This window comes from Pseudomonas sp. WC1 (assembly GCF_050586565.1).
In the GTDB taxonomy this organism is placed as follows: Bacteria; Pseudomonadota; Gammaproteobacteria; order Pseudomonadales; family Pseudomonadaceae; genus Aquipseudomonas.
In genome coordinates this window covers 57672-107445 of record NZ_JBOBDQ010000014.1, presented here as the reverse complement: position 1 = coordinate 107445, position 49774 = coordinate 57672, and the positions used below count along the sequence as shown (strand labels likewise).

Annotated in this window: 46 protein-coding genes (1 of these 46 running past the window's edge); 18 read left to right on the top strand and 28 right to left on the bottom strand. The window is 62.7% G+C overall.

Annotation, left to right across the window (positions count from 1 at the left end):
• Positions 1–4: 4 nt before the first annotated feature.
• The 5 genes from ACQ4OD_RS09295 to ACQ4OD_RS09275 all read right to left on the bottom strand — a co-directional run bounded on the left by ACQ4OD_RS09295 (position 5) and on the right by ACQ4OD_RS09275 (position 3617).
• Positions 5–538: a DUF3299 domain-containing protein gene (locus tag ACQ4OD_RS09295; RefSeq protein WP_173862461.1), complete on the bottom strand. Its 534-nt coding sequence runs from the start codon at positions 536–538 to the stop codon at positions 5–7.
• A gap of 49 nt (positions 539–587) precedes the next feature.
• Positions 588–833, bottom strand: coding sequence for a GlsB/YeaQ/YmgE family stress response membrane protein (locus ACQ4OD_RS09290; RefSeq protein ID WP_023629866.1), 246 nt, complete (start codon positions 831–833; stop codon positions 588–590).
• Positions 834–929: 96 nt separating this feature from the next.
• Entirely contained in the window at positions 930–2012 is a 1083-nt protein-coding gene (locus ACQ4OD_RS09285) for a 5-(carboxyamino)imidazole ribonucleotide synthase (RefSeq protein ID WP_046857612.1), read from the bottom strand.
• A gap of 11 nt (positions 2013–2023) precedes the next feature.
• Positions 2024–2515, bottom strand: a complete 492-nt coding sequence (gene purE / locus ACQ4OD_RS09280; RefSeq protein WP_031314848.1) for a 5-(carboxyamino)imidazole ribonucleotide mutase — start codon at positions 2513–2515, stop codon at positions 2024–2026.
• Positions 2516–2687: 172 nt separating this feature from the next.
• Positions 2688–3617 (bottom strand): LysR substrate-binding domain-containing protein, encoded by a 930-nt coding sequence (locus ACQ4OD_RS09275; RefSeq protein WP_023629864.1) that lies wholly within the window; start codon positions 3615–3617, stop codon positions 2688–2690.
• Between the two features lie 181 nt (positions 3618–3798).
• Here ACQ4OD_RS09275 and aspA point away from each other — a divergent pair, with 181 nt between their 5' ends.
• The 4 genes from aspA (at position 3799) to ACQ4OD_RS09255 (ending at position 8643) form a co-directional block, all read left to right on the top strand.
• The gene (gene aspA, locus ACQ4OD_RS09270; RefSeq protein WP_031314847.1) at positions 3799–5223 is read left to right on the top strand and encodes an aspartate ammonia-lyase; all 1425 of its coding nucleotides are present in this window, start codon (positions 3799–3801) and stop codon (positions 5221–5223) included.
• 167 nt (positions 5224–5390) lie between these two features.
• Complete coding sequence (locus ACQ4OD_RS09265) at positions 5391–6383, top strand: AraC family transcriptional regulator (protein WP_430944194.1); 993 nt, start codon at positions 5391–5393, stop codon at positions 6381–6383.
• Positions 6384–6496: 113 nt separating this feature from the next.
• Positions 6497–7537, top strand: a complete 1041-nt coding sequence (locus ACQ4OD_RS09260) for a histone deacetylase family protein (RefSeq protein ID WP_139674814.1) — start codon at positions 6497–6499, stop codon at positions 7535–7537.
• Positions 7538–7539: 2 nt separating this feature from the next.
• Positions 7540–8643 (top strand): extracellular solute-binding protein, encoded by a 1104-nt coding sequence (locus ACQ4OD_RS09255; RefSeq protein ID WP_139674811.1) that lies wholly within the window; start codon positions 7540–7542, stop codon positions 8641–8643.
• Between the two features lie 110 nt (positions 8644–8753).
• Here ACQ4OD_RS09255 and ACQ4OD_RS09250 read toward each other — a convergent pair whose 3' ends face one another.
• Complete coding sequence (locus ACQ4OD_RS09250; RefSeq protein ID WP_139674808.1) at positions 8754–10283, bottom strand: PLP-dependent aminotransferase family protein; 1530 nt, start codon at positions 10281–10283, stop codon at positions 8754–8756.
• 90 nt (positions 10284–10373) lie between these two features.
• Between ACQ4OD_RS09250 and ACQ4OD_RS09245 the strand changes: the two genes are divergently transcribed.
• From ACQ4OD_RS09245 to ACQ4OD_RS09235, 3 genes are read left to right on the top strand one after another with little or no spacing between them, the layout of a single operon-like run.
• A complete protein-coding gene (locus ACQ4OD_RS09245; RefSeq protein WP_139674805.1) occupies positions 10374–11003 on the top strand; it encodes an FMN-binding negative transcriptional regulator in 630 nt (209 codons plus the stop codon).
• Positions 11004–11015: 12 nt separating this feature from the next.
• Positions 11016–11462 carry a GNAT family N-acetyltransferase gene (locus ACQ4OD_RS09240; protein WP_139674802.1) on the top strand — a complete coding sequence of 149 codons (447 nt, stop codon included), beginning with the start codon at positions 11016–11018 and terminating at the stop codon, positions 11460–11462.
• A gap of 7 nt (positions 11463–11469) precedes the next feature.
• Positions 11470–12141, top strand: a complete 672-nt coding sequence (locus ACQ4OD_RS09235) for a GNAT family N-acetyltransferase (protein WP_139674799.1) — start codon at positions 11470–11472, stop codon at positions 12139–12141.
• A 60-nt stretch (positions 12142–12201) separates the two neighbouring features.
• Here the strand turns inward: ACQ4OD_RS09235 and ACQ4OD_RS09230 are convergent, their stop codons facing one another.
• The 4 genes from ACQ4OD_RS09230 to ACQ4OD_RS09215 all read right to left on the bottom strand — a co-directional run bounded on the left by ACQ4OD_RS09230 (position 12202) and on the right by ACQ4OD_RS09215 (position 17253).
• A complete protein-coding gene (locus tag ACQ4OD_RS09230) occupies positions 12202–12480 on the bottom strand; it encodes a helix-turn-helix domain-containing protein (protein WP_102685425.1) in 279 nt (92 codons plus the stop codon).
• Positions 12477–13802, bottom strand: coding sequence for a type II toxin-antitoxin system HipA family toxin (locus tag ACQ4OD_RS09225; RefSeq protein WP_430944193.1), 1326 nt, complete (start codon positions 13800–13802; stop codon positions 12477–12479). Before ACQ4OD_RS09225 ends, ACQ4OD_RS09230 begins: the two co-directional genes overlap by 4 nt.
• Before the next feature lie 215 nt (positions 13803–14017).
• Positions 14018–15826, bottom strand: a complete 1809-nt coding sequence (gene oadA / locus ACQ4OD_RS09220; RefSeq protein WP_102685427.1) for a sodium-extruding oxaloacetate decarboxylase subunit alpha — start codon at positions 15824–15826, stop codon at positions 14018–14020.
• 11 nt (positions 15827–15837) lie between these two features.
• Positions 15838–17253: an acetyl-CoA carboxylase biotin carboxylase subunit gene (locus tag ACQ4OD_RS09215; protein ID WP_023630199.1), complete on the bottom strand. Its 1416-nt coding sequence runs from the start codon at positions 17251–17253 to the stop codon at positions 15838–15840.
• Positions 17254–17442: 189 nt separating this feature from the next.
• On the opposite strand from ACQ4OD_RS09215, the gene ACQ4OD_RS09210 reads away from it, so the two are divergent.
• Positions 17443–18405, top strand: coding sequence for a LysR family transcriptional regulator (locus ACQ4OD_RS09210; protein ID WP_046857620.1), 963 nt, complete (start codon positions 17443–17445; stop codon positions 18403–18405).
• Here ACQ4OD_RS09210 and ACQ4OD_RS09205 read toward each other — a convergent pair.
• Both ACQ4OD_RS09205 and hexR read right to left on the bottom strand, forming a co-directional pair.
• Entirely contained in the window at positions 18347–18565 is a 219-nt protein-coding gene (locus ACQ4OD_RS09205; protein ID WP_081941302.1) for a PA3496 family putative envelope integrity protein, read from the bottom strand. The genes ACQ4OD_RS09210 and ACQ4OD_RS09205 overlap by 59 nt on opposite strands.
• 140 nt (positions 18566–18705) lie before the next feature.
• Complete coding sequence (gene hexR, locus ACQ4OD_RS09200) at positions 18706–19572, bottom strand: transcriptional regulator HexR (protein ID WP_023630201.1); 867 nt, start codon at positions 19570–19572, stop codon at positions 18706–18708.
• Positions 19573–19675: 103 nt separating this feature from the next.
• Here hexR and zwf point away from each other — a divergent pair, with 103 nt between their 5' ends.
• Entirely contained in the window at positions 19676–21118 is a 1443-nt protein-coding gene (zwf, locus tag ACQ4OD_RS09195; RefSeq protein ID WP_102683416.1) for a glucose-6-phosphate dehydrogenase, read from the top strand.
• Here the strand turns inward: zwf and ACQ4OD_RS09190 are convergent.
• Complete coding sequence (locus tag ACQ4OD_RS09190) at positions 21115–23973, bottom strand: EAL domain-containing protein (RefSeq protein ID WP_139674793.1); 2859 nt, start codon at positions 23971–23973, stop codon at positions 21115–21117. The genes zwf and ACQ4OD_RS09190 overlap by 4 nt on opposite strands.
• A gap of 253 nt (positions 23974–24226) precedes the next feature.
• Between ACQ4OD_RS09190 and uvrD the strand changes: the two genes are divergently transcribed.
• The 3 genes from uvrD (at position 24227) to ACQ4OD_RS09175 (ending at position 27941) form a co-directional block, all read left to right on the top strand.
• A complete protein-coding gene (uvrD, locus tag ACQ4OD_RS09185; RefSeq protein WP_139674790.1) occupies positions 24227–26410 on the top strand; it encodes a DNA helicase II in 2184 nt (727 codons plus the stop codon).
• A gap of 161 nt (positions 26411–26571) precedes the next feature.
• A complete protein-coding gene (locus ACQ4OD_RS09180) occupies positions 26572–27420 on the top strand; it encodes a Tim44 domain-containing protein (protein ID WP_102683414.1) in 849 nt (282 codons plus the stop codon).
• A 113-nt stretch (positions 27421–27533) separates the two neighbouring features.
• A complete protein-coding gene (locus tag ACQ4OD_RS09175) occupies positions 27534–27941 on the top strand; it encodes an SMI1/KNR4 family protein (protein ID WP_023629684.1) in 408 nt (135 codons plus the stop codon).
• Between the two features lie 143 nt (positions 27942–28084).
• Here ACQ4OD_RS09175 and ACQ4OD_RS09170 read toward each other — a convergent pair whose 3' ends face one another.
• Complete coding sequence (locus ACQ4OD_RS09170; protein WP_139674785.1) at positions 28085–29845, bottom strand: cation:proton antiporter; 1761 nt, start codon at positions 29843–29845, stop codon at positions 28085–28087.
• 325 nt (positions 29846–30170) lie between these two features.
• Here ACQ4OD_RS09170 and ACQ4OD_RS09165 point away from each other — a divergent pair, with 325 nt between their 5' ends.
• Positions 30171–30656 carry an acyl-CoA thioesterase gene (locus ACQ4OD_RS09165; RefSeq protein WP_102683412.1) on the top strand — a complete coding sequence of 162 codons (486 nt, stop codon included), beginning with the start codon at positions 30171–30173 and terminating at the stop codon, positions 30654–30656.
• Here ACQ4OD_RS09165 and pdxY read toward each other — a convergent pair.
• Positions 30653–31525 carry a pyridoxal kinase PdxY gene (pdxY, locus tag ACQ4OD_RS09160; RefSeq protein WP_102683411.1) on the bottom strand — a complete coding sequence of 291 codons (873 nt, stop codon included), beginning with the start codon at positions 31523–31525 and terminating at the stop codon, positions 30653–30655. The genes ACQ4OD_RS09165 and pdxY overlap by 4 nt on opposite strands.
• Before the next feature lie 120 nt (positions 31526–31645).
• Here pdxY and ACQ4OD_RS09155 point away from each other — a divergent pair, with 120 nt between their 5' ends.
• Positions 31646–32038, top strand: a complete 393-nt coding sequence (locus ACQ4OD_RS09155; protein WP_023629680.1) for a DUF3301 domain-containing protein — start codon at positions 31646–31648, stop codon at positions 32036–32038.
• On the opposite strand, the gene ACQ4OD_RS09150 is transcribed toward ACQ4OD_RS09155, so the two are convergent.
• From ACQ4OD_RS09150 to zigA, 3 genes are read right to left on the bottom strand one after another with little or no spacing between them, the layout of a single operon-like run.
• Positions 32039–33013 carry a CobW family GTP-binding protein gene (locus tag ACQ4OD_RS09150; protein ID WP_139674782.1) on the bottom strand — a complete coding sequence of 325 codons (975 nt, stop codon included), beginning with the start codon at positions 33011–33013 and terminating at the stop codon, positions 32039–32041.
• A gap of 52 nt (positions 33014–33065) precedes the next feature.
• Positions 33066–33683, bottom strand: a complete 618-nt coding sequence (locus ACQ4OD_RS09145) for a DUF1826 domain-containing protein (RefSeq protein WP_139674779.1) — start codon at positions 33681–33683, stop codon at positions 33066–33068.
• Positions 33680–34888: a zinc metallochaperone GTPase ZigA gene (gene zigA, locus ACQ4OD_RS09140; protein ID WP_139674776.1), complete on the bottom strand. Its 1209-nt coding sequence runs from the start codon at positions 34886–34888 to the stop codon at positions 33680–33682. Before zigA ends, ACQ4OD_RS09145 begins: the two co-directional genes overlap by 4 nt.
• 109 nt (positions 34889–34997) lie before the next feature.
• Here zigA and ACQ4OD_RS09135 point away from each other — a divergent pair, with 109 nt between their 5' ends.
• Entirely contained in the window at positions 34998–35375 is a 378-nt protein-coding gene (locus ACQ4OD_RS09135) for a glutamine synthetase (protein ID WP_110696835.1), read from the top strand.
• A gap of 25 nt (positions 35376–35400) precedes the next feature.
• Positions 35401–36282, top strand: coding sequence for a GTP cyclohydrolase FolE2 (gene folE2, locus ACQ4OD_RS09130; protein ID WP_139674773.1), 882 nt, complete (start codon positions 35401–35403; stop codon positions 36280–36282).
• An 8-nt stretch (positions 36283–36290) separates the two neighbouring features.
• On the opposite strand, the gene ACQ4OD_RS09125 is transcribed toward folE2, so the two are convergent.
• Positions 36291–36818 carry a DUF3617 domain-containing protein gene (locus ACQ4OD_RS09125; protein WP_102683405.1) on the bottom strand — a complete coding sequence of 176 codons (528 nt, stop codon included), beginning with the start codon at positions 36816–36818 and terminating at the stop codon, positions 36291–36293.
• A 129-nt stretch (positions 36819–36947) separates the two neighbouring features.
• Here ACQ4OD_RS09125 and cls point away from each other — a divergent pair, with 129 nt between their 5' ends.
• Positions 36948–38387: a cardiolipin synthase gene (cls, locus tag ACQ4OD_RS09120; RefSeq protein ID WP_430944192.1), complete on the top strand. Its 1440-nt coding sequence runs from the start codon at positions 36948–36950 to the stop codon at positions 38385–38387.
• A gap of 39 nt (positions 38388–38426) precedes the next feature.
• Here the strand turns inward: cls and cfaB are convergent, their stop codons facing one another.
• Positions 38427–39611, bottom strand: coding sequence for a C17 cyclopropane fatty acid synthase CfaB (gene cfaB, locus ACQ4OD_RS09115; protein ID WP_198754110.1), 1185 nt, complete (start codon positions 39609–39611; stop codon positions 38427–38429).
• Between the two features lie 215 nt (positions 39612–39826).
• Here cfaB and lpdA point away from each other — a divergent pair, with 215 nt between their 5' ends.
• Positions 39827–41227, top strand: a complete 1401-nt coding sequence (lpdA, locus tag ACQ4OD_RS09110) for a dihydrolipoyl dehydrogenase (protein ID WP_139674764.1) — start codon at positions 39827–39829, stop codon at positions 41225–41227.
• A 33-nt stretch (positions 41228–41260) separates the two neighbouring features.
• On the opposite strand, the gene hcnC is transcribed toward lpdA, so the two are convergent.
• The 8 genes from hcnC to ACQ4OD_RS09070 all read right to left on the bottom strand — a co-directional run.
• Positions 41261–42511 (bottom strand): cyanide-forming glycine dehydrogenase subunit HcnC, encoded by a 1251-nt coding sequence (gene hcnC / locus ACQ4OD_RS09105; protein WP_139674761.1) that lies wholly within the window; start codon positions 42509–42511, stop codon positions 41261–41263.
• 2 nt (positions 42512–42513) lie between these two features.
• A complete protein-coding gene (hcnB, locus tag ACQ4OD_RS09100) occupies positions 42514–43908 on the bottom strand; it encodes a cyanide-forming glycine dehydrogenase subunit HcnB (RefSeq protein WP_102683400.1) in 1395 nt (464 codons plus the stop codon).
• The gene (gene hcnA / locus ACQ4OD_RS09095) at positions 43905–44213 is read right to left on the bottom strand and encodes a cyanide-forming glycine dehydrogenase subunit HcnA (RefSeq protein ID WP_102683399.1); all 309 of its coding nucleotides are present in this window, start codon (positions 44211–44213) and stop codon (positions 43905–43907) included. The genes hcnB and hcnA overlap by 4 nt, the downstream gene beginning before the upstream one ends.
• 172 nt (positions 44214–44385) lie before the next feature.
• Positions 44386–45372 carry a guanitoxin biosynthesis L-arginine gamma (S) hydroxylase gene (gene gntB / locus ACQ4OD_RS09090; protein ID WP_139674754.1) on the bottom strand — a complete coding sequence of 329 codons (987 nt, stop codon included), beginning with the start codon at positions 45370–45372 and terminating at the stop codon, positions 44386–44388.
• A 130-nt stretch (positions 45373–45502) separates the two neighbouring features.
• Positions 45503–46624 carry an aminotransferase class V-fold PLP-dependent enzyme gene (locus tag ACQ4OD_RS09085; protein WP_430944191.1) on the bottom strand — a complete coding sequence of 374 codons (1122 nt, stop codon included), beginning with the start codon at positions 46622–46624 and terminating at the stop codon, positions 45503–45505.
• Positions 46611–47834 (bottom strand): MFS transporter, encoded by a 1224-nt coding sequence (locus tag ACQ4OD_RS09080; protein WP_430944190.1) that lies wholly within the window; start codon positions 47832–47834, stop codon positions 46611–46613. The genes ACQ4OD_RS09085 and ACQ4OD_RS09080 overlap by 14 nt, the downstream gene beginning before the upstream one ends.
• Positions 47831–49135 carry an ATP-grasp domain-containing protein gene (locus ACQ4OD_RS09075; RefSeq protein WP_102683396.1) on the bottom strand — a complete coding sequence of 435 codons (1305 nt, stop codon included), beginning with the start codon at positions 49133–49135 and terminating at the stop codon, positions 47831–47833. The genes ACQ4OD_RS09080 and ACQ4OD_RS09075 overlap by 4 nt, the downstream gene beginning before the upstream one ends.
• Positions 49132–49774, bottom strand: partial view of a threonine aldolase family protein gene (locus ACQ4OD_RS09070; RefSeq protein ID WP_102683395.1) — the 3' portion only. Its footprint extends 419 nt past the window's final position; the window shows 643 of its 1062 coding nt (coding positions 420–1062); the start codon falls outside the window, past its right edge; the stop codon is at positions 49132–49134. Before ACQ4OD_RS09070 ends, ACQ4OD_RS09075 begins: the two co-directional genes overlap by 4 nt.

Below are 49774 nucleotides of genomic sequence, written 5' to 3'. Positions count from 1 at the left end.
TACCTTACAGATCCGCGTCTTCCACCACCCTCACCTTCCCCGCCTCCAACGCATACGCCGCATCCGCCAGGTCATTGCTGACTTTCTCCACCTTCAAGGTGCCGGTCACCCACAGCGGCGTGTAAATGTCGTCGATCTTCAACCCTTTCGGATACCGCACCAGCACCAGCTGGTTCGGTGGCGGCGGCGGTACATGGATGCACGCCCCTGGGTACGGCACCAGGAAAAACAGCGTGCTGTTGCCTTTGGCATCGCTCTCCAGCGGCACCGGATACCCCCCCAGGCGGATCTGCCTGCCGTTCATGGCGGCCACGGTCTTGGTCGAGTACATCACCGCCGGCAGGCCTTTGCTCTGCTTCAGCCCACCCTTGGCGGTGAAGGTGCCCAGGGCTTCCGGGGAGTTGTGGTCGATCTCGGGCATCTGCTCGAGCGCCTTCTGGTCCGACTTGGGCATCAGCTCCAGCCAGTCGGTCTCGGGCAGTTCGGCATGGGCCAGGGCGCTGGCCAGCAACAGGGGAATGAGGAATAACGCACGCATGAAAATGCTCGGCAACTCAGGATGAATTGCCGGGCATTCTAGCGGGAATTCAGCGTTTCTTGATGAAGCCGTAGATCACCAGCAGGATGATCGCGCCGACCAGGGCCCCGAAGAAGCCCGCGGCCTGCCCGGCCTGGTAGATGCCCAGGGCTTGTCCGCCGTAGGTGGCGGCCAGGGAACCGGCGATGCCGAGGAGAATGGTCATGATCCAGCCCATGCTGTCGTCACCCGGTTTCAGGAAACGCGCCAGCAGGCCGACGATCAGGCCGATGAAGATGGTTCCAATGATGCCCATGGCAATCCCTCTGTGATGAACATGAAACATGCCAAAGCCTAGTCAGCGCTTTGGCATGCTGCCATCTCAGAGCGGCATTGCCCGGCAGAAGTTCGATCAGCCGGCGATCAACGCCTCTACTTCGGCAATCTTGGCCTTGAGGGTGGCCATGTCCTGGCAGCGCAGGGTGGCGTGGCCGACCTTGCGCCCGACCTTGAATGCCTTGCCGTAGTGGTGCAGGTGGCAGTCATCAATGGCGACCACCTTGTCCACCGCCGGCACTTCGCCGATGAAGTTGAGCATGGCGCTTTCGCCGACCTTCGCGGTCGAGCCCAGCGGCAGGCCGGCCACGGCGCGCAGGTGGTTCTCAAACTGGCTGCACTCGCTGCCTTCGATGGTCCAGTGCCCGGAGTTGTGCACACGCGGGGCGATTTCGTTGGCCTTCAGGCCACCGTCGACTTCGAAGAACTCGAAGGCCATGACGCCGACGTAGTCGAGTTTCTGCAGCACGCGGCCGACGTAGTCTTCGGCCAGGGCCTGCAACGGGTGCGCCTCGCTGGCCACCGACAGGCGCAGGATGCCGCTGTCGTGGGTGTTGTGCACCAGCGGGTAGAAGCGGGTTTCGCCGTCGCGGGCGCGCACGGCCACCAGCGACACTTCGCCGGTAAACGGCACGAAGCCTTCCAGCAGGCACGGCACGCTGCCCAGTTCGGCGAAAGTGTCGACCACGTCTTCGGGCTTGCGCAGGACCTTCTGGCCCTTGCCGTCGTAACCCAGGGTGCGGGTCTTGAGCACGGCCGGCAGGCCGATGCTGGCCACGGCGGCATCAAGGTCCGCTTGCGAGAGGATGTCGGCGAAGGCCGGGGTGGGAATACCCAGGTCGCGGAACATGCTCTTCTCGAACAGGCGGTCACGGGCGATGCGCAGGGCCTCGGCGCTCGGATAGACCGGGACGAACTGCGAGAGGAAGGCGACGGTCTCGGCCGGCACGCTTTCGAACTCAAAGGTCACCAGGTCGACTTCGTCGGCCAGCTGGCGCAGATGGTCCTGGTCACCGTAGTCGGCACGCAGGTGCTCGCCCAGCGGCGCGGCGCAGGCGTCCGGTGCCGGGTCGAGGAAAGCGAAGTTCATGCCCAGCGGAGTCCCCGCCAGGGCCAGCATGCGGCCCAGCTGGCCACCACCGATTACACCGATCTTCATGGGTTTCAGCCTCAAGCCTGACGCGGATCTGGATTGTCCAGCACGGTGTCGGTCTGCTCGGTGCGGAACTGCTTGAGCGCCGCGTGGAACTGCGGGTGCTTGGCCCCGAGGATGCTCGCCGACAGCAAGGCTGCATTGATCGCGCCGGCCTTGCCGATGGCCAGGGTGGCGACCGGGACACCAGCAGGCATCTGCACGATCGACAGCAGCGAATCGACACCCGAGAGCATCGACGACTGCACCGGCACACCGAGCACCGGCAGGTGGGTCTTGGCGGCGCACATGCCCGGCAGGTGGGCGGCGCCACCGGCACCGGCGATGATCACTTCGATGCCGCGGCCTTCGGCCTCATCGGCGTACTGGAACAGCAGGTCCGGGGTGCGGTGGGCGGAAACCACCTTCACTTCGTAGGGAATGCCGAGTTTTTCCAGCATATCGGCGGTGTGGCTAAGGGTGGACCAATCGGACTTGGAGCCCATGATCACGCCAACCAGTGCACTCATCGTCGAGCCTCTTCGCTTGTGCGCCCGCAGGCGCGTCAAAAAACAACAAGCCACGCGGGACGACCGGCGTGGCTTGTTTGCTGATCATGACCGGAATCTATCCGGTCGAGGGGCCGCGCAGTATAGCGTAACGCGAGGCAATCACGGCACCCCCGGCGACCAACTGTCGGCCTTATTTTTCGGGGGTTTGGCTGACTTTCGGGTCAACTGAACCACCCTCCAGCTTGCGCCACAGCAAGCGCACGTTGGCCTTGCGCACCAAGGCACAGCGATACAGGCGGATTTCCAGCGGCACATGCCACTGGCTGCCACCGCAGATCGCCAGCTCGCCACGCTCCAGTTCACCGCGCATCGACAGTTTCGGGACCCAGGCGATGCCCATGCCTTCGAGCGCCATGCTCTTGAGACTGTCGGCCATGGCCGTTTCATAGACAGTGGTATAGCGCAGGTTGCGCTGGCGCAGCAGCAAGTTGACCGACCGGCCGAGGAAAGCGCCGGCGCTGTAGGCCAGCAACGGCACGCTGGCCTCCCCCTCCAGGTCGAACAGCGGCTTGCCGTCGGGGCCCACGGCACACACCGGGAGCATTTCGGTATTGCCCATATGCAGCGACGGGAAGATCTCGGCGTCCATCTGCAACGCCGCGTCCGGGTCGTAGAACGCCAGCATCAGGTCGCAGCCGCCTTCGCGTAATGCATGCACCGCATCACCGACGTTGGTGGCGACCAGGCGCGTGGCGATGTTCAGGCCATCGTTGCGCAATTGCGCCACCCAGCGCGGGAAAAAGCCCGATGCCAAGGAGTGCGCGGCCGAGACCTGGATCACCTCGCCCTGGCCGCCTTCCAGGTGATGTAAATGGCGAAGAACTTCGCTCAACTGGTCGACAACGGTGCGCGCGGTGACGAGAAACAGCTGCCCGGCCTCGGTCAGCTCGATGGGCGTGCGGGAACGATTCACCAAGGTCAACCCAAGCGCCGCTTCCAGGCTGCGTATGCGTCGGCTGAACGCCGGCTGGGTAACGAACCGGCGCTCGGCCGCTTGCGAGAAACTGCGGGTCGAGGCCAGGGCACTGAAGTCCTCCAGCCATTTGCTTTCGAGGTTCATCGACTACTCCGCACTGCGTGCACCAAAATGGAACACGCTCGATTGTCAATCGGCGTCACATCAAACCGTATGCCGTTTGCGCATAGGTTAGCGTGCAACAGCATTGGCCGCAAAATCTGGGCAGCCCTAGCATTGGCGCCATTCCGGCAGGTGCCGGGTCAAAATCGAGATGATATCCATCATGTCCTCCGCTGCATCGTTCCGCGTCGAAAAAGATCTGCTTGGTACCCTTGAAGTCCCTGCCGATGCCTACTACGGCATCCAGACTCTGCGCGCTGCCAACAACTTCCACCTCTCCGGTGTTCCGCTGTCGCACTACCCGAAACTGGTAGTCGGCCTGGCGATGGTCAAGCAGGCAGCTGCTGACGCCAACCGTGAGCTGGGGCACCTGAGCGATGCCAAGCACGCCGCGATCAGCGCAGCCTGCGCACGACTGATCAAAGGCGACTACCACGAGCAGTTCGTGGTGGACATGATTCAAGGCGGTGCTGGTACTTCCACCAACATGAACGCCAACGAAGTCATCGCCAACATCGCGCTGGAGGCCATGGGTCACCAGAAGGGTGAGTACCAGTACCTGCACCCGAACAACGATGTGAACATGGCGCAGTCGACCAACGACGCCTACCCGACCGCGATCCGTCTGGGTCTGCTGCTGGGCCACGACGCCCTGCTGGCCAGCCTCGACAGCCTGATCCAGGCCTTCGCTGCCAAAGGTAAAGAGTTCGACCACGTACTGAAGATGGGCCGTACCCAGCTGCAGGACGCCGTGCCGATGACCCTGGGCCAGGAATTCCGCGCCTTCGCCACTACCATGACCGAAGACCTGCAGCGCCTGCGCTCGCTGGCTCCGGAACTGCTGACCGAAATCAACCTGGGCGGCACCGCCATCGGTACCGGCATCAACGCCGACCCGGGCTACCAGATGCTGGCCGTACAGCGCCTGGCTATCATCAGCGGCCAGCCGCTGGTGCCGGCTGCCGACTTGATCGAAGCCACCTCCGACATGGGCGCCTTCGTGCTGTTCTCCGGCATGCTCAAGCGCACCGCGGTCAAGCTGTCGAAGATCTGCAACGACCTGCGCCTGCTGTCCAGCGGCCCACGCACCGGCATCAACGAGATCAACCTGCCGGCGCGCCAGCCAGGCAGCTCGATCATGCCAGGCAAGGTCAACCCGGTTATCCCTGAGGCCGTCAACCAAGTCGCCTTCGCCATCATGGGCAACGACCTGGCCCTGACCGTCGCCGCCGAAGGTGGCCAACTGCAGCTGAACGTGATGGAGCCGCTGATCGCCTACAAGATCTTCGACTCGATCCGCCTGCTGCAACGCGCCATGGACATGCTGCGCGAGCACTGCATCGTCGGCATCACCGCCAACGAACAGCGCTGCCGTGAACTGGTCGAGCACTCGATCGGCCTGGTCACCGCCCTGAACCCGTACATCGGCTACGAAAACGCCACCCGTATCGCCCGCGTTGCCTTGGAAACCGGCCGCGGCGTGCTGGAACTGGTGCGCGAAGAGAAGCTGCTGGACGAAGAGATGCTCAACGACATCCTGCGTCCGGAAAACATGATCGCTCCCCGTCTGGTTCCGCTGAAGGCGTAACCCAGACCGCTGCAAACAGTCTCACCAGGTCGAGGGACTAGACACCTCTCAACCTTTCAAGGGCCCGAGCGCATGCTACGGGCCCTTTTTTTATGCACGGAACAGGCACCTGCTAAACGGCACACAACTTGCTCGGTAATGCTCCCCAGCTCAACGGGATGCCGAGCATGCTGCACAGCCACCTCACCACCCTCAACGCCGTTTCGCTGATCCTCCAGGTGTTCCAGGAAGACGGCGTGGACGCGCAGCATATGCTCGCCGGCAGCGGCATAGGCCCCGCAGACCTGGGCCACGCCGATGCGCGCATCACCACCCAGCAGGAACTGCAGGTCTGCGCCAACGCCGTGTCCAGGCGCCAGGACATCGGCCTGGAACTAGGCCGGCGCATGCATGTGTCGTGCTACGGCATGCTCGGTTACGCCCTGCTCTCCAGTGCCACTTTGGGTGACGCCCTGCGCCTGGCGCTAACCTTTCCGGCACTGCTGGGAACAGTTTTCCAGCTACGCCTGGTGGACGATGGCCAGCGCGTGTGGCTCAGCGCCAGCGACCATTACGACGCGCCTGGGCTGGCCGCCTTCAATGCCGAATTCTGCCTGCTGTCGCTGAAAGTGATCTGCGACGACCTGCTCGGCCGCCAGCTACCGTTGCTGGCGGCCCGCTTCGAACACCCGCGCCCGAGCTATCACGCGCTCTATGAACCTGCATTCCAGTGCCCGCTCGGCTTCGACGCCAGCGACAATGCCTTCGCCTTCGAACGACGCTGGCTGGACATGCCCTTGCCCCTGGCCGACCCGATCACCCACAAGGCCATGGGCGAACGCTGCCGACGCCTCAACCTGGAGTTCACCGGCCGCCAAGCGTGGCTGGGGCGGATCCGCCAGCTGCTGCTGCGGCAACTGGATGCCGCGCCTGGGCTGGAAGGTTTGGCACGGCAGATGAACTGCTCGTCGCGCACACTGCGCCGGCATTTGCAGGCGCTGGGCAGCAGTTATCAACAGCTCCTCGACGAACTGCGCTTCGAGCGGGCCAAGCAGTTGCTGGCCGAGGACCAGATGCCGATCTACCGCATTGCCGAAACATTGGGGTTCAGCGAGACCACGAGCTTCCGGCATGCCTTCCAGCGCTGGAGCGGCGTGGCGCCCAGCCATTTTCGCGGTTGACCGGTTGCGGACGGCTTGGCCACATCGATCCCCTTTTGGCCGTTTGCGACGTTCTCCAGTACCGGGCAGTCCGTAAAAATGGCTCCACGCCAGTGAATACGGAGAACAACAACGTGCTGACGATCTATTCCGATGACCACCGCCTGCACCATGGCCGCTGCGAGCTCATCGACGGCAAGCTGATGCCCTGTTTCGAAATGCCGTCGCGCGCCGACCACGTCCTGGAGCGCGTCAAGCAGCGCAACCTCGGGCCCGTGCAGGGCCCCGTCGACTTTGGCCGCGCACCGCTGCAGCGCATCCACAGTGCCGACTACCTGGATTTCTTCGAAAGTGCCTGGGACCGTTGGGCCGCGCTTGGCCAGGAAGGTGACCTGCTGCCGTTCACCTGGCCAGCGCGCACCCTGCGCCAGGTCAAACCCAGCGGCCTGCACGGCGAGCTCGGTTACTACAGCTTCGACGCCGGCGCACCGATCACCGCCGGCACCTGGCAGGCCGCCTACAGCGCCGCCCAGGTCGCCCTGACCGCCCAGGCTGCGATCCAGCAAGGCGCCCATGCCGCCTTCGCCCTGTGCCGGCCGCCAGGGCACCACGCCGCAGGCGAAGTGATGGGGGGTTACTGCTACCTCAACAACGCAGCCATTGCCGCCCAGGCCTTCATCGACCAAGGCCGGCGCAAGGTAGCCATCCTCGACGTCGACTATCACCACGGCAACGGTACGCAGGACATTTTCTACACCCGCAACGACGTGTTCTTCGCCTCGATCCACGGCGACCCGCAGGACGAGTTCCCGTTCTTCCTCGGCTACGCCGACGAGACCGGCGAAGGTGCCGGCGAGGGCTGCAACATCAACTACCCGCTGCCTGCCGGCAGCGACTGGGCAGCCTGGAGCGCAGCCTTGGAAGACGCCTGCCAGCGTATCGCCGCCTTCAGTGCCGATGTGCTGGTGATCTCCCTTGGCGTGGATACCTTCAAGGACGACCCCATCTCCCAGTTCAAGCTCGACAGTCCCGACTACCTGGCGATGGGCAAGCGCATCGCCCAGCTGGGCAAGCCGACCTTGTTCGTGATGGAAGGCGGCTACGCTGTGGAGGAAATCGGCATCAACGCGGTCAATGTGCTGGAAGGCTTCCAGCAGGCCCAGCCAGGAGCGTGAACATGACCCGACTCAAATGTCTGCTCGCCCCGCTCATCGCCACCGGCCTGTTCGCCGGCGCACTCCAGGCACACGCCGAACAGAGCACCCTGCGGGTGTACAACTGGTTCGACTACATCACCCCGCAAACCCTGGTCGACTTCCAGAAGGACAGCGGGGTCAAGCTGATCTACGACATCTTCGACACCAACGAAGCACTGGAAGCCAAGCTGCTTACCGGCAACTCCGGCTATGACGTGGTGGTGCCGTCCAACGTGTTCCTCGCCAAGCAGATCGAGGCTGGGGTTTTCCAGCCCCTTGACCGCGGCAAGCTGCCCAACTGGCAGCATCTGGACCCGGCACTGATGAAACTGATCGAAGCCAACGACCCCGGCAACAAGTTTGCCGTGCCTTACATGTACGGCACGGTGCTGATCGGCTTCAACCCAGACAAAGTCAAGGCCGTGCTCGGCGACGACGCACCGGTGGACAGCTGGGACCTGATCTTCAAGGAAGAGAACATCGCCAAGCTCAAGCAGTGCGGCGTGGCACTACTTGATTCGCCGTCGGAGATCCTGCCGCTGGCGCTGTCGTACCTGGGGCTGGACCCTAACAGCGGCAAGCCGGCCGACTATCAAAAAGCCCAGGATCTGCTGCTGAAGATCCGCCCGTATGTAACCTACTTCCACTCGTCCAAGTACATGGCCGACATCGCCAATGGTGATATCTGTGTGGCGGTGGGCTACTCGGGCAGCTTCTCCCAGGCCGCGAATCGGGCTCGCGAAGCGAAGAACGGCGTGGTGGTGGACATGCGCCTGCCCAAGGAAGGCGCACCGATCTGGTTCGACATGCTGGCGATCCCCAAGAACGCGGCCAACCCTGAAGATGCCCACACATTCATCAACTACCTGTTGCGACCAGAAGTGATCGCGCCGATCAGCGACTTCGTCGGCTACCCGAACCCGAACAAGGATGCGACCGACAAGGTCAGCCCGGCGATCCGCAACAATCCAAACCTGTACCCGACGGCGGAGGCAATGGCCAAGTTGTACACGCTCAAGCCGTTGCCACGGGATGCCGAGCGGGCACGGACGCGTGCCTGGACCAAGATCAAGTCCGGCACCTGATGTTTTTGGGGCTGCTCTGCAGCCCATCGCCGGCAAGCCGGCTCCCACAAAGAAATGTGCAATTCCTGTGGGAGCCGGCTTGCCGGCGATGGGTCGCAGAGCGCCCCCATTCAATCTCGCCAGGCCTTGCGCAGGCGCATCAAAGCCTGCGCAATCTCCCCTTCTGGCACTGCCGCGAATCCCAGTACCAGCCCTGCCCTCGCATCCGCAGGCTCCGCGCTGTCCTCCAGCCAGTAGCTGCTCAGCGGAGTGACCTCCACCCCCACCGCCTCCGCCCGCGCAACCAGCTCCTGCTCCCGCGCCAAGTTATCCACAGCTACCTTCACATGCAGCCCTGCTGCGACGTCCGGCATTGCCCCCAGCCCCGGTACCTCCACCGGCCAACCGGCCTTCAGCACATTCCTGCGGGCCAACGCCGCCCGGCGCATACGGCGGATATGTCGCTGGAAATGCCCTTGGGCCATGAACTGCGCCATGACACATTGCGTGCCGACTTCCGAGTGACGCACCGACAGCGCCTTGGCCTGGCTGAATGCCCGCACCAGGCGCCTGGGCAGCACCAGGTAACCCAGCCGCAAAGCCGGAAAGGCGATCTTGCCGAACGTTCCCACGTACAGCACCCGGCCCTGCCGATCCAGTGCCGCCAGCGGCGCCAAAGGCGCACCGCTGTAGCGGTACTCGCCATCGTAATCGTCCTCGACGACCCAGCCGTCCTGGCGCTCGGCCCAGGCCAGCAACGCCAGGCGCCGGGCCAGGCTCATGGTCACACCGGTAGGGTACTGGTGAGCCGGGGTCACGTAAGCCAGCCTGCAATCCGGCAGCTCGGCCAGGCGCGCACAGTCCATGCCCTCTTCATCTACCGGCACGCCCCTGACCCTTGCCCCCGCCAGGGCGAAGGCGTGCCCGGCAGCGCGGTAGCCCGGGTTTTCCACAGCCACCCCGTCACCAGGCTGCAACAGCAACTGTGCACAAAGGCTGATCGCCTGCTGCGCACCACTGGTGATCACAATTTGTTCAGCACTGCAGGAAAGCCCTCGCGACCGACGCAGATAGGTGGCGATCAATTCACGCAACGGCAGCTCCCCTGCCGGGTCGCCATAACCGAGCTGCGCCGGATCGGGATTTCGCCAGAAACCCGCTTGCAGCTTGGCCCAGACCTCGAAAGGAAACAGGTCGAACGCTGGCAGACCAACCCTGAAAGCCCTCGGCGCGTCGCCTTTGGGCGGCGGCAAATGGTGCTTTTCCAGACGCAGCAATGGCTCACTACGCCCTGCGAAACTGGATAAATCCTCAGTATCAGGCGCTTCAAATGTGGATAAGTCTGTTGATAACCACCGGGATAACCCTGTGGACAGTTGTGTGGATAGTTTTCCCAGGCGGCTTACATAGGTGCCATCGCCTACCCGGCTTTCGATGAAGCCCTCGGCATACAACTGGTCATAGGCACGCACCACGCTATTGCGCGACAACGCCAGCACCGCCGCGAGGTCACGGGTGGCAGGCAGCCGTGCTCCGCCTTCCAGGCGCCCATCCAGCACGCGCGCGCGCAAGGCCTGGTAGAGCTGCTGGCTGAGCCCGCGACGGCGATCCAGGACGATCCCGGCCGGATCGAAAGGCAACGCGTAGGTACGTTCGCTCATGGCATTGGACCTATGAAAACAGTCATGAATGGCTCTTACACCGAACCATTAGCCTGCCTAGGATGAAGCCACAGCACAAGGAACACCGGCATGTACAACAGCAAACCGCATCAGGAACATGACCTTGGCCGCCTGCACCAGCACATGCAGCACACCCGCCTGGCAACGCTGATCAGCCACGGTGAGCACGGGCTGCTGGCCACCCATCTGCCCGTGCTGGTCGCCACCGGCGAGGGCGAATTCGGCACGGTCTACGGCCACCTCGCCCGGGCCAACCAGCAATGGCAGGACCTGGCACAAGGCGCTGAAGCCTTGCTGGTATTCCCCGGCGCCGACGCCTATGTCAGCCCCGGCTACTACCCGAGCAAGGCCGACAACCCCAAGGTGGTGCCCACCTGGAACTATATGGCGGTGCATGCCTGGGGCCCGGTGGAGGTGATCCACGAGCCGACACAATTGCTGGACATCGTCAGCCGCCTGACCGACCGCCATGAGCAAGGCCGCGCAGCACCGTGGAACGTCGCCGATGCTCCGGCTGACTACCTTGACGGCATGCTCCGCGCCATCGTCGGTATCCGCCTGCCGATCGCCCGCCTGCAGGGCGCACGCAAGCTCAGTCAGAACCGTTCGGCGCAAGATATCGCCGGGGTCCGCGAAGGCCTGGCCGCCAGCGCCGACCCTGTGGATAACCAACTCGCCGCGCACATGCGCGACCTCTGAAGGAAAAACCCCATGACAGCCATCACTCTGCGCCCGGTTCGCGCCGAAGACCATGCCGCCTGGCTGCCCTTGTGGCAGGCCTATCTGCGCTTCTACCAGACCGAACTACCCGACGCAGTCAACACCAGCACCTGGCAACGCCTGCTCAATGCGAACGAGCCGACTCACTCGGCGTTGGCCTGGGTCGATGGCAAGGCGGTGGGGATGGTCAACTTCATCTACCATCGTTCCAACTGGAGCATCGAGAACTCCTGCTACTTGCAGGACCTCTACGTGGACAGTGAAGTACGTGGCCTGGGCATCGGCCGGCAGCTCATCGAGCATGTCTACGCCACGGCCAAGGCCGCCGGCTGCATCAAGGTGCACTGGCTGACCCACGAGACCAACGCCACCGCCATCAGCTTGTACGAGCAGGTCGCCGAGCGCCCGGGCTTCATCCAATTCCGCAAAGCACTGTAGGCCGCACATGAACGACGCATTGAACTGGAAACCCGCCGGTACGCCCAAGGCCGAGCCCATCGAAGGCCGTTTCATCCGTTTGGAGAAGCTTGACCCGGCGCGCCATGGCAACGACCTTTGGGAAGTACTGCAAGGTCCGGGCTCGGACCCAGCGCTATGGGACTACCTGCCCTACGGCCCGTTTGCTGAGCGCGCCAGCTTCGACCGCTGGCTGGAAGGCAACGCCGCCAGCCGCGACCCGCTGTTCTACAGTGTGATCGACCGCGCCAACGGCCAGGTTCAGGGCATCCTCAGCTACATGTCGATCGTCCCCGAACAGGGCCGCTTCGAGATTGGCCACATCGCCTTCGGCGCCGCCATGCAACGCACACCCAAGGGCACCGAGGCGGTTTACCTTTTGAGCAAGCTGGGCTTCGAGCTGGGCAATCGCCGGCTGGAATGGAAGTGCAACGACGCCAATGCCCGCTCCAAGCGCGCGGCCGAGCGCTTCGGTTTTGTGTTCGAGGGCGTGTTCCGCAACCACATGGTGGTCAAGGACCGCAACCGGGATACGACCTGGTATTCGATTACCGACGCCGAATGGCCGGCGGTGGCGGCGGGGTTCGAGCGCTGGTTGAGCGTGGATAACCAACAACCTGAAGGTCAGGTGAGGACGCTGGAGGCCTGTCGCCTGGGCTGATCTCATCGCGGGGCAGGCTCCCACGGTAATGCGTGGGAGCAGACTTGTCCCACAAGGCCATCATCTGATCTGACGTCGACGCGTGACCACGCCCATCTGCAGACCGAACGGCTTGAATACCGCATTCAGCGATTTGAGCGTAGGGTTGCCCTCCCCCTGTTCGATCTGGATCAATGTGCGGACCGAAATCTTGCACATCCGCGCAAACTGGGTCTGCTGCATCTTCGCCACTTCCGTACGCAGCCGCCTGACCGCTGCACCAAGCTCCAGGCTGCCGTCGGCGATGCCTTCACGCACACCGTCGATCAACAACCCGCGAGCATCAATGGATACCGTCATGCCAACCCCCACTCGGCTATCCGCCGCTCAAGCTTGCCCAGCGCAATAGCCGGGTGACTCATGACCCGGCTTGCCAATCCCAGTTCGCTCAGGATATCGGGCAATGCCAGCAACTGGCGGGCATCCTCGCGCAAACGCTGGTACGCCTGCTCCGGGTCAATGAACGTAGCAAGGGCGTTGCACACCGACAACCAGTCGATTTCACCAGCCCGCTCGATCGTCGCTGGCCATTTGGTTGTCCGTGTTACCCCCTCCTGATCCATCACCATCGGCGCAAGGTCATAGATTGGCGCCATACGCACCGCATCGCGGGTGCGGATGATGGCAGTATTGCGTCCATGGTTGTCGGCGTTGCCCAGGATCTTGTTGATCAGGTCTCGGCGCAGATAATCCGTAATCAGCCCAGGCACCTGATCCGACTGCCCGGCCTCACGCCATAGCGCAACAAGGGTATCGATCACCTCCAGGTGGCCCATGCGGCTGCCGGGCTCGGTTATACCGCACAGCGAGTAGACCGACTCCACAGCTAGGCGCTGCACTCCCTCTGCGGACACCTGACGATCGAAGCGCTCCATCCAGAGGCTGGGCTTGTGGCCCTCCTCCAACGCCATGTGTTCACTGGCTACCGTATCAATACCTAAACGCTGCAAGGCTTTGTAGTAGAGGTGCTCGGCTCGCAGAATCTCCTGGTCATCAACCAGTGCCTGGTTTCTGGCGAACTTGATGAACCAGTGACGGCGGGCGTGCTCGTCGGCAAGCACGGCATCCGGGTACAACTGCCCGCTTTCGTCCTCTGTCATCAACAGCTTCGGCGCTTCACCGCCAGCACCGGTCGCACCGCCAATGGCCGCTCCCTGCTCATAGGCGTACTCGAGAAAGCGCTGATCCCGGGAAACGACATCCTCGCGGGTAAAACCGATGGGGTTTGCCAGATCCAGTTGCTCGAAGGACTCCTTGATACGCAGGTTACCAATCGGCGCAGGGGTGGAGCGCGCAAGCAGAAACAGGTCTTCTCCCATGCCAGCCGGCCTCTCGCGGCCAATATGCTTGAGCAGGAAGCGTTTGGCGGCACCGGCAGGGGCGATGTCGTAAAGGAATGCAGGGGCGTGGGGCAGGCGATGGCTGCCAAAATCCACCGGCAGCCTTGCACTCGCCGCTTGGCAGAATAGGCTGTCATAGCCATCTGGATTCGCCCTGACGTAGTCGGACAGGTAGCCAAACTCGCAAGGGCTGGCGAGGCTGTGCTCCGGCTGTGCGAAGGTCATTGCCAGGGCGTCCTGCCACTTGCCGTAGACATGGAGCTGGAGCGTAAGTCTGTGCATGGGCCGCCTGTGATTGACTGCATGTGAACGGGTCAACCATTCATTCGATATGCAGCTTAGTGCAGATTTTTACAGAAACTCAATAAATAATCTGCATTAAAATGCATAAACTATAAAACCACACATCTAATTCTGCAAAATAGTGCAGATTGAATGACAAAAAAAGGGGAGCATCCGCTCCCCAGAGGTTAACCGCTTGTAGATGAAGGCTTCTGTCAGCCTTCAATCTCGATCAGGATTTCGCCCGGGGTCACCCGGTCGCCCTTGGCCACGTGGATGGCCACGACCTTGCCGGCGATCGCCGCCTGCACTTCGGTCTCCATCTTCATCGCCTCGGTGATCAGCACCGCCTGGCCGGCCTTGACCACGTCGCCTTCCTTGACCAGCACATCGACGATGTTGCCCGGCATGCTGGTGCTGACGTGGCCCGGCGCGCTGGCCTGCTTGCGCTTGCTGCCGCCACCGCCGACGAATTCGTTGAGCGGCTCGAACACCACTTCTTCCGGCATGCCGTCGATGGACAGGTAGAAGTGGCGCTTGCCTTCGGCCTTCACGCCGACACCGGTGATGTCGACGCGGTAGGTTTCACCGTGGACATCGATGACGAACTCGGTCGGCACGCCTTCACCGCCCACCGCCCCCACCGCGCCGGCTTCCGGAATCGGCAGCAAGGCTTCTGGCTTGAGGGTGCCGGCTTCACGCTCCTCGAGGAACTTGCGGCCGATGTCGGGGAACATGGCGAAGGTCAGCACGTCCTCCTCGGAGTGCGCGAGGCTGCCGATGTCGGCGCGCAGCTTGGCCATCTCCGGCTTGAGCAGGTCGGCCGGGCGCACGTCGATCACGTCCTCGCTGCCGATCGCCTGACGGCGCAATTGCTCGTTGACCACACCGGGGGCTTTGCCGTAGCCGCCTTGCAGGTACAGCTTCACTTCATTGGTGATGGTCTTGTAGCGCTCGCCGGCCAGCACGTTGAAGAACGCCTGGGTGCCAACGATCTGCGAGGTCGGGGTCACCAGCGGCGGGAAGCCAAGGTCTTCACGCACCCGCGGGATCTCCGCCAGCACCTCGTTCATGCGGTTGAGCGCGCCCTGCTCCTTGAGCTGGTTGGCCAGGTTGGAAATCATCCCGCCCGGTACCTGATTGACCTGCACGCGGGTGTCCACGGCGGTGAACTCGCTTTCGAACTGGTGGTACTTCTTGCGCACGGCGTAGAAGTACAGGCCGATCTCCTGCAGCAGCTCGAGGTCCAGGCCGGTGTCGAACTCGCTGCCCTTGAGCGCGGCGACCATCGACTCGGTGCCCGGGTGGCTGGTGCCCCAGGCGAAGCTGGAGATCGCGGTGTCGATATGGTCGACGCCGTTCTCGACGGCCTTGAGCTGGCACATCGCGGCCAGACCAGCGGTGTCGTGGGAGTGGATGAACACCGGCAATGACTGCTCGGCTTTAAGTGCCTTGACCAACTCGCCGGTGGCGAACGGGGTCAACAGGCCAGCCATGTCCTTGATCGCCACCGAGTCGCAACCCATGGCTTCCATCTGCTTGGCCTGCTGCACGAAGGCATCGACGGTATGCACCGGGCTGGTGGTGTAGGCGATGGTGCCCTGGGCGTGCTTGCCAGCGGCTTTCACCGCCTCGATGGCCACGCGCAAGTTACGCACGTCATTCATGGCGTCGAAGATGCGGAACACGTCGATGCCATTGACCGCAGCCTTGGCCACGAAGGCCTTGACCACGTCGTCACTGTAATGGCGGTAGCCCAGCAGGTTCTGCCCACGCAGGAGCATCTGCAGACGGGTGTTGGGCAGCGCGGCACGCAGCTTGCGCAGGCGCTCCCACGGGTCTTCCTTGAGGAAGCGCACGCAGGCGTCGAAGGTGGCGCCGCCCCAGACCTCCAGCGACCAGTAGCCGACCTTGTCGAGCTTGTCGCAGATCGGCAGCATGTCTTCGGTGCGCATGCGGGTGGCCAGCAGGGACTGGTGGGCGTCACGCAGGATCGTGTCGGTAACAAAGATTTTCTTGGACATTATTCGGTTCCTCACAGGCCTGCGTGGGCGGCGATGGCGGCGGCGATGGCCAGGGCCAGCTCTTCGGGTTTGCGCTTGATCGAGTAGTTGGTCAGTTCAGGGTGGCTTTCGACGAAGCTGGTGTTGAACTGGCCGCTACGGAATTCCGGGTTGCGCAGGATTTCCTGGTAGTACGCGGCAGTGGTCTTGACCCCCTGCAGGCGCATGTCGTCCAGGGCCCGCAGGCCGCGGTCCATGGCTTCTTCCCAGGTCAACGCCCAGACCACCAGTTTCAGGCACATGGAGTCGTAGAACGGGGGAATGGTGTAGCCGGTGTAGATCGCCGTGTCGGTACGCACACCCGGGCCGCCCGGGGCGTAGTAGCGGGTGATCTTGCCGAAGCTGGGCAGGAAGTTGTTCTTCGGGTCCTCGGCGTTGATGCGAAACTGCAAGGCAAAGCCGCGGTGCTGGATATCTTCCTGCTTGATCGACAGCGGCAGACCGGAGGCGATGCGGATCTGCTCGCGAACGATGTCGATGCCGGTGATTTCCTCGGTGATGGTGTGTTCCACCTGCACCCGGGTGTTCATCTCCATGAAGTACACCTCGCCATCAGCGAGCAGGAACTCCACGGTACCGGCGTTCTCGTAGTCCACCGCCTTGGCCGCGCGCACGGCCAGGTCGCCGATGTAGGCACGCTGCTCAGGGGTCAGTTGCGGGCTCGGGGCGATCTCGATGAGTTTCTGGTTGCGGCGCTGGATTGAGCAGTCGCGCTCGAACAGGTGCACCACGTTGCCGAAGCTGTCACCGAGAATCTGCGCCTCGATGTGCTTGGGGTTGACGATGCACTTTTCCAGGAACACTTCCGCCGAGCCGAAGGCCTTGGTGGCCTCGGAAATCACCCGGGGGAAGTTCTGTTCCAGTTCCTCGCGGCTGTTGCAGCGGCGAATCCCGCGCCCGCCGCCACCGGAGGTGGCCTTGAGCATCACCGGGTAACCGATGCGATCGCCTTCCTGCAAGGCTTCATGAATATCGGCGACGTTGCCTTCGGTGCCGGGGGTGACCGGCACGCCGGCCGCGATCATGGTGCGGCGCGCTTCGGTCTTGTCACCCATGCGGCGAATGACATCGGCGGCCGGGCCGATGAACTTGATCCCGCGTTCAGCGCAGATCTCCGCCAGTTCGGCGTTTTCCGACAGGAAACCGTAGCCGGGATGCAAGGCATCGCAGCCGGTCTCGACAGCAAGGTTCACCAGCTTGCGCGGGTTCAGGTAGCCGGCCAGGGGCTCGGCACCGATGCTGTAGGCCTCGTCGGCGCGCTTGACGTGCAAGGCGTGGCGGTCGGCGTCGGAGTAGATCGCCACGGAGCGAATGCCCATCTCGGCGCAGGCACGCACGATCCGTACTGCAATCTCACCCCGGTTGGCGATCAGGATTTTTGTTATCACTGGAGTCTTCCCAAAGCCGTAGGAACAGACGATCCGGTTCTACCGGTCGGCGCGTGACCAGACGTCGCTGGCCAGTCGCATATTCACCCTAGCGCTGACGGTCGATAAACAAAAATCAATATTTGTTAGAGGCAGCATAAGCAAAAGCTTATAGTTGGGTAACAAGGTTTTGCCGGAGCACCGCAAAAAATGCGCAAGTCATTGATGCGTATGACTTTACGTCAGTTGCAGATCTTCAACGAAGTGTGTGATTTGCGCTCCTACAGCCGGGCGGCCGAGGAGATGGCGCTGACGCAACCCGCCGTTAGTCTACAGATCCGCCAGCTCGAGGAGCTGGTTGGCCAGCCGCTGTTCGAGTATGTCGGCAAGAAGCTCTACCTAACCGAGGCCGCCGAAGCGCTGCAACGCGCCAGCCGGGATATCTTCGGGCGCCTGGAGAACCTCGACATGCAGCTGTCGGACATGCAGGGCTCACTGCAGGGCCAGCTGAAACTGGCGATCGAGTCCAGCGCCAAGTACTTCGTGCCACACCTGTTCGCCGCCTTCAAGCAGCGCCACCCGGAGGTCAACCTCACCCTGACGGTGGTCAACCGTGCCCAGGCGATCAGGCGCCTGTCGGACAACCGTGACGACCTGGTCATCATGTCCATGGTGCCCCAGGACATGGGCCTCGAGTTCCTGCCGTTCCTGAACAACCCGATCGTCGCCGTGGCACCGCCGCAACACCCGTTGTGCAAGCCGGACAGCCTGCGCCTGCAGGATCTCGAGCCGCACACCTTGCTGGTCCGTGAACAGGGTTCGGGCACCCGCAAGGCCTGCGAGGAGTTTTTCAAGGACAAGCGCGTGCATTTCACCCAGACCCTCGAGGTGGCCTCCACCGATGCCCAGCGCGAATGCGTGGTGGCCGGGCTGGGCATTGCCCTGCTGACCCGTCATGCGGTCAACATGGAGCTGGCCACCGGCATGCTCAGGGAGTTGCCGGTGGAAGAACTGCCGTTGTACCGCAGCTGGTGCCTGGTGCAGTCCCGGAGCAAGCGGCAATCGCCGGTGGCCCTGGCGTTTCAAGCGTTCATCCGCAGCGAACGTGCAATGATCAGCGGGCTTGTTGAGCGTTTCTCGGGGAAGTTGCCGCCGATACCTGCCACACCGTGAGGTCCTGCAGGTCAGGGTAGTCGGCCAGTTCGCGCAGCAACTGGCGTTGGTCGCAGTAGCATTCGATCGCGCGGCGGTACTCCATGCGGCGCTGATCCTTTTCCTGCTGCTTGCGAGCCTTGGCGTTGGGTTGGTACACACCGTCGTGATCACGTGCCATTGCCTGTCTCCCAGAAAGGATGCGGGGAGTTTCAGGGTGGGCCTTGGGGTTTACGGTTTAACGGTGAAACGATGACAAAACCGTGAAGCTTGAGGAGAAGCCCGCTCCCACGCCAGTCGCATATACGAACAGCGTGCAGGTCAGTCGTCAGTCGCCTTGATCGACTTGGGCGACAGGCGCAGGCTGCGCAAGCTGCGTTTCACGCTCTTCAGGTGGTTGACCAGGCTCGGCCCGCGGGCCATGGCCACGCCCATGGCCAGCACGTCGATCACCACCAGGTGGGCGATGCGCGAGGTCAGCGGCGTGTAGATCTCGGTGTCCTCGTGCACGTCGATGGCCAGGTTGACCGTCGACAGCTCGGCCAGCGGTGTCTGGCTCGGGCACAGGGTGATCAGGTTGGCACCGCTCTCGCGCACCAGGTTGGCGGTGATCAGCAGGTCCTTCGAGCGCCCCGACTGGGAAATGCACACCGCCACATCGCCCGGCTTGAGCGTGACAGCCGACATTGCCTGCATGTGCGGATCGGAATAGGCCGCCGCGCTGAGCAGCAGGCGGAAGAACTTGTGCTGCGCATCCGCCGCGACCGCGCCCGAAGCACCAAAACCATAGAACTCCACGCGCTGGGCCTGGGCCATGGCCGTCACCGCCTGCTGCAAGGCTTGCGGGTCGAGGTGCTCGCGCACTTCCATCAAGGTATGCAGGGTGGTGTCGAAGATTTTCAGGCTGTAGTCGGCGACCGAGTCGTCTTCATGGATGGCGAACTGACCGAAGCTGGCGCCGGCAGCCAGGCTTTGCGCCAGCTTGAGCTTGAGATCCTGGAAGCCCGAGCAACCGATCGCCCGGCAGAAGCGCACGATGGTCGGTTCGCTGATCCCCACGCTGTGCGCCAGGTCGGCCATCGAGCTGTGCATGACGGCAGCCGGATCGAGCAGCACATGGTCGGCCACTTTGAGTTCCGATTTGCGCAGCAGGTGCCGCGATTGGTCGATATGTTGCAACAGATTCACGGGCTGGACTCGGTTATGATCGGCGTGCCGGGATGTAGCTTTCTTGTAGTTATACTACATGCTTGCCAACCCGCCCAGCTAATCGAACGTGGAGAGTGGTGGTTTGACGATTCCTTGCGACATCCTGGTCTTCGGCGGCACGGGCGACCTGGCCCTGCACAAACTGCTCCCGGCGCTCTACCACCTGTATCGCGAAGCCCGCCTGCACACGGCCGTGCGGATTATCGCCCTGGCCCGACGCAACCTGCCGCGCACCGACTACGTCAAGCTCGCCGAGCGCCATTGCCGGGCGCAGGTCGCCCGCCAGGACTTCGACGAAGACGTCTGGCAGCGCTTTTCGGCGCGGCTCGACTACTTCCCCATGGACGCGGCGCAGAGCGCCGACTTCGGCCGCCTGGCCCGCTACCTGGGTGAGCCCGGCGGCCTGACGCGGATCTTCTACCTGGCCACCGCGCCCAAGCTGTTCGTGCCGATTGCCACTCACCTGCGCATCGCCGGCCTGGCCGACAGCGAAGCGCGCATCGTGCTGGAAAAGCCCATCGGCCACTCGCTGGAGTCGGCCACCGCGATCAACGAAGCGATCGGCGCGGTGTTCGACGAATCCCAGGTCTTTCGCATCGACCACTACCTGGGCAAGGAAACCGTGCAGAACCTCATGGCCCTGCGCTTTGCCAACGCCTTGCTCGAGCCGGTATGGCGCAACGGCCAGGTCGACCATGTGCAGATCAGCGTCTGTGAAACCCTCGGTGTGGAAAACCGTGGCGCCTACTACGACCGTGCCGGCGCCACCCGCGACATGCTGCAGAACCACCTGCTGCAACTGCTCTGCCTGGTGGCCATGGAGCCCCCCTCGGAGTTCGAGGCCGAGGCGGTACGCGACGAGAAGGTGAAGATCCTCCGCGCCCTCAAGCCCATCACCGGCCAGGACGTACAGGACAAGACCGTGCGGGGTCAGTACGGCGCCGGCAAGATCGGCGGCCAGGAAGTGCCGGCCTACTATTTCGAGAAGGACGTGGACAACGACAGCGACACCGAAACCTTCGTCGCGGTCCAGGCGCACATCGACAACTGGCGCTGGGCCGGCGTGCCGTTCTACCTGCGTACCGGCAAGCGCATGGCGCGGCGCTCCTCGCAGATCGTCATCCAGTTCAAACCCGTGCCGCACGAGCTGTTCAGCGGCGGCCAGGTCAACCAGCTGCTGATCCAGCTACAACCGGACGAGCACATCAGCCTGCGCATGATGACCAAGAGCCCAGGCAAGGGCATGCGCCTGGCGCCGGTCGAGCTGGACCTCAACCTGGCCCAGGCCTTCGCCCAGACCCGCCGTTGGGAGGCCTACGAACGGCTGTTGCTGGATGTACTCGAAGGCGATTCGACGTTGTTCATGCGCCGCGACGAGGTCGAAGCCGCCTGGGCCTGGATCGACCCGATCCTGCAGGGCTGGGAGGAGCATTTCCAGGCGCCGCGCCCTTACCCCGCCGGCAGCAATGGCCCGGAACAGGCCAACAGCCTGCTGGCGCGCCTGGGCCAGGCCTGGCACGCCTAGCCCAGGTCGGCGGTCGAACGCCCCAGCAGCGCCTTGAACGACGCGGCATCGACCGGCCGGCTGATCAGGTAGCCCTGCACCTCGTCACAGCCGTGCTCGCGCAGGAACTGCAGCTGCTCACGAGTTTCCACCCCTTCGGCCACCACCTTCAATTGCAGGCTCTGCGCCATGGCAATGATCGCCCGGGTGATGGCCGCGTCCTGCGTGCCTTCGAGCAGGCCGCGGATAAACGCCTGGTCGATCTTCACGTAATCGACCGGGAAACGCTTGAGGTAGCTCAGTGACGAATAACCGGTACCAAAATCGTCGATGGCCAGCTTCACCCCCAGCGCGTGTAGCTGCTCGAAGGTGGCGATGATGTGCTCGACACTGTCCAGCAACTGGCTTTCGGTCAGTTCCAGCTCCAGCAGGTGCGGCGCCAGGCCGGACTCCTGCAGTACCTGACGCACCAGGCTGACCAGCTTGCCCTGGCGCAACTGGTACACCGACAGGTTGACCGAAACACGCACTTCCAGGCCCTGGCGCAGCCACTCGCAGGCTTGCCAGCAGGCCTGGCGCAGCACGAACTCGCCCATGGGCGCGATCAACCCGGTTTCCTCCGCCAGACCGATGAACTCGCTGGGTGGCACCATGCCCCATTGCGGGTGCTGCCAGCGTACCAGGGCCTCGGCGGCGTGCAGCTGGCCGGTGCGCAGGCACAGCTTGGGCTGGTAGTAGACCAGCAGTTGGCCTTCGTCGATGGCCTTGCGCAACTGGTTCTCCAGTTGCAGGCGCTCCAAGGTGCTGGCACGCAGGCTCTCGGTATAGAACTGGAAGCTGTCGCCGCCCAGATGCTTGGCATGCTGCTTGGCCATGTCGGCCTGGCTGACCAGGGCATTGAGATCCAGGCTGGCGTCGGACAGCAAGCTGATGCCCACCGAGGCGCTGATCACCACCTCGTGCCCGCCCACACGCAGGGGCACGCGCAGTTTGTCCAGCAGCCGGGTGGTGACACGCACCAGGCTGGATAAGTTGGTATAGCCGTCGAACAGCACCGCGAACTCGTCGCCAGACAGGCGCGCCACGGTGTCGGCCTCAGGCACCGCGTTGGCCAGGCGCTGGGCCATCTTCTTGAGCAACTGGTCGGCCAGTTCATGGCCCAGGCTCTCGTTGAGCAGCTTGAAGCGGTCCAGGTCGACGTGCAGCAGCGCCAGGCTGCGGCCATTCAGGCGCATGCGCTGCGCCGCCTCGTGCAGGCGCAGGCGGAACAACGCACGGTTGGCCAGGCCGGTGAGGTCGTCGTAATGTGCCAGGTAGCGCAGGCGCTCCTCCGATTCTCGGCGCGCCGACAGGTCGGTGAAGAAGCCGACGATATTGACGATGCGCCCCCGCACATCGCTCACGCTGTTGAGCTGCAACCATTGGGGGTAGAGTTCGCCGCTCTTGCGCGCCTCGACCAACTCACCCTGCCAGCGGCCCTGCTGGTCCAGCGCCTGATCAATGGCCTGGCTGTGGCGCCGGGCGTCACGGCTGCAGGGCAGCTCCAGGGCGTTGCGGCCTATCAGCTCGGCGCGGCCATAGCCAGTGACATCGCAGAAGGCCTGGTTGACCGCCAGCAGCTGGAAGTCGGCATCGAGAATGGCGATCCCCTCGCTGGCTGCCTCGAACACCGTCGCGGCCAGACGTTGCTGCTCCTCCTGCTCCTTCTGTACGGTGATATCACGACGGGTGCCCAGCATGCGCAGGACCTTGCCCTGGGCATCGGATTCCACCGCCCGCCCACGGTCCTCGATCCAGCACCAGTGGCCCTGGGCATGGCGCACCCGGTACTCGACCCGGTAGTCCTCGGTGCGCCCCTTGAGGTGTTCGACCAGCGTGCGCCGCAGCAGCGGCAGGTCATCGGGGTGCAGCCGCGGCTTGAGGTCGGCGCGCACCGAACGGACCTGCTCGGCGTCGAGGCCGAACAGGGCATGCAGTTGCGTGTGATGGACCTCGTCAGTCTCCAGGTTCCAATCCCACAGCCCCAGCTCGCTGGCCTGCAGGGCCAGGGCCAAGCGCTGCTCGCTCTTGCTCAGGGCCTGGTTGGCCAGGTCCAGTTCATGGCTGCGCTCGGCCACGCGCTGTTCAAGGCCGGCATGGGCCTGGCGCAGGTCGTCCTCGGCCTGGCGGCGCTGGGCGATTTCGGCGCTGAGCTTGCGGTTCAGCCCCTCGCTGTGGCGCTGGGCGCACTGCAGATGTTCGATCAGGGCCTGGTTCTGGAAGCGACGCAGCAAGCCACGCTCAATCAGGCGATTGACCTGCCAGGCCACCACCATCAGTGCCACCAGCAGGATCAGCCCCAGCCACCCCCAGCCACGCTGGTGCCCGGCGTCATAGACGAAGAGAAACGCGATGGGCGGCAGCAGGCACGGCACCGCGAAGCTGAGGAACGCCGGCAGGCTGACCGCGTAGGCGACACTGGCCGACAACGCCGCCGCCCCGAGCAAGCCGAACACCCAGGCCTGCTGCACGAAGTTGTCCGCTGGCGCCAGGGCTATCACCGCACTGGCCAAGGTCAGGCCGCTGAACGCAGAACCGAGCAGGAACATCCGCCGCCAGACTGGTTTGGCCTGACGAACCGGTGTCGCCGATTCGAAGGCCGCCACCTGGATCACCCTCAGCACCACCAGTGCCAGCAGCCAGGCCATCCACACGCCAACCAGCAGATAGCGCCCAGGGCCCCACAGCAGCCAGGCGCTGAGCAGGCCGTTGAGCAGCATGAACAACGTGGGCAGCAGAGAGCCCTGGTAAAGCAGGCGAGTACGCTCGATCGACAGTTGGGTGGCGAATTGCCTGCGAACGCTCCGTGTCGTCTCCGGCGATGCTCCGATCGCCATGCAATCCTGGGTCATATGGCTGGATTCTTTTGAGTTCTTGTTATGGCTGACCACAAATGTGCAGGGAGAATACACAAGCGTCGCGTCAGACCAAACTGCTCTACGTCATGATTTGGAAAATGTCTTGTCCGTCCAGGTCTGACCGCTCAACCACGGGGCGCTGCCAGCAGCGCCGATGAACGGTAGATGGCCTGTGCGGTGATTTGCAGCGCGGGCGTTTGCCCCTGCCTGCGCGCGGCCATAGAATGCCCGCATGCATAATGACGACCTCTCCCTCCTGCTGAACTCCCTCAACGACGCCCAGCGCCAGGCCGTGGCGGCCTCCGTCGGGCGCCAACTGGTGCTGGCCGGCGCCGGCTCGGGCAAGACCCGCGTGCTGGTGCACCGTATCGCCTGGCTGATCCAGGTCGAACAGGCTTCGCCGCACTCGATCCTGTCGGTGACGTTCACCAACAAGGCCGCGGCGGAAATGCGCCAGCGTATCGAGCAACTGCTGGGCATCAATCCGGCCGGGATGTGGGTCGGCACGTTCCACGGCCTGGCCCACCGGCTGTTGCGGGCGCACTGGCAGGAGGCAGGGCTGGCGCAGAACTTCCAGATCCTCGACAGCGACGACCAGCAGCGCCTGGTCAAGCGGGTGATCCGCGAAATGGGCCTGGACGAGCAGAAATGGCCCGCGCGCCAGGTGCAGTGGTTCATCAATGGCCAGAAGGACGAGGGCCTGCGCCCGCGACATATCCAGGCCAGCGGCGACCTGTTCCTGGCCACCATGCGCGACATCTATGTCGCCTATGAACAGGCTTGCGACCGCGCCGGGGTCATCGATTTCTCCGAACTGCTGCTGCGCGCCCTCGACCTGTGGCGCGACCAACCGGACCTGCTCAGGCATTACCAGCGCCGCTTCCGCCACCTGCTGGTGGACGAGTTCCAGGACACCAACGCCGTGCAGTACGCCTGGCTGCGCCTGCTGGCCTCCGGTGGCGACAGTCTGATGGCGGTGGGTGACGACGATCAGTCGATCTACGGCTGGCGTGGCGCCAAGATCGAGAACATCCACCAATACACCGCCGACTTCCCCGACGCCGAGTTGATCCGACTGGAGCAGAACTACCGTTCCACCGGCGGCATCCTCAAGGCGGCCAACGCCCTGATCGCCAACAATAGCGGCCGTCTGGGCAAGGAACTGTGGACCGACATGGGCGAGGGCGAACCCCTAACGCTCTACGCTGCGTACAACGAGCACGACGAAGCGCGCTACGTGGTAGAGACCATCGAAAGTCTCATCAAGCAGGGCAACGCTCGCGACGAGATCGCCATCCTCTACCGTTCCAACGCCCAGTCGCGGGTGCTGGAAGAGGCCCTGCTGCGCGAACGCATTCCCTACCGCATCTATGGCGGCCAGCGCTTCTTCGAACGCGCCGAGATCAAGAACGCCATGGCCTACCTGCGTCTGCTCGAGGGCCGCGGCAACGACGCGGCGCTGGAGCGGGTGATCAACGTGCCGCCACGCGGCATCGGCGAGAAGACCGTCGAGGCCATCCGCGAACACGCCCGCCACAGCCAGCTGTCGATGTGGGACGCCATGTGCCAGCTGCTGGCTGCCAAGGCCCTCAAGGGCCGCGCCGCCAGTGCGCTGGGTGCCTTCATCGAGCTGCTCGAGAACCTCGCCGCCAAGGTGCTGGACATGCCACTGCACCTGATGACCCAGACCGTCATCGAACAGTCCGGCCTGATCATCTACCACCAGGAAGAAAAGGGCGAGAAAGGCCAGGCCCGGGTGGAAAACCTTGAGGAACTGGTCAGCGCGGCGCGCAACTTCGAGACCAGCGACGACGACGCCGACCTGTCGCCACTGTCGGCGTTCCTCGGCCATGCCTCGCTGGAGGCCGGGGACACCCAGGCCGACGAGCACGAGGACAGCATCCAGCTGATGACCCTGCACAGCGCCAAGGGCCTGGAGTTCCCCTACGTGTTCCTGGTGGGCATGGAGGAAGGCCTGTTCCCGCACAAGATGAGCCTCGAAGAACCCGGCCGCCTCGAAGAAGAACGGCGCCTGGCCTACGTGGGCATCACCCGGGCCATGCGCCAGCTGTTCATGACCTACGCCGAAACCCGTCGCCTGTACGGCAGCGAAACCTACAACAAGGTGTCGCGTTTCGTCCGGGAGATTCCGGCCGGGCTGGTGCAGGAAGTGCGCCTGTCGAATACCGTCAGCCGCCCGTTCGGCGGCGCCAAGACGCCCGCGAGCAGCCTGTTCGCCAACGCCAGCATCCCGCAGACCGCCTTCAGCCTTGGCCAGCGGGTGCAGCATGCGGTGTTCGGCGAAGGCGTGATCCTCAACTTCGAGGGCTCCGGTGCCCAGGCGCGGGTGCAGGTGAACTTCTCCGAAGGCAGCAAATGGCTGATGCTTGGATACGCCAAGCTGGAAGCCATCTGAGCCCAATCGCGGGGCTTGCCCCGCGATGACCTTTCATACAACGCCCGTCCGCATTCCCGACTATCAGGCAAAAGCTCGAAACATGTTGTCGCTGGCTATGTCTGCCGGTTCATGTGCACCATGACGCGCGTGCAATCCACACAAACGGGAATCCCCAACTTATGCAACGTTTTCTTAGCATCGCTCTGGCGCTCTGCGTCGGCCTGACGCTGAGCCTCGACGCCAACGCCAAGCGCTTCGGTGGCGGCAAGAGCTCGGGCTCCGCGCCTATCCACCAGACCCGCCAGGCAACCCCGACCACCCCTGCCGCCGCCCCGACCGCGCCAGGCCGCGCACCCGCTGCCGCCAGCGGCGCCTCGCGCTGGCTGGGCCCACTGGCCGGCCTCGCCGCCGGTGGCCTGCTGGCCTCCATGTTCATGGGCGACGGCTTCGATGGCATGCAGATCCTCGACTTCCTGATCATGGGCCTGATCGCCTTCCTGGTCTTCCGCTTCATCGCCGCGCGACGCCGCCAGCAGCAGCCGCAACACGCTGCCGCCGGCCATGCCCCGTACCAGCGTGAAGCCCAGCCGCAGGCCGCCCCGCAGTCGATCTTCGGCGGTGCCGCCGCACCGGTTGCCGCGCCTGCAATCAACGCCCCGGCCTGGTTCAACGAAGCCAGCTTCCTGGCCGCCGCCCGTTCGCACTTCCAGTCGCTGCAGCAGCACTGGGACGCCAACGAGATGGACAAGATCGCCGAGTTCGTCACCCCGCAGATGCTCGAGTTCCTCAAGCGTGAGCGCGCGGAACAAGGTGAAGGCTTCCAGTCCACCTACATCGACGACCTCGATGTGCAACTGGACGGCGTAGACGACCGCGCCGACCAGACCGACGCCACCCTTACCTTCCGTGGCGTGTCGAAGACTTCGCGCTTCGACCAGGGCGAAGCGTTCAGCGAAAGCTGGCACATGGTTCGCGCCCAGGGCGAAAACCAGCCTTGGCTGCTGGCCGGTATCCGCCAAAACGGTTAACCGTCGCACGTTGCAGAAAAAACCCCGGGCCTGTCCCGGGGTTTTTGCTTTTGCCAGAGCGGCCTACTAGGGTATAACGCGCAGCGTTGTCATAAGGTCAGAGGATGTGAACCGTGGAAGAAGTGATCGAACAACTCCGTGAAGCCAACGAGCCGGTACCGGTGCCGCTGGAACTGCCGGACGAGGATCAGCTGGTCGAAATCGAGGAAGAGCTGTTCATCAATATCCCCTTCGTGTTCAAGGAATACCTGCTGACCGTCAGTGACGTGGTGTACGGCAGCCTCGAGCCGGTGACCGTGACCGACCCGCAATCCCACACCTACCTGCCGGAGGTGGCGGCCAATGCCTGGGACGCCGGCGTGCCCCGCGACCTCATCCCGATCTGCCAGGACGGAGACGATTTCTACTGCGTTGAAGAGGACGGCACCGTGGTGCTGTGGTCCGGTGAAGAGGAAATCGTCACCGAGGAAAGCTGGGAATCGGTCTGGCACTGGGCGCGGGATGTCTGGCTGGAAAGCTGAATGAGAAATACCCGCACAAAGTGATGGCTTATAGCTACCAATCACTCGTAGAATCGCCAGGCTCTCTGCGCCTGGCGACACTGCTACCGCTCCATCCCCTCGGACGACGGTGAAATCTTGCGCAGAAAGCGTTAACCGCTCCCTCAGTGCGAATGATCGCGGCTGTTCTCCAACGTCTCCAGCAACGCCACCTGCATTCGCGTATGCACACGGATCAGCCAGCGCCACAGCAGCGCCACCACCACCGCCGCCACTACCCCGATGATCAGCAGCAGTTCGCTGGTCGGCAGAATGCTCGCCGACAAGGCTGACAGCAGCAGGAAGATCACCAGCAGTGACAACAACGGTATCACCTCGGCAATTACCCGCCGTACACGCTGGGTATGCCGCCCCGCCATCTCGGGTTTGACCCCCATCTCCGCCAGCAGCATCGACAGCGCCTTGAGCTTGCGATAGGCGGCGATCAGGAACGGCAGCGACAGCAGCAGCGCCGCGCCCCAGATCAGGGCCTTCTGCTGACCGGCATCCGTCACCCATTCGCTCAACCAGGCGCCGATACGCCCGGCAAAGTAGCCGCCACTGAAGAAGATCGCGATCACCAGCGCCAGGTTAACCCCCACCTGCAACAAGATGCGCCGGATCATCGCCGCCAGCATGGCCCCCTCGCCTTGGGGCTGAATACTGCGCAACCACTCGCCGTACAGTGAAAGCACCCGTGCCAGACGGCTTGGTACTACCTTGCCCAGCTTGATCGACAACGGGTCGGCGGCGCGAATCAGGTAGGGTGTGAGCAAGGTGGTGATGGCCGAGACAGCCACCGCGACCGGGTAGAGGAAGTCGCTGGTGACCTGCAGGGTCATGCCCAGGGCGGCGATGATGAAGGAGAATTCACCGATCTGCGAAAGCCCCATCCCCACACGCAGTGAAGTGCGCCCATCATTGCCGGCAATGAAGGCCCCCATGCCGCAGGAGAGCATCTTGCCCAGCACCACCGCCAGGGTGATGACCACGATCGGCCAGGCGTACTCGAGCAGGATCGACGGGTCGATCATCAGGCCGATGGCCACGAAGAAGATGGCACTGAACAAGTCGCGCACCGGCTCGATCAGGCGCTCGATCTTCAGCAGCTCACGGGACTCGGCCATGATCGCGCCGATCAGGAAGGCACCCAGCACCATGCTGTACTCAAGCTTGACCACCAGCAGGCAGAAGCCGAAACACAGGCCGAGCACGGTAATCAGCAGCATCTCGTTGCTTTCGAACTTCGCCACGTAGGCCAACAACCGCGGCACCAGCAGGATGCCGATGACCAGCGCGACGATCATGAACAGCGACAACTTGCCCACGGTCGAGAACACCTCGCCAGAGCTTACCGTGCCACTGACGGCTATGCCCGACAGCAGCGCGATGATACCGATGCCGAGAATGTCCTCGACGATCAGCACGCCGAAGATCAGTTGGGCAAAGCGCTCGTTCTTCATTTTCAGGTCGTTGAGCGCCTTGACGATGATGGTGGTCGAGGAAATCGCCAGGATCGCCCCGAGGAACAGCGAATCCATGGTGTTCCAGCCAAACCAGCGACCTATCTCGAAACCGATCCAGATCATCAGGACGATTTCCAGGAAGGCGGCGATGAATGCCGTGGCGCCGACCTTGAACAGCTTGCGCAGGCTGAACTCCAGGCCCAGGCAGAACATCAGGAAGATCACCCCCAGTTCGGCCAGGGTCTTGATCGTGTCTTCGTCGTGGATCAGCCCGAACGGCGGCGTGTGCGGCCCGATGATGAAGCCGGCGACGATGTAGCCCAGCACCACTGGCTGCTTGAAGCGATGAAAGAGAATGGTGACCACCCCGGCAACCAGCATGATCACCGCCAGATCCTGGATGAAGCTGATGGCATGCATGGCGTGTTACTCCTTGTTTTCGATGCTGGGGCTAACCGCTCCTCTACCGGTAAGACCCTGGGCGCGGAGCGGGCACATACTGTTGTGATTGACGCAAAAGCCCACGTTGCATGGGCGTCGTCAGGTTAACATCGCGCCTTGCCGCAAATTGCCAATGCAATATGCAGAAACAGATCGGCAGATTCGACACCGCCGATGGCAATATTGGCGTGACGATGGAGCGTCAGCCGACGTCCCGTACCAGGATGGGAAACCTCAAAGAGGGGAAACAGAAGTGTCTGCAGATACCCGCCCCGATACCGTGCAAATTCACCGTGAGCTCTCTATGGAACCTGGAAACGCCCAGCTGACCATGACCGTCCTGATGACACCGGACATGGCCAATTTCTCTGGCAACGTACACGGCGGCACCCTGCTCAAGTACCTCGACGAAGTCGCCTATGCCTGCGCCAGCCGCTATGCCGGCACCTATGTGGTGACCCTGTCGGTGGACCAGGTGATCTTCCGCGAACCTGTGCATGTCGGCGAACTGGTGACCTTCCTGGCCTCGGTCAACTACACCGGCAATACCTCGATGGAGGTGGGCATCAAGGTTGTCACCGAGAATATCCGCGAGCGCTCGGTGCGCCACTCCAACAGTTGCTTCTTCACCATGGTCGCGGTGGACGACGACCGTCGTCCGGTGAAGGTGCCACCGCGCCAGCCGCAGAGCAGCGAGGAGAAGCGCCGCTTCCTGCAAGGCCAGCAGCGCCGCCAGATCCGCCAGGAGCTGGAGCAGCGCTACCAGAACCTCAAGACCGACGCGATCTAGTACATCAAGCGCTGCGCCTCGAAGCGCACCCGTGGATGGGCGATTCGATCCTGGGCCCGCACCAGTTGCAGTTCGTAGCTGGCGCAGGCCTGGGTTTCCAGCAGCACCTCATGCACGGCGGCGGCGGTGAACTCGAACGCGTGCAGCCAGTTGTCGCCAAGCAACACCCGAGCCAGGAACAAACCTGACGTCAGGTCGCCCACCCCTACCGGCTGACGCGGGAACGCCAGCAACGGCCGACGCAGGTGCCAGCTGGCTTCACGGGTCACCAGGAGCATCTCGAAGGCATCGTCCGCGCGCTGTGGATAATTCAGGTGCTTGACCAGCACAACCTGCGGCCCACGCTCCAGCAACCCGCGCGCCATGCCCACGCAATCCTCCAGCGACTGCGCGCGACGGCCACAGAAACTGTCCAGCTCGAGCTGGTTGGGGCACAGGATATCGGCCTTGGCCACGGCCTGCTCGAGCAGGAACTCACTGACCTCGGCCGGCACGATGCAACCTTTCTCGGCATGGCCCATGACCGGGTCGCACAGGTACAAGGCCCTGGGATTGACCGCCTTGATCCGCTCGACGCCAGCCAGGATCGCCCGCCCCTGCTCGGCACTGCCCAGGTAACCCGACAGCACCGCATCGCAGTGGCCCAATTCGCCGATATTGGAAATGCCTTCCACCAACGCGGGAATTTGCGCTGGCGCAAGCACTTCCCCCGCCCACTGGCCATACTGAGTGTGGTTGGAGAACTGCACCGTGTTGAGTGGCCAGACGTTGACCCCGACCCGCTGCATGGGAAACACCGCGGCGCTGTTGCCGGCGTGTCCAAAGACCACGTGGGACTGAATGGCGAGCAGGTGCGGTGTACGTTTCATGCAGGGCGCTTCCGAAACTGTGTGAAGAAATGTGCGGCCCGCAGTATGAACCTGATTGCCATCTGTACGACAGGCCAGAGACGCAGTTAAGCTGGATCGACCTGTCTGGAGCTTACGCAAATGCTGACCCTGGAAAACCTTTTCGTCCTGATGCTGGTGGCGACCGCAGGCGCCTGGCTGTGGCACAACCACGGGCTTCGCGAGAAGGCCCTGGCTCGGGTCAAGCAGCATTGCGCCAAGCTCGACCTGGAACTGCTCGACGACGCCGTGGCGCTCAAACGCATCGCCTTCGTGCGCGACGCCAATGGCCGAAAGCGCCTGGCGCGCATCTACAACTTCGAGTTCACCGTCACCGGCGAACAACGTCACCCAGGCACCGTCACCCAGTTCGGCGCCCATACCATGCAGATCGAACTTGCACCTTACCCGTTCGAGATCAAGACCCCGCCACGCACCGACAACGTCATCGAAATGCAGCAATGGCGCCAGGAACATAACCGCTGGCGCAATTGATCACTCCGCCAGGTAACACTTGCCGATGGCCGCCTGGAGCATCTGCAAGGGTTGTGGCTGATCGAATATCAGCTCGATGCGCGAGTCCCTGCGCCATTCGCTGGGGCGCCATTCCAGCGCCCCACGTTCCAGGCCATTGAACGACTGCCACCCCGCCGCGCTGTGGATAACCCCCTTTGCCCGGCGCCACGACCATTGTTCAAGAACGCCACGTAGCGCCATTTCATCGAAGACCTGGCCCGGATGCCAGCGCCAACCTACGCTCCAGCCCTCCTCCGCCAACCGGGACTGACAGATCGGTTGCCGCGGATCCACCCACAAGGAGGGCTGTGGGACGGGGCTGTTATCCACAGGCAGGCTGGAAAGGTCGAGTGAACCCGCTGGCGCTGCGGACGATACAGGCAAACCGGCGAACGCTAGCGCGCCATGATCCGTCCACAACGCCGGGACTTCAGGCAATGATGCAGTTATCAACAGGCGGGCGGCAGCATCCACGGCACTCGCCTTGTTGAACAGCAGCAACCCCGCCTTCGCCAATGCCATGCTCTGTGCCTCGGGCAAGTCAGCGCCCCGGGAAAGGGCGGCGGCATCCAGCACCATCAACAGTGGCTGGACCGACAGTACACCGGTCCAAGGCGCCCGCCCCAGCTGCTCCAGCAATTCGAGGGGGTGACCGAGGCCGGACGGCTCGATGAACAGGCGATCCGGGCGCGCCTTGCGCAGCAGGCGGCCGAGCCCCACCTGGAACGGTGCGCCATTGACGCAGCACAGGCAGCCTCCCGCCACCTCTCCGATGGCGATCCCCGCCTCGTCACGGCTGAGCAAGGCGGCATCCAGGCCGATCTGGCCAAATTCGTTGACCAGCACGGCCCAACGCTCACCAATCGGTCGTTGGTCCAGCAAGTGACGGATCAGGCTGGTCTTGCCGGCACCTAGCGGGCCGGCGATCACATGGGTGGGGATGTTCTGCAACATGGCTCGGTATCGCAAGGGCTTGATGGCAGTCTATACCGGGGCGTCCGGCAATTCATTCCAACCAGTCCAGGCTCAACAGCAAGCGACGTTCCCCGGCGGGGGTCTGCGGGGACCGGTGGACCAAGCCCGCACCCTCGTTGCCCAGCCACTTCTCGCCCTTGAGCAGGGCTACCTCTCCCGCCACCAATCGCCGGACGTTATCCACAGGCGGCGGCGCCAGCTGCAACCGGGCACGATCGATGGCACCCTCTGGCAGCCATTCGCTACCTGCGCCAGCGTAGGTACTGAGCAGGCGCAATGGAACATGGTCCACATGCATGCGCGGGCACATCGCCCCCTCAAGCACCCGCAGCCGCACCCCCAGGCGCCGAGCACCCAGCAAGCAGGTATAGGCCGCCACCAGCCAGGCCACATCGGCGACGAAACCATCGTAGCCATGTAGATCGGCGGTTTCTCTGAGCAGCCCGGGCAACGCTGGCGGCTGGCGTTCATCCACCTCGATCACGCGCTCATCGGCCAATGGCTGGCCCAGGCTCAGCACCAGGTTGGCGAAGTCTTCGACCTGGGCCGGCAGGCGGCGCTGCCAGACCGCGAGGTTGACCCCATCCTGGAGAATCTCCGTCATCACCTGGGGTGACTCACCGAAGACCTGGCGGATATCCACAGTCATGCCGCAGCGTCCTCATGCCACTCACCAAACGGGTCCGGCAGGCGCAGCCAGCCCATCGGCCCCAACTCCATTTCCTGGTCATCGAGCAGGCAGGCTTCCAGCTCTGTGGATAACCGAACAAAGTCGATGTTCTGCCCGATGAACACCAGTTCCTGCCGGCAGTCGCCCGCTTGCGCGGACCACTGCTTGAGGATCGCCGCAGTGTTCTCTTCATCCTGCGGCCATTGCTCGCGCGGCACGAAACGCCACCAACGACCAGCCAGGCCATGGCGCATCATGCCCCCGGCCTGCGACCAGCTACCGGCCTCCTGGAACTTGCTGGCCAACCAGAAGAACCCTTTGGAGCGCAGCAAGCGGCCGTTGCTCCAGGGCTTGTGGATAAAGTCGAAGAAACGCTGCGGATGGAATGGCCGGCGCGCCTGCCAGGTGGTGGCGGCAATACCATACTCCTCGGTTTCCGGCACATGCTCGCCACGCAGCTCCTGTAGCCAGCCCGGCGCCTGCGCGGCTTGGTCGAAATCGAACAGGCCGGTATCGAGGATGCGCGCCAGCGGCACCTGGCCCATCACCATTGGCACGATCTGCGCCCGTGCATTGAGGCTGCGCAGGATGGCGCTCAGCTCTTCGCGCTCATGCTGGCTGATCAGGTCGATCTTGCTCAGCAGCAACACGTCAGCGAATTCGACCTGCTCGATCAGCAAGTCACTGATCGAGCGTTCGTCACCTTCGCCCAAGGTCTCGCCCCGACTGGCCAAGCTGTCGGCTGCCTGATAATCGCGAAGGAAGTTCAGCCCATCGACAACAGTGACCATGGTGTCGAGGCGCGCCATGTCGGAGAGACTGCGGCCCTGCTCATCGCGAAAGGTGAACGTCTCGGCGACCGGCAGCGGCTCGGAAATACCCGTGGACTCGATCAGCAGGTAATCGAAGCGACCCTCGCCCGCCAACCGGGCCACCTCCTCCAGCAGGTCTTCACGCAGTGTGCAGCAGATGCAGCCGTTGCTCATCTCAACCAGCTTTTCCTCAGCGCGGTTGAGGCTGACATTGCGTTGCACCTCACTGGCATCGATGTTGATTTCACTCATGTCGTTGACGATCACGGCCACGCGCAAGTTGTCGCGGTTACGCAGGACATGGTTGAGCAACGTGCTCTTGCCGGCACCCAGGAAGCCGGACAGCACGGTGACAGGAAGACGGTTGGGCATGACGAACCTCATCGGGCAGGCGCATTCGAAACGATGCATTGCATAATGTTATATTATAACAATACAATTTCGCCAAGCCGTATCGCCGAACGGTTGTCTGGAGAGCGTCATGAAACTACCTGGCGTCATCGCCCTGCTGCTGCTCGTTCATCCAGAGCAGCTCTTTGCCATGCCCACTACCGACCTTGCACGGTGCACCCGCAGCGCAACCTTGCTGGCCTGCCAGGACAGCAAGGGCAACTACTACAGCGTGCGAACCGAAGGCAGCACCTTTTACCTGCGTGGGTATGAAGTTGCGAGCAAGCGGCTGTGGGCACAAACCAACAGCCGCCATGGCGCATTGACGTTTTTCACCGGCCTGGCCAGCGACGGCGAGGCTTGGGTGGGTTACAGCCGGCGTATTGGATGGACCACGCAGAATCGTGTTTCCAGCTCCAGCGGCCAACGCTTCAACCTGCATTGCAGCCTCATCGGCGGTTGCCGGTGACTATCAACCGTCCAGGATTTCTTCCATGACCAGCCTCTCCCTTCCCGATGTCGCCGCCCAGAGCAACCAACAGGCACTGCCGCTGGACTGGGTGGGCATGAGTGGCATCGCCGTCGCGCTGCAACTCGACGGGCGCACCGTAACCGCTTTCGCCGATGCCGGAGTGAGCCTCGACGATGGTGCCTCACGCGGCATCCACATGTCCCGACTGTACCTGGCATTGGAAGCGCTGGAGCAGCAAGCCCTCTCAACTCCACTACTACGCCAGATACTGCGGGCCTTTCTGCTAAGCCACACCGGCCTGTCCAACAACGCTTATCTACGGCTGACGTTTGATCATTTGCTCAAGCGGCCGGCATTGATCAGCCCGTTGGCTGGCTGGAAGCGCTACCCGGTGACCGTGGATGCCAAGCTGGAATATGAAATGTTCCACGTGGAACTATCAGTGAATGTGCCCTACTCGTCGACGTGCCCATGCTCGGCAGCACTTGCAAGACAGCTGATCCAGGAGCAGTTCGACAGGGACTTTGCCCATCGGCCATTGGATAGGCGCGGCATTCGCCAATGGCTGGGCAGCAGTGACGGGATCGTCGCGACGCCCCATAGCCAACGGAGCCTAGCCAGGCTTCAGGTACGCCTTGCAGGGGAAGCGCTGAACCTGACAGGGCTGATCGACGCGGCGGAAGCTGCGCTGGGCACTGCAGTGCAGACCGCCGTGAAGCGCGCAGACGAACAGGCATTTGCCCTGGCCAATGGTCAGAACCTGATGTTCTGCGAAGATGCTGCCCGGCGCCTGCACCTGGCATTGGCGCAGATAGAGGAGGTGGCGGGGTTCAGCGTGCGCGTGGAACACGCAGAGAGCCTGCATGCCCACGACGCGGTCGCGGTTACTCAACATCGGTGGTGAGCGCTACTTCAACTGCGTGGCTTCACTGTTCCACAATCGTTACCCAGCCAGACCGCCCGGGTGTCCATGCTGCCCTGTTGCTGAACGCCGGACGCATTGAATGTGCCGTTGACCTTGGTAACAAACTCACGGTCGCTGAGGAAGGTGGCTTGGCCGTTGCCCTGGGCTTTCGGGCAGCTGAACTGGAACTTCCAGACATTGCCATTGCGCTCGGTGATCTTCTGCGTACAGCCCGATTGCGGGTCCTGCAGCGGAATGTCGTTGGTCTTGACCTGCTCGGGTGTCAGGCACGAACGCACACCCTTGCCGCCCACGGTGATGCCCTGCTTGGCCAGGGCACCTTCCATCATCGCCCGTTGCTCGGGCGGCAGGTTCTTCAACTGGCCGAGCATGAACTCCATGTCTGGCAACGGCTTGCCATCGACCTGCATGTTGCTGGTGGTCAACTCCCACAAGCCGGGTTGCAACATCTGCGCGTGAACCAGCGGGCTGCCCAACCCCAGTACCAGGGCGAGCAGTGGCAGACGAATCTTCATGGATGAAAGCTCCTCGAAATACCGGCTCTGGCCGGACTGAGCCTTTAGACGCCGAATTCGCCTGCGGGTTGCAGTGGCCCCCTCGAACGTGGTCTGTTAGCAGCAGTGCTCTCGGCAAGCAGGATGCGTATGGATTACCACAGCCCCTACTTTTTCGGTTACGTGCTCGGTCTGATTCACCTGCTCGGCCTGGCCGCCGCGCTCCATGCGGTGTTCACCGTACGCACCGCCCAAGGTGCGATTGCCTGGGCCATGTCGCTGCTGTTCATCCCCTACCTCACCCTCATCCCCTATCTGGTATTCGGCGCCCGCTCCTTCTATGCGTATATCCAGGCGCGGCGACAGGCCAACCAGGAAATGCATGTGGCCATGGCCAACCTGAACTGGCGCCCATGGGTGGAGGAAGCACTGACCGCCCGGGAGTCGGGCGGCTATGCCGCCCTGCGCGCCATGCCCAGGCTCGGGCGCATGCCATGCCTGGCCAACAACGAAGTGAAACTGCTGATTGATGGCGCGGCCACGTTCGAGGCGATCTTTTCCGCCATCCGCATGGCGCGGGACACCGTGCTGGTGCAGTTCTTCATCATCCACGACGATGCCCTGGGCAAGGAGCTGCAGCAGCTATTGCTGCGCAAGGCCGCCGAAGGTGTACGGGTGTTCGTGCTCTACGACCGCGTCGGCAGCCACGCGCTGCCGGGCAGCTATAGCCAGGTGCTGCGTGACGGTGGCGTGCAGATCGAAGCGTTCGCCACACGGCGCGGCTGGTTCAACCGTTTCCAGGTCAACTTTCGCAACCATCGCAAGATCGTGGTGGTCGATGGCCTGCAAGGTTTTCTCGGCGGCCACAACGTGGGCGACGAATACCTCGGAGCGCACCCCAAACTTTCGCCCTGGCGCGATACCCACGTGCAGATCAGCGGCCCGGTTCTGGCCTGCCTGCAGGAGTCCTTCGCCGAGGACTGGTACTGGGCCACGCGCCAGCTACCGCCGCTAATCCTGCCTGATGCCTACCCCGAGGATGGCGTGCTGTGCCAGGCACTGGCCAGCGGCCCGGCCGACCCCCAGGAAACCTGTGCGCTGTTCTTTCTCGAAGCGATTCATTCGGCGAGCAACCGGGTGTGGATCACCAGCCCCTACTTCATTCCCGACGAAGCCATCTTCGCCGCCCTGCGCCTGGCGGTACTGAGGGGCGTCGACGTACGTATCCTGATTCCCTCACGTCCCGATCACCGGATCGTCTACGCCGCCTCCAGCCTGTTCGCCTTCGAAGCGGTTCGCGCCGGGGTGCGCATGTTCCGCTATCAACCGGGCTTCCTGCACCAGAAGGTGGTACTGGTGGACGATGAGGTCAGTGCCATCGGTAGCGCCAACCTCGACAACCGATCGTTCCGGCTGAATTTCGAGATCACCTTGCTCACGGTGGATCGCGCCTTTGCCGATCAGGTCGAGCACATGCTGGCGAATGATTTCGAGCAGGCCAGGGAGATCACCGCTGAAGACAGCCGCGACACCCATCGTCTGCAGCAGTTGGGGATGCGCATCGCACGCCTGATTTCACCGATCCTGTAGCGCGCAGCGGCGTGCAGGACAAGCACGCCGCTGCACAGGTCAGCGATACAGGTCCTCACGGGTCCATGGCAGATCGTGGTGACCGTCGGCGTACGGCTTCACTGCGAGAATCTGATGGAGGTTGATCCAGCCCTTGGTGAAGGCATAGGCACAACCGGCCAGGTACAGGCGCCAGATTCGCAAGGTCTTCTCCGGCACCAGCGCGGCGGCGCGATGCAACTGGTTCTCGAGGTTCTCGCTCCAGTGGTTCAGGGTTTTGGCGTAGTGCAGGCGCAGGCTCTCGATGTCGACCACCTCCAGACCCGCTTCGCAAATCCGTGCAGTGATCATCGAGATATGCGGCAGCTCGCCATGGGGGAACACATAACGGTCAATAAAGTCGCCCGCGCCACGGCCGACGGGGCGGCCATCGACATGCTTGGCAGTGATGCCATGGTTCATCACCAGGCCACCTTCGCGCACCGCACCGAACAGCCGTTTGCAGTACAGCTCGAGATTGGCGTGGCCGACATGCTCGAACATGCCGACGCTGACCACCTTGTCGAAGCGGCCATCCTGGGGGAGGTCGCGGTAGTCGAGGATCCGCAGGTCGACCTTGTCAGCCAGGCCCTCCTCCTTCACCCGCTGGCGGCCCAGCTTCAGCTGCTCCTTGCTCAGGGTGATGCCGAACACCTTGGCGCCGTACTCGCGAGCAGCGAATCGCGCCAGCCCGCCCCAGCCACAACCGACATCCAGCAGGTAATCGCCAGCCAGCAGCCGCAGCTTGCGGCACAAGTGGTCGAACTTGTCCTGCTGAGCCGGGGCCAGGGCATTGTCCGGCTCCTTGAAATAGGCACAGGAATAGACCATGTCCGGATCGAGCCACAATTGGTAGAACTCGTTGGACAGGTCGTAGTGATAGGAAATCGCTTCGGCATCGGTGGCCTTGTCATGAGCAGTGCGTGCCGGCACGGCCTCATCTTCATCCTGAAGCAAGGCATCGCTGAGTTCGTCGCAAACCCGGATGACTTCGCCTATATCGCCTTCCAGCTCCAGCTTGCCCTCGACGAAGGCCGATCCCAGCTCATTGAGGTTGGGATGGGTGAGCTGGGTAATGAGCTGGGGTTCCTTGACCACGATGGTGACTTGCGGGCTCGGCCCCAGATCGAACTGGTTGCCGTCCCACAGCTTGACGCGCAAAGGTAAGTGCAAGCTCTGCAACGCAGGTGGAAGTTGCGCAAGCATTCATGACCCTCCCTTTCGTTGATACGGGACGCCACGCCTTAATGTGTCGGACGCCACCGCATCAGGGTAGTTCATTCGTACGAAGTTTCCGGTAATCACGACCATAGTCTAGAACTATCTGGCGCAGCCTATTCAGCAGATTGTATACAATAATGCCCGCTCAGATTAACCTTGTGCCCTCTTCGCTTCCTCACACTCTCGGAGTAACGAAACCCATGAAATCCTATGACGTGGTGATCATCGGCGGCGGCCCCGGCGGCTACAACGCAGCGATCCGCGCGGGCCAGCTGGGCCTGAGCGTGGCCTGTGTCGAGGGTCGCTCGACCTTGGGCGGCACCTGCCTGAACGTCGGTTGCATGCCTTCCAAGGCATTGCTGCACGCTTCCGAGTTGTATGAGGCAGCCAGTGGCGATGAGTTCGCCCATCTGGGGATCGAGGTCAAGCCGACCCTCAACCTGGGCCAGATGATGAAGCAGAAAGATGAAAGCGTGACGGGCCTGACCAAGGGCATCGAATACCTGTTCCGCAAGAACAAGGTTGACTGGATCAAGGGCTGGGGCCGCCTGGACGGGGTTGGCAAGGTGATCGTCAAGGCCGAGGACGGTAGCGAAACCACCCTGCAGGCCAAGGACATCGTCATTGCCACCGGCTCGGAACCCACGCCGCTGCCTGGCGTGACCATCGACAACCAGCGCATCATCGACTCCACCGGCGCCCTGTCGCTGCCCCAGGTGCCCAAGCACCTGATCGTCATCGGCGCCGGGGTGATCGGCCTGGAGCTGGGTTCGGTATGGCGTCGCCTGGGTGCCGAAGTGACGGTGATCGAGTACCTGGACCGCATCTGCCCTGGCACCGACGAAGAAACCGCCAAGACCCTGCAGAAAGCCCTGGCCAAGCAAGGCATGGCCTTCAAGCTGGGCAGCAAGGTGACCCAGGCCACGGCCGCGGCCGACGGCGTCACACTGACCCTGGAACCCGCCGCCGGTGGTACCGCCGAAACCCTGCAGGCCGACTACGTGCTGGTAGCTATCGGCCGCCGTCCTTATACCCAGGGCCTGAACCTGGAAAGCGCCGGGCTGGAAACCGACAAGCGCGGCATGCTCGCCAACGACCATCACCGCAGCGCGGTGCCTGGCATCTGGGTGATCGGCGACGTCACCTCCGGACCGATGCTGGCACACAAGGCCGAGGACGAAGCGGTGTCGTGCATCGAGCGCATCGCTGGCAAGGCCCATGAAGTCAACTACAACCTCATCCCGGGCGTCATCTACACCCGCCCGGAACTGGCCAGCGTCGGCAAGACCGAAGAGCAGCTCAAAGCCGAAGGGCGGGCCTACAAGGTCGGCAAGTTCCCCTTCACCGCCAACAGCCGCGCCAAGATCAACCATGAGACCGAGGGCTTCGCCAAAGTCATCGCCGATGCCGAGACCGATGAGGTGCTGGGCGTGCACCTGGTCGGCCCAAGCGTGAGCGAGATGATCGGCGAGTTCTGCGTGGCTATGGAGTTCTCGGCCTCGGCCGAGGACATCGCCCTCACCTGCCACCCGCACCCGACCCGCTCCGAGGCCCTGCGCCAGGCGGCGATGAATGTGGAAGGGATGGCGATGCAGATCTGACTTCTGGGGGCCGCTTTGCGGCCCCTGCACCCGTCAACCGTGCGCCAACTGTTTATCCACACCTGCGCGGAACCGCGAAGCCAGGAACGGTGTGATGTCCAACGGCAGCGGCTCATTGTGGACAACCTTGTCCAGCAACACGCCAGTAATCGCCGACGTCAGAATCCCGGTACGGAAATGTCCACAGGCGTTGAAATACCCTTGGACATTATCCACAGGCCCGAGAATCGGCAGCTCGTCCGGTGACCCAGGCCGCAAGCCAGCCCAGGTGCGCTTGAGGTTCACCTGCGCCAGCTGTGGCACACAGCGGATCGCCCCCTGCACCAACCCGTTGATCTCCGGGAAGGTATTGGTGACATCGAAGCCCTTCTCCTCGGTGGTACTGCCGATCAGGATCTCGCCGTTGTCCTTCTGCGCCATGTAGCAATCGCTGGTGGTGATGCAGCCATCGAGCAGCTTGGGTAGACGCTCGGTCAGCACGATCTGGCCTTTCACCGGTTTGACCGGAATACTCTCCCCAGTCGCCCACTCGCTCAATTCCGCCGCCCAGGCGCCAGCGGCATTGATCAATGTACCGCAATGGAACTCACCAGCCTCGGCGGTGCGCACGCCCTTGATCCGGGTGCCTTCATGCAGCACGCCGGTGATGTTCACGTTCGGGTACAGGTCGACGCCGTTCTGCCGCGCCGCCTCCATGAACGCATCACCCAGGCGGAACGGGCTGACCTGGTGATCGCAGAGAAACTCCAGCGCGCCATTGGCCTTGAGCGTTACCGCCGGCTCCGAAGCGCGCAGCGCGTCGCGGTCGAGCCAGCGAACCTGGTCGGCCAGGTGCGGGATCTGCTTGACGATATGTTCGGCGTACAGCTGGTCTTCTTCATCCTGGATGATGTACTTGAGCCCGGTCCGCTCGAACTTGAAGTCCATGCCGTGGCGTCCGATCAGCTCCTGGTGCAGCTGTGGATAAATCGCATTGGACTGCAAGGCGAAGTCGAAGAAGCATTCCGGCAGGATGTGCGGCGTGCTCGAATCGACCACCACCGCCGCGCCGTTGGCCTCGCGCTTGCTGCGCGAGGACATCATGCGAAAGAAGATCACCCCGCAACCCAGCCCCACTGATTCGCCGATGGCCCACAGGCCGCCGGCCGAAGCGCGGGTAGCGTTGCCCGGGCGCTTGCAGTCGATCAAGGCGATCTTCAGGTTCTTGCGCTTGGACAGCTGGTAGGCGCAGGACGCGCCGATCACCCCGCCACCGGCGATGATGATGTCGTAGTGCTTGTTCATGCTCAGGCCTCCGTGCCGAGTTGTTCGAATGCGGAAAACGGGATCGGGTCCACCGGGAAGCGCGGGCGCAACCAACCCACGTCCTTGCGTCCGGTGGCGCTGCGCAGGCGGTCGCTGCAGTAACCGACGCACATGCGCCCCTGGCAGTCGCCCATGCTCACTCGTGTGCGCATCTTCAGGCTGGCCATGTCTTGCACGCCCTGCTCCAGGGCCAGATCGATCTGCTCGCGAGTCACGTGTTCGCAACGGCAGATCACCGTATCGGCCTGGGGCAGTTCGACTTGCGCTGCGCCGCGGGCGGTGTAGCGCTCCACCCCGGAACGGAAGCGCTTGATCGCCGCCAGCTTGCCCAGGTAGCGCTCACGGCACTCGATCGCCTGCTCGGCGTCGAGCTTGCCCATCTGCTGGAGCATCGAAACCGCGGCGATGCGCCCGGTCAACATGGCCGCCTCGCCGCCGCGGATCCCGGCCATGTCGCCCGCCAGGTGAATGTTCGGCTGGCTGCTTTGCTGCCACACGTTGCATTCGGCGCGCAGGTAGCCGTCCTCGCTGAAGCCATGGGCCAGGCCCAGTTGCTGGCTGAGCTGGGTACGTGGGATGAAGCCATAGCCCACAGCCAAGGTCCGTACCGACTCGCGCTGGACACGGGTCATGTCCGGCTGCCAGTCCTGGGTATAGGGTGCGACCTCGACTTCCTGCAGCTCGCCCTCCCCCGTGGCGCCCACCACGCCCCAGCCATAGTGCATGGGGATGCCGTTGAGCTTCATGTAGGCGAGCATGCTCAAGCCGTCGAGGAACAACTGCGGCTTGTTCATCAACGCCAGGCTTTCCTTGGCGATGCGGTTGAACGAGCAGGCCTCGTACACGCCCGCCACCTTGGCACCGGCAGCGTGCAGCTGGCAGGCGACCAGCGGCAGCAAGGGCCCGGTACCGGCAATCAGGGTGCTGCCCAGCGGCTTGACCACACCGCTCTTGATCTGCAATTGCAAGCCACCGAGCAGGATCACGCCCGGCAAGGTCCAGCCGGGGAACGGCACGTTGCGCTCATGGCAACCGGCGGCCAGCAGCAGGTGGGAATAGTCGATCTCGTGCAGGCGCTCATCGCTATCGAGCACCATCAGCCGCTGGTCGTCCCCGCCCACCACGCGATGGTTCAGGCGCAGGTCGATGCGCTCGGCGCAGGCGGCAAAATCTTCGTGCAGGCGGGTCAGGGCCTTGGTGTAGCGCGGGCCCAGGTAGCCCAGGTCGACGCCAGCGCGCAACGGGCCACGATAGACCACGCCACCGGGGCGCGAGGCCTCATCGAACAGCAGGCAATCCACGCCATGTTCGGCCAGCTCGATGGCCGCACCCATGCCGGCCGAGCCGCCACCGACGATCACAGGACGAAGGCTCATGGGCGAACCTCCTCTTGCACTCGGTTGACTTCAGTCTCGATGCTCATCCCCGGCTTGACCACAGTCTGACAAGCCCGACGCTTGGGTCGGCCGTCGATCTGCACCAGACAGCAGTGGCAGACCCCCATGCCGCAATAGGCACCGCTGAGCTGGCCATGATCGTTGCGCGCAACCTGGCGCAGCCCGACGGCATTCAAGACGCTCAGTACGGTTTCACCGGGTGCGGCAACCACCGGGGTACCGTTTAGATGAATCGTCAGGTCGGCGCCCGACAGTGGCTGAATATCGAGTTTCCTTTCCAGCATCAGCGTTTACCTCGTCGTCCTTGTTTAGGCAGGATCGTGAAGGTAAGGCAGATTCCGTCCGGAAAAGATGACCTATGCCATGACAACCACACAGCCAGGCACACACTCGATGAAAGGCGAATCAAGCAAGTGGCCGATACGTTCCAGATTGGAACGTATCGGCCCTGCCGGGTCACTCGGCGGTCATTACCGCGCTGATCTTACCGCTTCTATACGCATCGAAGATCTGGGCAAGGCTGGATCTGGCTTCGCCTTTGGCGGTGAAGATTCCGCCACAACCACGGTTCGCCTCTGCGTAGCTGGGATCGTCCATCAGTACCAGGTGCGCCTTCTTGAGGTTCCAGAAGGGCACGCCGGCAAAAAGGTGGTGCGTAAGGTGATAGTTGTCGCCATGCATGCCAATGAACAAGCGCTCGATGAGGCTGGGGAAGCGATTGCGGGTCAACTTCACTTCATCCTTGTATACCCCGAACATACCGAAGTGCTCGGATATCTCGGAAAGCCAGCCGATCACCTGAAACGCGGTGAAGTACGGCACAAGCCAGAACAGCAGGTAACCCCAGGGCCCCACCGAGTACCAGAACAGGGCCAGGATCACCAGGTGCACGGCCAGCAGTTTGAGGCCCTGCATGGGCTTGGCCACAACATCACCAGCGCGGTTTTTCACCAGGTAGACGAAATAATGCGAGGTGTTGGTCAGCGTGATGCTCTTGAGCAGGTGACGCAGGAGAAAGTCGAGCCGATCACTCGCGGCATACAGACCAGAATCGATGTAGTACCTGTGATCGGGATCGGCGTCCTGGTCCCCCAGGTGATGATGATGCAGTTGCACGTGGGAGCGGCGATACGCTTCGTAGTTCTGGAAGATCGGGTAGGCAAGCAAGTATTCGCCGATCAGCCGGCAGAGCACTTTGTGGCTCATCAAGGTCATGTGCGCCGCTTCGTGCAACAACGAAGCGAGCGCGCGCTGACGTGAGCCGATCATCAGTACGGTCAGCGGATAGAAATACGGGCTTTGCAGGCTCAGGTACACCGCGAGCGCGATGACGGCCACATCCAGAGAAAGGCCAAGCGCCCAGTGCCAGTTGTCCTTTTCGTATAAAGGACGCAAGCGCTCCTTGATTTCAGCGGACGGTTTGAATCGGTTCACATCGTTCATCGAAAGTCCCTGTTCGTTAAGTCGAGGCGATGGAAGGCCCTTGCTCCTGGCGCCAGCCGATGCCGAGGCGCAGATAGGGCCCAGTTGCAGGTGACAGCCATCGAGGGCGGTGTCACTCACGCCACAGTCGTTACTGGTGAATGTTTCGCAGCAAGTGCATGAACTGTTCGGCCTGTGAAACGGTGCTGGCGGATCCCAGCGAAACACGCACAAAACGCGGGCCCCCACGGTCACTCATGAAGTACGGCGTGTGAGCGGCATAACCTGCCCAACAGTTGATGCCATTGAAGCGAAGCCTGCTGACCACCTCAGGTGCCGGAACCCCTGCATGGAAAAACGACACGATCCCTCGCTGACGCGCCCCAGGAGCGATCAGGCGCAGCTGCGCATTGCCCTCGAGCGCCTGCACCAGGAACCGGTAAGCCGCGCAATCATCGACATAGCCCCCCGCCAGCCGCTCCTGCACAGCGATGTTCAACCCGATAAACGCGGCGCTGTTGCGTTCCGCATATTCGAAGCAGCGGGCATCGCGCTGATCCAGGCTTACGCCATTGGCAACGCTGAAGGTCGCCCGGTGCAGATCGGTGAACCTCGGCTTTGCAACGGCCCGAAACGCCTCGGACAAGTAAGCGAATCCGGTGCCTCTGGGGCCACAGAGAAACTTGCGCCCGGCAGCTGTCAGCACATCGCAGCCGATGGCCTGGACATCGATCGGCAACATCCCCAGCGACTGGCAGGCGTCGACGAAAAAGACGCAAGGGTGGCCCCGCAGCAGCCTCCCGACCGCCTCCACATCATTGACGATGCCGCAGCAAGACGGCACGTGGACGATCGAGACGAGCTTGACGTCATCGCGCAGATGCTCGGCCAGCCAGGCCAGATCGAGGTCGCCGTTTTCCAGCAAGGGGATGACATCGACCGCCACCCCATGGCGCTGGCGCAAGTGCTCGAGAGCGATGAGATTGCCCGCATACTCGTAGGGCGTTACCAGGACACGGTCACCGACGTGCCAATCCAGTGCGTCGAGCGCCGTCACCCAGGCCTTCGTCGCGCTGTCGAACAGCGCGATGTCGCCGGGCTGCGCCCCGATGAGGCGGGCGATGTTGTGGTAGAGCTCATTGTCCAACACTTGCGCGCAGGCCAGCTCGGCCTCGTAACCACCTTGATCCCGTTCGCGTTGCAGAAACCCCTGCATTGCCTCCAACGCGTGCGCCGACAATAGCCCCGCGCCGGCGGTATTAAAGTGAATCATGCGCACCCTCCTTGGCCTTGCAACCCATGTAGTAGAAACCCGTCGCCAGTACCACACACAGGCACAGCACATAGAACATGACCTGTGGCTGGTACAGCGAAAGCGCCAGCCCGCAGAGCACCGGCCCCAGCGCAGCCCCCAGGTTCGACAGGTTTTGCGCGCCGTAGTAGATGCCGCGCAGATGCGCAGGAGCGATGTAGTCGATGAACAGGTATTCGGTGGGGATGATGATGATTTCGCCAACCGTGAACACGATCATCGCGATAACCCAAACCGGCACTTTCTCGGCGACGCTGAAGCCGACCAATCCCACCAGGAAAAACAGCATTCCCAGGCACAGCATGCGAAACAGATTGCCCTGGTTTATCCGCGAGCCCACCAGGTACTGCAGGCCAATGACCACACAGGCATTTGTGGTCACCAGGTAATTGATGAGCTGATAGGTACGCTCAGGACTGCTGGTGACCAGCAGGTACTGGGACAGATAGGCGGAGAACTGGCCGAACACGATCACGCTGAGCAGGCCACCCAAGGTGAAGCACACCAGGCGATAGTCTTTGAAGAGATACCCCAACACCTTGAGGAACCCCTGCTCGGCAGGGACACTGGTACCAGGTGTGGATAACTTTTCGCCAAGCAACGCATACGCCAGCACGAATACCGCTCCTACCAACCCCGCGGCCGCAAACGGCACTCCGGGGCTTACCTTGGCCAACATAACCCCAAGGAACGGTCCGGCGGCGAAGCCGATGTTGGTGAGTGTGTACTTCACCGAAAAGACCGCGCCTCTTCGCTGTGCGACCACCAGTGTGCCGATGCAGGCTTTGACAGCGATATCGATGACTGCATAGGCGAGGTTCACCACCACGATCGCCAGGAAGAACACGCCGAGCATGGCGGTATGAAAGGCAGCGCCAAACGCCAGGGCGAACAGACTTCCGGCCACCAGGAGAATCCGATAACTGGAAAACCGGTCGACCAGGAAACCACCGTACAGGCTGAGAAGGGAGCTCGCCATCAACGCCCCCCCCAGCGCCAACCCGACATCAGCCACCCCCAGGCCGAAGCGCTCCGCGCAATAGACCACCAGATAAGGCAGGGTCATTGCCCGCGCCAGGGTGAGGATGAAGGTGGCCGACAGCAGCAGCATCACAGGCGGGGTGTACAGCCTGCCCTCGGCTAGCGTCAGCTCGGCAGCGCCCTGCTTCATGCCAGCATGCCCTGATAGATGGCCGGTTCGGCCTCTCGCAACAGCTGGATGCTGTCCTGAATCGAAGAACGGTCCTTGTCCAGGATGAATACATGCCCTGGAGAGTTCTCCAGCGAATTCGTCTCGCTGAGCACGCCCTCATGCTGGATCTTGATGCTGTGCAACCCAGGGATGTGCTTCCACACCGAAATATCTGGGCGCTGCCTGATGGTTCCGCTGGCACGGGCAATGAGGAAGACACAGCTGGAGTGGAAGTACAGTTTCTTCCTGGGTTGGGCCCGGTACTCCAGGAAGCCTTGTGGATTGATCAGCGACTCCACCCAGAGATTGAGCTGGTTGTGCCCCAGGGCCCGGGTATAGGCCGACAGGTCGATCCCCCCTGGCATCCGTGCGGCAGTCTCGAGCAAAACCGGCTCGTCGTTGACGATCATCAGTTCGCTGTGCCCGACCCCTTGCTGGATACCCAAGGCATCCAGCACCGAGAAGACATACTCGGACAACCGGCGGTAAACGTCCTGATTGTCGACCGGGCACATCAGTTGGTTGTAGTCATGCACAGGCGCGGCACCGATGCGGGTGCGGTACACGCGAATGATCTCACTGACGAAATGCTGGCCGTCCACGCTGACCGTGTTGACGCAGTATTCGATATCGACGTCCCTACCCTTGTCCGACTTCAGTTCGGAGAAGAAGTCGGAGTTGTCCAGATACTGCTGCACCAAAACCTGTTCGTTTTGCGCCAGGAAAATGTTGCGACTGGACTTGATGGTCGCGAAGGCGTGAGCCACCTCGGCAGAATCGGTACAGATGTGGATGTTGTCGGAACCCGCACTGTTGATGGGTTTCAATACAACGGGGAAGAGATCCTGCTGTTCGATCCATGCCTGGATCTCGGCCAACTCCGCCGAACGGAAATGCTTGATGGAACGCACCCCCGCCCCCTTGAGGGCTTCGTGCATTTCATACTTGTTTCTCCAGCGAATCGCGTGCGCGGGATCGTTGTGCCGCGCGACATTGAAATGCGCCGCCAGATGAGCCGCCAGCTCGACGCCGAACTCGCACCCTGCGAGGACGAACTGCACCTTGTACTGGCTCAGCGCTTCATCGAGCGTGGCGTCGGTCTGGTAATGCAGATCGGCGATGAAGTCCGTTGCCCGGAACCACGACTCGTAGAACGCGTTGACGTTGTCGGTCGAACGCACATGAATGCACTCGTAGCCGCGTGAAATGAATGCCGGGGCGATCAGGCTGCCGATGGAATAGGCATCCACCACCAGCACTACGTTCTTCTTGTAGATCATTTCACGGCCTCCTTGGCATGGGCGAGTTCACCTACCTGGGTCTTGATCAACTCTGCGGCCTTGATGATCTGTGCCCGATCGATATTGATGTGGGGAACCAGGCGGATTTCCTTGTCGTTGTAGGGGAGTGCCCCCACGCCACGATCCTTGAGCAGCTCGGCAAACCGCATCGGCGTGACCCCAAGGCGGGAAATGTCGAGGGTGACCATGTTGGTCCCTTTGTAACCCGAGCGCGCTTCTTCAACTTCGGCGAACTGGGCATGCAACAGCGCCGCGTGCTCGTGGTCCTCGGCCAGGCGCTCGATGTTGTTGCGCATGGCATAAAGGCCTGCCGCAGCCATCATTCCACTCTGGTGTTGGTCGCCGCCGAACCACTTGCGGTACTTCTTGGCTTGCTGGATAAGCTCACGCGACCCCATCATGATCGATCCGACTGGAGCACCGAGGCCTTTGGAAAGGCACATGGACAGCAGGTCGGCATTGTCGGTGTACGACGTCACATCGATACCGGTGGCAATTGACGCATGCAGGATGCGCGCGCCATCCAGGTAGCGGTACGCGCCGATACGCTGGGCATAGGCAAACACCTGGTTCATCTGCTCGAGCGGAAAGATGCCGCCGCCTTTGCAACCCAGGGTG

Coding starts and splice junctions, on each gene's coding strand:
- ACQ4OD_RS09295 (WP_173862461.1), bottom strand. CDS start 538: ATGCGTGCGTTATTCCTCATTCCCCTGTTGCTGGCCAGCGCCCTGGCC.
- ACQ4OD_RS09290 (WP_023629866.1), bottom strand. CDS start 833: ATGGGCATCATTGGAACCATCTTCATCGGCCTGATCGTCGGCCTGCTG.
- ACQ4OD_RS09285 (WP_046857612.1), bottom strand. CDS start 2,012: ATGAAGATCGGTGTAATCGGTGGTGGCCAGCTGGGCCGCATGCTGGCC.
- purE (WP_031314848.1), bottom strand. CDS start 2,515: ATGAGTGCACTGGTTGGCGTGATCATGGGCTCCAAGTCCGATTGGTCC.
- ACQ4OD_RS09275 (WP_023629864.1), bottom strand. CDS start 3,617: ATGAACCTCGAAAGCAAATGGCTGGAGGACTTCAGTGCCCTGGCCTCG.
- aspA (WP_031314847.1), top strand. CDS start 3,799: ATGTCCTCCGCTGCATCGTTCCGCGTCGAAAAAGATCTGCTTGGTACC.
- ACQ4OD_RS09265 (WP_430944194.1), top strand. CDS start 5,391: ATGCTGCACAGCCACCTCACCACCCTCAACGCCGTTTCGCTGATCCTC.
- ACQ4OD_RS09255 (WP_139674811.1), top strand. CDS start 7,540: ATGACCCGACTCAAATGTCTGCTCGCCCCGCTCATCGCCACCGGCCTG.
- ACQ4OD_RS09250 (WP_139674808.1), bottom strand. CDS start 10,283: ATGAGCGAACGTACCTACGCGTTGCCTTTCGATCCGGCCGGGATCGTC.
- ACQ4OD_RS09245 (WP_139674805.1), top strand. CDS start 10,374: ATGTACAACAGCAAACCGCATCAGGAACATGACCTTGGCCGCCTGCAC.
- ACQ4OD_RS09240 (WP_139674802.1), top strand. CDS start 11,016: ATGACAGCCATCACTCTGCGCCCGGTTCGCGCCGAAGACCATGCCGCC.
- ACQ4OD_RS09235 (WP_139674799.1), top strand. CDS start 11,470: ATGAACGACGCATTGAACTGGAAACCCGCCGGTACGCCCAAGGCCGAG.
- ACQ4OD_RS09230 (WP_102685425.1), bottom strand. CDS start 12,480: ATGACGGTATCCATTGATGCTCGCGGGTTGTTGATCGACGGTGTGCGT.
- ACQ4OD_RS09225 (WP_430944193.1), bottom strand. CDS start 13,802: ATGCACAGACTTACGCTCCAGCTCCATGTCTACGGCAAGTGGCAGGAC.
- oadA (WP_102685427.1), bottom strand. CDS start 15,826: ATGTCCAAGAAAATCTTTGTTACCGACACGATCCTGCGTGACGCCCAC.
- ACQ4OD_RS09210 (WP_046857620.1), top strand. CDS start 17,443: ATGCGCAAGTCATTGATGCGTATGACTTTACGTCAGTTGCAGATCTTC.
- ACQ4OD_RS09205 (WP_081941302.1), bottom strand. CDS start 18,565: ATGGCACGTGATCACGACGGTGTGTACCAACCCAACGCCAAGGCTCGC.
- ACQ4OD_RS09190 (WP_139674793.1), bottom strand. CDS start 23,973: ATGGCGATCGGAGCATCGCCGGAGACGACACGGAGCGTTCGCAGGCAA.
- uvrD (WP_139674790.1), top strand. CDS start 24,227: ATGCATAATGACGACCTCTCCCTCCTGCTGAACTCCCTCAACGACGCC.
- ACQ4OD_RS09180 (WP_102683414.1), top strand. CDS start 26,572: ATGCAACGTTTTCTTAGCATCGCTCTGGCGCTCTGCGTCGGCCTGACG.
- ACQ4OD_RS09170 (WP_139674785.1), bottom strand. CDS start 29,845: ATGCATGCCATCAGCTTCATCCAGGATCTGGCGGTGATCATGCTGGTT.
- ACQ4OD_RS09165 (WP_102683412.1), top strand. CDS start 30,171: ATGGAACCTGGAAACGCCCAGCTGACCATGACCGTCCTGATGACACCG.
- pdxY (WP_102683411.1), bottom strand. CDS start 31,525: ATGAAACGTACACCGCACCTGCTCGCCATTCAGTCCCACGTGGTCTTT.
- ACQ4OD_RS09155 (WP_023629680.1), top strand. CDS start 31,646: ATGCTGACCCTGGAAAACCTTTTCGTCCTGATGCTGGTGGCGACCGCA.
- ACQ4OD_RS09150 (WP_139674782.1), bottom strand. CDS start 33,013: ATGTTGCAGAACATCCCCACCCATGTGATCGCCGGCCCGCTAGGTGCC.
- ACQ4OD_RS09145 (WP_139674779.1), bottom strand. CDS start 33,683: ATGACTGTGGATATCCGCCAGGTCTTCGGTGAGTCACCCCAGGTGATG.
- zigA (WP_139674776.1), bottom strand. CDS start 34,888: ATGCCCAACCGTCTTCCTGTCACCGTGCTGTCCGGCTTCCTGGGTGCC.
- ACQ4OD_RS09135 (WP_110696835.1), top strand. CDS start 34,998: ATGAAACTACCTGGCGTCATCGCCCTGCTGCTGCTCGTTCATCCAGAG.
- folE2 (WP_139674773.1), top strand. CDS start 35,401: ATGACCAGCCTCTCCCTTCCCGATGTCGCCGCCCAGAGCAACCAACAG.
- ACQ4OD_RS09125 (WP_102683405.1), bottom strand. CDS start 36,818: ATGAAGATTCGTCTGCCACTGCTCGCCCTGGTACTGGGGTTGGGCAGC.
- cls (WP_430944192.1), top strand. CDS start 36,948: ATGGATTACCACAGCCCCTACTTTTTCGGTTACGTGCTCGGTCTGATT.
- cfaB (WP_198754110.1), bottom strand. CDS start 39,611: ATGCTTGCGCAACTTCCACCTGCGTTGCAGAGCTTGCACTTACCTTTG.
- lpdA (WP_139674764.1), top strand. CDS start 39,827: ATGAAATCCTATGACGTGGTGATCATCGGCGGCGGCCCCGGCGGCTAC.
- hcnC (WP_139674761.1), bottom strand. CDS start 42,511: ATGAACAAGCACTACGACATCATCATCGCCGGTGGCGGGGTGATCGGC.
- hcnB (WP_102683400.1), bottom strand. CDS start 43,908: ATGAGCCTTCGTCCTGTGATCGTCGGTGGCGGCTCGGCCGGCATGGGT.
- hcnA (WP_102683399.1), bottom strand. CDS start 44,213: ATGCTGGAAAGGAAACTCGATATTCAGCCACTGTCGGGCGCCGACCTG.
- gntB (WP_139674754.1), bottom strand. CDS start 45,372: ATGAACGATGTGAACCGATTCAAACCGTCCGCTGAAATCAAGGAGCGC.
- ACQ4OD_RS09085 (WP_430944191.1), bottom strand. CDS start 46,624: ATGATTCACTTTAATACCGCCGGCGCGGGGCTATTGTCGGCGCACGCG.
- ACQ4OD_RS09080 (WP_430944190.1), bottom strand. CDS start 47,834: ATGAAGCAGGGCGCTGCCGAGCTGACGCTAGCCGAGGGCAGGCTGTAC.
- ACQ4OD_RS09075 (WP_102683396.1), bottom strand. CDS start 49,135: ATGATCTACAAGAAGAACGTAGTGCTGGTGGTGGATGCCTATTCCATC.